We start from the raw sequence: 57,671 nt of genomic DNA, 5'->3' as shown, positions 1-57,671 counted from the left end.
CCGGACTGTATCACCTCAACACGCCCAACTTCATCATCACGGCCATGGCCGGTGTGCTGGCCGGAGTCATGCACGCTCCGCTCACCGCCATCTTCTTGCTGGCGGAGATTTCAGGCGGTTATAAACTTTTCGTTCCCCTCATGATCGTAACGGCCATTTCGTACTTCATCACCCGCAAATACATCAAATATTCGGTGTATCATAAATCGCTGGTGGAGAAAAAAATCCTGTCAGACGATTATCTTCCCGACCACTTCTAACCCGTCAAAATAAAACAGCCCCCGGCGCAGCGAAGCACCGGGGGCTGTTCGATTTCAGGCTGTCAGTGTCAGATTTTCACCACGGTGATGGTGTAAACCTTCGTGCCGATGATCACCTGTACATAATAAATCCCCGACGGACGGCCGGTAATATCGATCCGTTTGAAAGACGGCGCCGGGTTGGCGGCCACATTTTCCTGCCAGATCACCGAACCGGTGGGCGTTATCACGCGAAGCACCGCGGTGGCGGTCAGCTTCGGAAGCGTGGTATACACAACACCGGCCGTTGGATTGGGATACACGATGATGCCGTTGCGCGCGGCGTTGAGGCCGTTATGCACGTCGGTAGCCATGCCTTTTTTGCGGATCGTAACGGTTACGGGTTGCGATGTGCCGGTAAGTCCGTTGTTATCCGTAGCCACGGCCGTGAGCGTGTAAGAGCCGATGGCGGCGGGGCTCCAGGTCAGCTGATACGGCAGGCTGTCCGTTTCCCCGATCTTCACGCCACCTGCGTAGAGCGCCACTTTGCCGATGAAACCATCCGCGTCCTGCGCGGTCATGGTCACCGAAATGGCGCCGCTGTCGAGGTAAGCGTAAGGGACAGGACTGGTAATAGCCGCCTGTGGCGCGCTGTTCGGCGCTTCCGTCACCATCCATTGGCGACTGCCCGTTCCGTTCACATTGTGGAATATGATCCCGCCGTTTTGTTGCACCGCAGCGAAGGGGTTGCTCCAGCTGCCGCTGCCATTGAAGGCGCGGAACTGGCCGGCGAAGCGGCGGGTGCTATCGGCGCCGGGGATCATGATGGTCCGCAGGGTTTGCAATTGCTGCGGGGTTTCGTACTGGTGCAAAATCCAGTAGCTGGACGCGCGCACCGTTCCCTGGACGCTGTCCGGAATGGCGTGGAGCCTGCTGGCGGTAATGACGCCCGCGGCGCTGTCGAGGCCCAGGGTGATGCCGAGGCTACCGAAATCGGTCACTGCGGCGGCCGGCTGCGTCTGGCTTTCACCTTTCGCTACGGGCGCCGTGGAATTCACCGTGCTGACGCCGCCGATTAGCGTCACGTTGTAATGGTTCGGTCCGAGATCGGTGAGATTTCCGTTGTCAGCGCCATGGCCCTGGATGTAGACTTTCAGGCCGGGTTCCTGTCCGGTGAGCGTGTGGTGCATGCTTTCGCGGACTTGCTGGTCCGTCCGGGCAACAGACCAGATGCGGAATTCGTCGAGGTCGCCGTCGATCGTGTTGCCGTCTGGCGAGCCGATGCGGAAGGTGCCCCAGGTCTGCGGCATCGCCGAAGCGGAATTGGTGCCCATCAAAATACCGTCGCGGTAAATGCGGGAAGCCCCGTTATTGAAAGTATATGCGTAATGATGCCATTGTCCCGGGTTTTTGAAGGCGCCCGCCACATAGATCCGGGATGCGGAAGAAGCGCTGATGCCTACGTACATCGAGCTGTCATCGTTCGCATGCGCCAGGAAGCGGCCCCATCCGTTGCCCACGTACTGGTTGTAGTTGCGGGCAGAATTGGCTTTGATCCACCATTCCACGGTAAACTCGGTGGGTTTCCAGTTGAGGTCTTCCACTTCCAGGAAGGCGTTGCTGCCGTTGAAGCGGAAGGCTTTCCCGGCCAGGGAATCCGCCTGCAGCGCGCGTTGTACCGATACGGCGAATTGGCCGGCGGCGTTCCAGGGCGTTGCGGAATCGGGCGTAATCACCAGGCGGCCGTTCTGCGCAACGACGTTCGTGGTTTTGAGGGCCCACGTGCTGCCGAAATCGTTGAATTTGCGGCCGTAAGCCTTGTAGTAATCGGAGCTTGGCACACTATCGATCACCACAGCCGAAAGACCGGTATAATTCTTATCCGTACCGAAATTGTTCAGGACATAATAATATCCGCCTACCGTAGCCGGACGAACACTCGTATCCGGTACGGCTTTCAGGCGGGAGATCACGACGTCGCCGCCGGGCAGCGTACCATTTCCGAATTGCAGTTCCACGCCGGTTTGGGTGAATGCGTGGTTGCCGGGAGCGTTGATCGCCTTCGTTTCGCTGACGCCTTGCGCCGCGGGAACGCCGGATTTACTGCGAACCGGATTGCCCGCCATCCGCACGGGATAAGCGTTTGCGGAAAGGTCTGCCACGCCGTTCATATTGTCCTGGAACTGGAGGTAAACCTTCAGTCCTGCCTCGGCGCCGGTCAAGGTGAGGTGCATGTTTTCGCGGATGTCGGCCTGTGTCCTGGCCACGCTCCACATGCGGAACTCATCCATCTCACCGTCTATCGTATTGCCATCTCCGGAACCGATGCGGAAAGACGCCCATTTCGGCGGATAGCTCGATGCGGGTTTGCTGTCTTCCAGCACACCGTCGCGGTAGAGTTTGGCTTCGCCGTTCTTGAACGTGTAAGCGTAATGGTGCCAAACGTTCAGATCGGCCAGGCCGCCCGTGATCTTCATGCGGCTGGCCGCGTTGTTGGCTACGCCGATGTTGAAGTTCTTATCTCCGTCTGCATGCACCAGGAACGATCCCCAGCCGTTGCCGATAGATTGGTTGTAATTCTTGGTGGAACGGTATTTCGCCCACCATTCGATGGTGAATTCCGTGGGTTGCCAGTTGAGGTTTTCGATGTTGAGGTTATCGCCCGTGCCATCGAAGTTCATGGCTTTCCCGGCGGCCGTTTCCACGGCAACGCCTTCCTGTCTCACCCAAACTACAGCGCCGGCGCTGTCGCCTTTCATGAAACGGATGGTGCCGTTGAAAATCCCGGCCGACTGCGGTTTGAACCGTGCGTAAACGATCGCTTTGGACAGGAACCCGTTCTGAGGAACGAGCCCCAGCGCCGTGGTGTACGCGCTATCCGCAAACAGCGACACTTCAAACCCTTCAGGCGCCAGTACCCGCACGGTATCGCCGAGGTTTACACCGGAAACGGTCATGGCGGCGGCGGTGGTTTTGGCGCCGGGGCGCACATCGTACAAACGCAGTGTATCGAAGTCGACGGAAACAAATGAACTGTTGGTATGGATCGGGAGGAACTGCTCATACGCCGATGCCGGAGAGAAACGCAGTTCACCGCTCAAAGTGGCGCTGGTGGTAGTGCCGATAAAATTCCACTTGCCGGAGGAAAGCTGGTTGCGGCCCATCAGGAGGATGTGCCCCGGCACGGTATCCGCCACCGTCATGGCACGGTCTGCCTGGAGAACAGGCACGAAGCTGAGGTTCCCCGTCCCGTAGCGATGCCCGATCTTGAAGCCGGAAGTGTACGGTACGAAATCATCGGGTAGCCCGCGGGTATCGTAATTCGCCAGCACGATATTGCTCATGGAAGCCGCCGCGCCGTTCTGCTGCGCGTATTCGGCTTTCACGCCGGTGTTGGGGAAGTTCACTGTTCCGGCGAGCTCCGTGGCGGTGGCCGTTACGCCTTCGCCGAAAGGATAGCGGGCTGCGGATTTCGGAATGTTGACAGCGAAGGTTTTACGTTGCACGAGCTCATAACTTTCGGATTCCGGGTTGTCGAAATTGGCGTAATACACCAATCCTGCTTCGTTCCCGTTCAGCGGATGATGCATCATTTTACGCACCTGGTCGGCAGAAAGGGCCGTATTCCAAACGCTCACCTCATCCAGTGAACCTTTCAACCGCTTCCCGTTCCAAACACCCAGCTGGAAGGTATTGGTGGCAGTCACCAGCGCTGCGTTCCAGGTGGCTTGCAACGCGCCGTCGTAATAGAAGGCCAGCTGCGTGCCGTTGTAGGTGAGGGCGTAGTGGTGCCATTCGCCTTTACTGTCGGGCAGGGTGAAATCGCGGTTGTTGTTCCAGAACTGCGCGCGCCAGGTATTGTCTGCCGTGAGGGTTTTGAAAGAAAACTCGCCGTACGTGGTGCCGGTGGATCCGGTCATGAACAGGCCGCCTTCGTCGAACACGTCCGCTTTCGCCCACATGGCCACGGTCCGCGGTTTGGCGCCGTCGATGGCGTTATTGGGCCCCATGGTGATGGATTGCTCGCCGTTGAAACCGGCTGCCAGCCCGGGCGAAGGCAGGAACTGCGCATCGCCGCTGTAAACGGTCTGCCCGTTCACCGTAGCCCGCATCCTGAAATGCCAGGATTCCCCGCTCGTGAGCGCTACAGCCGCGAGTTGGTTTACCGGGATATCGTCTGCCCCCGTAAATGTACCCGGAACGGAAACCTGTTGGCCATAGGCCGTGGTGGGGCCGTATTCGAACACGAGATCCGAAACCGCCAAACGGTGCGGGTTCACGGTTCCCGCCAGTACCACACTGTCTTTCCGAACGCGCAATGCTGCGGAGGTTTGCAGGTGATCGCAACGGAACGTTCCTTGCCGTTTCATGATCGCCAGGCTGCGGAGGCCCTGTTCCCCGTTAGCCCCGATCGCGCGGACGGCGAACCATTCTTCCCGCGAGCTGTCGGCATGCAGCGTAATCACGGTGTCGGCGGTTTGGAGAACAGGTTCCATATACTGCTGCCCCAGCCGGAAAACTTCGTATCCGGATGTTCCCGGCGTACTGTTCCAGCGAAGCTGCATGGCGGTATCGCACACCCAATCGATTTTAAAATTGGCCGGAACGGGGAAGATGCTGAAGGTGGAAGAAGTATCCACCAACGCGCCGCGCGTGACGCGGACGAGGTATTTCCCCGCCGCAGCCGGCATTTTCCATTTATAGGCACGCGAGCCGCCGGCGATGCCCGTAGCAATGGGCGACCAGCTGGAACCATTGTCTGCAGAGTAATGCAGATCGAAAGGCGTTGCGGAACCGAGTGCATCCCAGCGCACATAAATCTCGTTGCCGGGGATGAGCGATTCACCGCCGATGGGGAAGGCCATGTTCACCTCGTCGCGGACGAACTCGTATGTAATATAGTATTCCTGCACGCCCTGCGGCACCTGGTACCCGGAGATATTCACCGTGTACTCCCCCGCCGAGGGATCGTCGATCGTGATCTGTTCTGTATTGTTGAGGTGATCGGCGTTGCGCGTGGGCGGAAGGTTCAGGTTGACGGGGTTTGCCGTGGTATCGAGCACCCAGGGCAGGGAAACACCGCCTCCCGGCGCGGCCAGCGTCATGTCGAGATCGTTCACGAGCGCCTTGGCCGTGCCCGCCGTAGCTTCATAATCGGACCAGTACAGCATCACGCGCAACTGCTTCGTTCCCGAAGGCACCTGTATGGCGAAATTCTTTTGCCCGCCCTGCTGCATGCTATCGGTGATGAATAAACGCTGTTTGATGACTTCATATGCCCGCCGCATGTTCGGACGGCCATAACCGGTTTTAAAATCGATGCCGGGATTGTGGATATCATCCGCTGTGTTCATCATGATCGCTTTGATCATGGCGGATTTCAGCGAAGCAGCGCCCGTTTCGCCCTTAAATGCATCATATAAAATGGCCATCATCCCCGCTACTTTCGGCGCGGCGAACGAAGTGCCTTCGGAACCTTCGATCGACAGCTCGGGTTTCACGCGGCCGTCGAACGCCGGGCCTTTACAGGTCCAGTCGTAAAACACGTCTTCGTAGTTGGTGCCGCTCACCACCAGGAGGTTCTTCGCATGTTTGGGGTTCCCGGTCAGGTTGCCCCAACCCGCGATTCCATTGTATTTCCCGCCGTTGGTGACGTTGCCGCCCGAGTTGCCCGACGAATACACGAGCATGAATTCGGGCAGCTGGCGGATGGTGCGGTCGTGGTTCACGGATTCCCCGTTGTAACCGGCATCTGTCCCCCAACCGTACGACATGTTCACGATCCGCAACTTTGTGGCGGAATCGGCGTAGGCGGAATAATAGTCGAGCCCGCCGGTGGAAATGATCCGCGCGCCCCATGCGTTCGAGCGCAGCGACGGGTCGGTGTTGCCCGCATGCCCGAGCCGGTTGGCGCAGCCCGTAGCGTGACTGCCGGGGCCTTCCGGGCCGAGGTTCCGGATATCGAGCCGGCCGGCAAAATCGATATTATCGTTTACCGCATCACCTTCCTTTACCATCGTCGTAATGCCTTTGCCATTGTAAAGCACGCCGCCATTGCCGCTGTTGATGACGTTGGAACGGCCGAAGTTGTTCTGATCGAATTCAGGAACAGGTTCCCCGGCGCTCACGCTGATGAACTGGATTTCCTTTTCCGCCACCAGCGCCTGCAGCAATAACAGCGGCACTTTCACGCGGAGGAGGCGGCTTCCTTGCGGCAGGGCTTCTACCTGCGCACCGGAGCGGATGAGGCGTTCGCGGAGTGCGGGAACGTCTGTACGCTCGTAAGGCGTAACGTCCAGTTTGATGTAGCCGTTTTCCCAGGCCGACGCCGGGACTTTGTTGCCGAATAATTCTGGCGAGAGCTTGAACTGTCCGTCTACCGTAAGTACCGCCCTGATTTTAAGGGTTTGGATGGAAGAGGGTTTCACGTCTTTCCCGAACCAGGCGTAAAACGCGAAATTCGGCAAATACCCCTGCAGCTCGATGCCATGCGCCGATAGCTGCGCTTTTTCTGCAGCCGTGGGAATGTCGTAAAACTGGAGGAGGTAATAATTGTTGCCGGCCCATGGGGCGGTGCGCGCCGAAGCGGACCGGGCAAAATCCGGCGGGGCCTTCTTCCCGTTCACATGCAGGATGCCGTAATCCTTCTGTGAAGGGGCCGACTGGGCCCATGCCTCTCCGTTCATCGCTGCGCACAGGATGGACATGAAGAGTAGCTTTTTCTTCATTTGTGTCGATTTTGGTTATACAATAAATTGATTTGCTTACCTCGGGTCAACTACGGTTTTTGGGCAAATAGTCACAGGGTTCAGGTTTTTCATGCGTAGCATTCATCGCGGTGGAAGGAAAATAGATAAATCGAAGCGGGAAAAATTGTACGGGATTTCAAAGTTGACAAAAGTATGTCAAACCTGTAGGATAAATGTGCGAACACACCTATCCCGCTGAAACAGGATCGCCGCGGGAAATGCATACGCCTTGGGAAGCGGGGTTTTCGACATTACAATCGGATGACAAACACACAAACAAGATTGTGAGAAAAAGAAACCGCGCAGGCCAAAGGCCCACGCGGTTACGAACAGGGATAAGACAGTAACGTTCTATTTTCTCGTCAGTTTACGGATAGCATGATTTGCCTGGTCGGCCACGTACACGTTACCATCGCGGTCTATACACACATCGGTGGGCGAATTGAGCTGCGCGCCCGCACCGGGCCCGTCGGCGAAACCGCGCGCCCCTCCGGCGATGGACACTACTTTTCCATCGGCAGACACCTTCCTGATCTTGTGATTGTTCAGGTCTGCCACGAAGATATTGCCCATCGCATCTACCGTAATGCCATACGGATCGGCGAACCTTGCACCGGCGGCATCGCCGTCGAGGTAGCCGGAGTTCCCGTCTCCCGCCACGGTGGTCGCTACTCCCGCCTGTGTCACTTTACGGATGCGGTGGTTCAGCCTGTCCGCCACCAGGATATTGCCGTCTTTGTCCAGCTCCAGCCCGCTGGGATTGCGGAACTGCGCGGCCAGACCGGTCCCGTTCGCGAAGCCGGCGGTGCCGTTCCCCGCGAGGGTGGTTACCTGCCCGTCGGTACCGATTTTCCGGATGCGGTGATTGAGGTTATCGGCCACATAAAGATTTCCTGCCGCGTCTACCACGATGTCCAGCGGCTGATTGAACTGCGCCGTTGCCACAGGGCCATCCGCAAATCCTGCGGTGCCGGTTCCGGCCACGGTGCTCACCAGGCCCGCCGGTGTGATCTTGCGGATGGCGTGGTTATCGCGGTCGGCCACGAAAATATTCCCCTGCGCATCTTCCACGGCACGCCAGGGCAGGCGGAACCTCGCCGCTGCACCCGTGGCATTCACAAATCCGGCGGTAGTGGCGCCTGCGACGGGCGTCACGTTTCCGGCCTTGATGCGGCGGATGCGGTTGTTACCACGGTCGATCACGATGACGGAACCGTCTGCTCCGATGGCCACGCCCTGCACCGTTTTGAAAAGCGCGGTGGCAATCGGCCCGTCCAACGAACCGGCCGTACCGTCGCCGGCGAGCGTGGTAACGGTATATTCCTCCGGCGGCGGAAGATAGGTGAAGGTCCCCCCGGTCGCGGAGCCCTTCGGGGTAGCAACGGTTACGGGGCCGGTGGTGCCATCCGCCGGCGTCACTACCTGCAGCGCCGTTTCCGACGCTTCTATCACGATAGCGGCTTTGCCGTTGAATTGTACGGTATTGTCCTGGCGGACCGTGCTGAAGTTCTTACCCTTGATCGTGATGATCATATTCGGGAGGCCAGACGAAGGATACACTGCCGCGATCGAAGGCGTTGCGGGCTTTTCCGCATCGTCGTCCTTATTACATGCCGCCAGCAAAGCGAATGCAGGCAGCAGGATGTATGTCAATAATTTTTTCATGCTGAAATGGATTCGGGTTATCGGGAAATGATCATCCAGGCGTTGCCGACTGCGCGGTTGGTGCCGTCGCTGGGACGGTTACGCACCTGCCAAACGTCTGCCAGCGGATGTTTGATCATGAACGTGCTGCTGCCGCCGCCGTCTACGTTCACGGCGATCGTGGAGCCGCAGGCTTTGAGCATCTGGCCCAGTTGCGTGATCGTACAACCGTTGGAATAGTAGAAACTGCGGCCGTCCACCACGATGAAATACATTTTCCCCTGTTCGTTCATACCCACGCCGGTGCGGGGTTCCACGGAAAGGTCGGTTTGCGTGAGGACCTGGTTGTTGCGGACCAGCATGGGGCCGCCGCCCAAGGCGTCTTCCAGGTCATTTTGCTTCGCCACGAAATCGTCGCGGTCGCCGATGTAGGGTTTCCCGTTTTTCAGCACGCCGATGAACGTTGCGCTGCGCGCGTTGGCCCAGGTGGTTTTGAGCACTTTCCCGTCTTTCACGTAAATGCCGCGCGGTTCGCCGGTAGACGTGTTGAAAAAATCCGCATTCACCGCCGCCATCACGCGATAGTCGGGCTTTTCCATGTACTTCGCAATATCGGGAACGGTTTGCATGGCGTATGCCGTGGCGTTGTACGGCGTTCCCGCCTGCAGAAGGATGTTCGGATGGTTGACTTCGACCTCCAGGATGAACGCGCGCATGGAATAGCCTTCGCGTGACAGGTAATGGATATCGGTTTCCCTGATGCCGGGGCTCACTTCGAACAGCGTGTCGCTGAACACCTGCGCCATGACGCCGGCGCTGTCGAGGAGGCGTTGGGTGAGGGGGCTTTTCAGGGTAACCGGCGCCTGTGCCGCGGCTTCGTCTTTCTTGCAGCCGATGAGCAGGGCGTATGCCAGCGTCATCGCCCACAACATTTTATATTTATTCCGCATAAAAATCATGTTTCAGGATTAGTAATCATCGTTTTGTTCGAGGTTGCCGTTGAGGGCGAGCTCGTTCATGGGCAGGGGATATTTTACTTCCCGGTCCATGATCCCGAGGGTGGACACCGCTTTCCCGGTGCGCACGAGATCGTACCACCTGAACCCTTCACCCAGCAATTCCTTTCTCCGCTCCAGCAACACGGCATCGAGGTAGGCGGCTTCGCCGGAAGGGTTAACAGGATTCAGTCCACGCGCGGCCCGCAGCTCGTTGAGCCGCCCCAGCCCTGCGAGCCCCTGCGCTTCCGCGCTGATCAGGTACATTTCTCCCAGGCGGGTCACCACGATGGGATCGGTGCCCGACTGGCCGCTGGGGTACTTATTGATGACGCGCAATCCCTGGAAAGTTTCTACAGACATGGCGGTGCGCTTGTCATCCGCCGAAAACATATCCATCGTTTCCTGCGTGGGCCGGTATACGTAGCTGCCTTTTACGCTGTGGGCGTAGGTGTAGAAAAGCGTGCTCACGCGGATCGAGGATTCGATGGTCAGGTTTTTGAAGGAAAATATTTCCTCGGTATTGGCCGTGGCGCGGAAGATTTTTTCGAACGCGTCCAGCGCAAACAATCCGCTGCCGATCACTTCTTCCGCCAGCGCCGCCGCTTCCGTTTTCTTGCCTTGCGCCAGCTTCACCCGCGCCATCAGCGCCTTTGCGCCCATGTTCGTCACTTTGTAATAGCCGCCGGACGTATACGCCGGAGCCTGTGCGATGGCGATTTCCAGTTCCTTTTCGATGAACGCCCAGGTTTGCGCTTCGGTGTTGCGCCTTACTTTTTCGGAAGTATTTTTTTCCAGCACCGGCACGCCGCCCCAGCGGGTGACGAGGTTGTAATAGATGAGCCCGCGGAAGAAGTGTACGATCCCTTCAATTTCCGTTTTGCGGGCGGAAGGGCTCATCCGGCCGAGGGTTTCCAGCAGGTTGTTCACCTGGTACAGTGAGGAATAATACCCGTTCCAGGCGGCGGACATGAGCCCGTTCTCGGGCCGCAGCACGTTACTGATGAAGGTATTCAGCCCCCCGTCGCTGGTAGCGCCGGAGTTGATGAGGTTGCCGCCCACGATGTCGAACGAAATGTACGACTCCGATCCGGGCGCGTTCTGCACCCTGTTGTACACGCCTGTCAAAAAGGCTTCCACGTCGGCTTCCGACAATGATTGGGTGGCTACCGCCGAATGCGATTTCACGTCCAGCATCTTGCTGCAGGATGCAACCGCGAGGCTGCCCATGATCAGTGCCGGTATCAATATTCTTTTCATGACGATGTTTGCTTCGGTTGTTTAAAAATGCAGGTTGATGCCGAAATTGAAGGAACGCGGCTGCGGCAGCACGAGGTTGTCTTCCCCGAGGAAACGCGGGTCCAGGTCGGACGACACTTCCGGATCGAGGCCGGAGTATTTCGTCCACAGCCCCAGGTTATCCGCCTGTGCATACACGCGCAAACGCTTGATATGCGCACGTTGCAGCCAGGACTGCGGCAGTTCGTATCCCAATGATACGGTCCGCAAGCGCAGGAAACTCCCGTCTTCCAGCCACCGCGACGAGTTCGCCAGGTTATGCGCCTGGTTGTAGATCGCGCGGGGAACGGTATTGCTCGTGCCCGGCCCCGTCCAGCGGGATTCGGCGATGCGCCTGAAGTTGTTCGTCCCGTTCTGCCCCAGCCTTTCCACCATGATGCGCGAGGTGGCATACACATCGCCGCCGTAGGTATAGTTGAGGAAAACCGTCAGGTCGAAATTTTTGTACCGGAAAGTATTGTTCCATCCGCCGAAGAAATCGGGATTGGAGCTGCCTACCACCTGGCGGTCGTTGATATCGATGACGCCGTCGCCGTTGAGGTCTTCGTAATGTACGTCGCCTGCGCGAACACCGGTTTTATACTGCGGTGCTGGCACTTCCTTATCGTCCTGGAAAATGCCGAGCATTTTATACACCCAGATGCTGCCGATATCTTTCCCAACCTGCAGGCCGCGGTTGCTGCCGACGGAAAGCAGATCGGTATTGCCGATGAGGGAAGTGATGCGGTTGCGGATAAAGGAGATGTTGAAATCCGACTGCCATTGCAGCTCACCAAACCGGTAATTGGCGCTCACGGCGGCTTCCAGGCCCTTATTGCGCATGGACCCGATGTTGCTCGTGATGCTGGTGAAGCCGGATGTGGCGTGAATGGGCATGTTGTAAAGGAGGTTCGTCGTGTTTTTCACGAAGTAATCCACCGTGAAGTTGAGCGCTCCTTTCCAAAGGGCGATTTCCACGCCGGCGTCGAACTGGTTGGCCTTTTCCCAGGTGAGGGCATCGTTGCCGAAACCCGTGATGGCGATCCCGCTTTTACCGTCGTAGTTAAATCCGCCACCCGTCAAAGCCTGGTACGCGTAGTTGCTCACGCCTTCCTGGTTGCCGGTAGCGCCATAGCTCATGCGCAATTTCAGATCGGTAGCGGGCATCTGCCACCAGGGCTCTTTAGATACCTGCCATCCTGCCGAAACAGAAGGAAAATATCCATAACGGTTTTCCGGTGAAAAGCGCGACGACCCGTCCGTTCTGATGGAAGCGCCCAGCAAATACCGCTCCCGGAACGCCACATTCGCACGCCCGAAATAAGATTCCATCGCGTTCCCATAAAGGTTGGTAGTAGCGTTGTTGATGACGGAAGCCGCATCCAGCACGTCGAACGAAGGTGCGGGAAAACCGTTGCCATCGATGCCGCTGGTAGAGGTCATCACCCGCTGGAACGAATGCCCGCCCAGGACGTCCAGCTTCAGCTGACCAAAAAGCTTGGAATAGGTCAGGGTATTTTCGAGGAGGATGTTCGTCATCCAGCGACGGTTATCCGCGATCCGCCCGTTGCCCGTTCCGTATGGATGTTTGGCGTTGTAGTACACATAATCGTTGGTAAGTCCAAGATCCGTACCGAAGGATGTTTTGTACGTCAGTCCTGGCAGGAGCCGCAGTTCCGCGAAGGCATTGCCGATCATGCGGTAACTTTGTAACCGCGCCACTTCTTCTTTCAATATCTGGATGGGATTGTGGTACACCAGGTCGGAAGTGCCGCCCACATAATACGAGCCATCGGGTTTGTAGGGCCGGTCGAACGGCCGTTGCGGCAAGCTGCGCCCCATCACGGTGGAGCCGAGGTTGGAGCCGGGCACGCGGTTGTTGTCCGAAAAGCTGAAGCTCAGGTTCACACCGGTGCGCAGCCAGCTGAGGGGCTCGCTGGCCAGGTTGATGCGGCCCGTGTATTTTTTCAGGTCGTTGTGGATGATGGTGCCCTGCTGGTTGAGGAACCCGCCGGAAATGTAATACGTGGTTTTATCGTTCCCGCCGGAAACGGACAGGTCCACGTTCTGCGACCAGGCTTTCCGCAGCACCAGGTCCATCCAGTCGGTATCGGGCAACCCGGGATAGGGATGGTTGATCCCCTGGATGAATTTACTGTTGCCGGGCTCGTAGCCGTATTGTTTGTTGTAATTATCGATCGCTTCGTTGGCGACTTCGAGGTAAAGTTCAGCATCCGCCATTTTGATCTTGTGCAGGTTCATCACCTCCGACATGCCCGTCCAGGCGTTGAGGCTCAGCTGGCCGGTGCCTTTCTTCCCGCTTTTAGTGGTGATGAGCACCACGCCGTTGGTGGCGCGGGACCCGTAAATGGCGGCCGACGCGGCGTCTTTCAGTACTTCGACGGAGGCGATGTCTTGCGGGTTCAACTGCGAGAGCGGGTTCATCCGTCCGCCGAAATTGAACATCCCGGCGTCGTGCGGAATGATGGGCACACCGTCGATCACGTACAGCGGCTCATTGCTGGCGCTCAGCGATCCCGTTCCGCGGACGCTCACGCGCAGCGCTGCCCCGGGCATCCCGGAAGCGGAAGAGATATTCACGCCCGGCATGCGCCCCTGCAACATTTGGTCGGGGCCTAACACCGGCCGTGCGTTCAGCTCGTCGGGCCGGAAAGTGCTGATGGAACCGGTGAGCTCCGTTTTCTTTTGGGTGCCGTATCCTACCACCACTACCTGCTGGATGTTGCGGGTTTCGCGCTGGAGGAAGATCTGGAGGGGTTTATCGTCTGCGACCGTTATGGTTTTGGAAGTGTAGCCGATGAAGGTGAACACCAGCGTGGCCGGAAGGTCTGCATTCTGCACGGCGAAGCGCCCGTTGGCATCGGTTACCGTTCCGCCGGAAGCGCCTTTCAGGGCTACGGACACACCGGGCAAAGGTTCCCTGCTGTCGGCATCGGTCACCACACCCGTCAGTTTCACGGCGGCTTTGGCCGGCTCGTCGCGGCTCATGAGGATGACGGTTTTATCGACGATACGGTACGTAAGCGGCGACCCTTCGAGGCACTTGTCCATCACTTCCCGGATCGATGCGTTCTGCATTTGCAGGGTAATGCGGCTGTTGAGGCGCGCGAGGTTCTCGTCTTTGAAAATAAAAAGGTAATCGCTTTGCTGGCGGATGATCTTGATGATGGTTTCCAGGCCGGCGTCGCGCACCTGTACGTTCAGCGGGATGTCTTGCACGCGGACGGCCGCCACAGACCGCATTCCGGCAAAGAGCGCCAGCAGTAGCAAAAGGTGCAGGGCCGGAGGGGCCTTCCGCCTCCGGATGCCCGCGCCACCGGCCGGCGCCGCGGGATTCATGCGTTTCTTCATAACATTCGTGTGTTTTAATAATGCTAAAGTATGCTTCCGGGCATGGCATGGGCAGCACGGAGGGCGTCCCCTCCGATCGGCCGCAGGCCTGCTTTTCAACTATTTTTATCGGGATACTTTGACCGTGCGCCCTTCCACCGTAAAGTGGACGCCGGCCGTCAATTCCAGAATTTTCAGCGCCGCTGCCAGGTGTTCCTGTTTCCGCATGGCGCCCGTTACATGAATTTCCTTATCGAGCCCCGGTTCGTAAGCTACATCCACATCGTACCACCGGCCCAGGTCACGCATGACGGCAGACAGTTCGTCGTTCCGGAAAGTGATGATACCGTTCTTCCAGGCCACCGCGCTTTCCATATCGCCGTCATATTGCTTCAGCGATCCGGATTTCGGGGAGAAGGCGGATTCCTGGCCCGGCCTGAGCGTCACCTGCCGGCCGCCGCCCGTCACCCGCACCGCGCCTTCGAGCAGGGCGGTCGTGAATTGCCTTTCTTCCGTATATGCGTTAACGTTAAATTTCGTTCCCAATACCTGTACCTTCATCCCGTCTACCATCACAAAAAACGGCCGCTGCACATCCGCCGCCACTTCGAAGTAGGCTTCCCCGGTGAGGGACACCAGTCTTTCCTTTCCGCCGAACGCCACCGGGTATTCCAGCCGGCTGGCGGCGTTGAGCCAGACCTTTGTGCCGTCAGACAGCCGAACACGGTACTGCCCGCCGCGCGGCGTGATGAGGATATTGCTTCCTCCAATATCTCCTTCCTCCGACGCATAGAGCAATTCCGCATCTTTCTTTTCTACGTTGCCCTCGCCGATATGTCCGTCGGCGGTTTGATCGAGCACCACGGTTTTACCGTTGCGCAACACCAGCCGTGCTTTGTTGCCGCCCGGCGCGATGTCGCCGTTGCCAACCTCGGGAATATGCACGTCCGCTCTGGCGACCGGCTGCATGGGCTGCGACTGGCGCATCAATAATGCCCCTCCAGCCAGGGTTACCGCTATGCCGCCAACGGCCGCGGCAGCGCGCCACCAGCCGATCCGGCGAACGGGCGTTGCCGGCTGCATCCGGGCGTGGATGCCGGCCAGCAGGGATTCCTGCAGCGCGGGATCGTACACGGAGATGTTCCTATCGCGGAACGCTTCCAGCAACAGCGTTTTCAGTTCCGTTGCGGGCGTATGTTCCAGGTAATGCAGCAACCAGCGGCGTTCATCGTCTGTCCAGTCCGGTTTGGCGAGCAGCTCCCGGAGATATTGTGATGGATCTTCCAATGGCGGTCAGGTTTACAGTAAATACGCAGAAATTGAAAAAAGGGGGGTTGGGGGAAGAAATATTTTTTTAGCCCAGCAGGTGCGCAACGAGCGGCGCCCCCAGTGCCAGGGCCTGCCATTCCGGCTGCAGCCGCACATATTCGCGGATGAACTGGCTGGCTTTCTGGATGTGTTCCTTCACGGTATAGTGGGAAATCTGCAGTTCGGAAGCCGCCTCGGCATAGGTGCGGCCCTGCACTTTACACAGCAGGAACACTTTCTTCCGCTGCGGCGGCAACTGTTCGATGGCTTTTTCCAGCATTTCCAACTGCAGGGAGGTATGGTCCCATCCGGGCTCTCCGGGCAGGTCGGGCAGGGATTCCAGGCCTTCCACGCGCAATTTTTCGCGCAGGTCTTTGCGGAGCCAGGAAACGGAACGGTTGTAACTCACTACGAACAACCAGTTGCCTGCGGGCTGGCCGGGTTTCAGCTGATGGCGCTTTTCCCAAAGGCGGATGAATACTTCCTGCACGATGTCTTGCGCCGCGGAGGACTCGCGCACCAGCCGGCAGATATTGGCGTATACAGACGGGAAATACGCACGGTACAGCGCATCGAATGCTTCGGTGCTGTTGTTGCGCAACGCATCTACCCATAATATTTCCTCAGACTCAGTCCAGCTCATGCGAACCCTGTTTAAACGATAATAATGCCGGAACGTGGCCCGGTTCGGCGCGCAAATTTTAGGCTTTTGGTTGATCGGTCATAAGGCCTGCCGGCAAATTAATAATAAAATAATACAAATCGCACGGGAATTGGTGCGGGCAATTTATACTGATGCAAGTTGAAAACAGATTGGGCGGTCCTGCTTCCCAATCGGATGTTTCGGAGAAGAATTCATCGCCCTTACGGCTTATACATCGACTCCACATCCTGTCGCAATTGCCATTGATCATCAATTGCGATTCATCCATTCCAATAATTATATTATAATAAATTTTCAATTACACTTTCCGCTATTTTTCTTATAATTGTTGAAAATTTATTTTTCCGGTTACAAACCAATGTGATTATCCCGAAAATGTTACCTGTGGCGGAGCAGGGGCTCCGGTAACCAAGATTTTCAGCTTAATCAATCCCCCCAATTCCAGCATTGAAATGATTTTTGCGGGAGATCAAAGTGCGGCGGGGAAGGCAACAAATAATAATATCCCAGGAGTAACCCTTACTATTACGAATGAAAAGGTAGTAAGTACGATTCTCTATTCCGGAATACTTCTGCCCGGCTTTTCGCATAGTTACAATGCTTATATATTCGGTACGATTCCGGTTACCTACAAGCATGCCGCCAGTACATCTTCCGATGCCGCCAATGTCACGTTCGTTTATAAAACACCTGCATAACTTTTCCCTCCATTAAAAAAAACAAATGAAACAATTAATCGTATTAGTGTTGTGTATATTCGCCATTACGGCCTGTAACCGCGAAGATGATACCGTGGGTAATAAATTAGGCCTGGAAGCATTGGCAGTCAAAAAAACTGATCAAAAAGGACACAGAAAGTTCCCTGATGAGAAATTGAAAGAATTGGCCCGAAATAAGGAACATATCAATCTTACCGCCGCAGATGCAAATAAAATGTTCGAAAAAATAAAGCAGCATAAGCCTTATAATGTAGATACGATGAATCTTTTCAAAACGGCTGTATACAGGTTTTATTCAAATGTTACTGTGAAAGGTAAAAAATTGATTCCCGGCGTAAAATCAGGTGCAGAAATAGGCATAAATGAAGACCTTTTTCAAGCGTTAGGCGCTGGAATTGATGCTTTAAATAAAGACCTTTCCAAAAAGGAAAAGGCAACCGAAAATATGACAGACAGCTCCATCGCTGCGGGAATAAAGGCCCAGTTGCGAAATTTCCCCAATTAAATGCAATAGTTCTCAAAACGCAAGATCCAGCCCTCAGCGAAGGGCTGGTTTTTTCTTATATCACAACATCTTAATACAAATCGCACTACTCGCGTACGAGCTGCAGTTGGAGGGAAGGGATGACCAGCGTCACGGTGGTGCCGGCGCCTGTGCGGCCGTCCCACTCGATGGTTCCGCCCAGTCCGGAGACGTTCTGGCGGAGGATGTCGAGCCCTGAGCCGGGGCGCATCCTGTCTGCCGAAAACCCGATGCCGTCGTCTTCGATCGTCAGCGAAATATCGGGCGCGGCGAATTGCAGTTGTACGATGATGCTCGTTGCCTGCGCGTGTTTCACGGCGTTCTGTATCAGTTCCTGTGCGATTCGGTACACGGTCAGTTCCACGCCGGGGTCGAACCGGAAGGGTTCCCCGAAACTGTAATACTCGATCTGCGCGGGGCAGCAGGGCGCGAGGTTGCGGCAATGCGTGTCCAACGCTTCGTTGAGCCCGTAATGTTGCAACGTTTCCGGCATGAGGCTGTGGGCTGTTTTGCGGACTTCGCGGGCGGCTTCGTCGAGCAGGGCGAGGGTTTGCAGGAAATCCGCCTGTTGCTGGGCGGGCAGTTGGTTTTGCAGGGCGCCCAGATGCAGGCGCACCGCGGCCAGGGTGCCACAAACGCCGTCGTGGAGGCTCCTGGCGATGCGGCTCCGCTCTTTTTCCTCCACGTTCATGATGAGCAATGCCTTTTGCAGGTCGTTGCTGGACCAGGGGCCCATTTCCATCCCCGCTTCTGCACCGGCTTCCAAAGCCTTCAGCAAAACCGGGTTGTAGAAAAAGTTCGGTATGTCCGCGTCTTCGCGGCGATACAGCAGTTGGGTATGTTCGCGGCCGCCAAAAACCGGGCAGTTGAAAATGGTAGCGTAATATTTTTCTTCTTCGGGCGACAGCTTCCAGGAAAAATGCACTTCAAACGGCAGCAAATCTATCTGTGAAGCGTACTGCGTGCCGTGTTTGCAATAGGCCATGGCCAATTCCACGAACTGCCGGGAAACGAAGGCGGCTTCGGGCATCTGGTGCCGGGGCGTCATGATCACGCGGGCCGCATCGTCACTTTCCACGAGGCTGAAATCGAAAACGGTGTGGAGGATGGGAAGGTAACGCTGGATGCGGAACATCCCCTCCCGCACATTTTTACTGTAACGGTAGAGTTGCCCCACGATCCCCAGTGCGTCGAGGTTCGAGACATGGCCGATGTGCAACCCGATATGCGGATCGCCGGTGACGCGCACCGCCGATTCGAAAAAACCGGACAGCATCCGCAAGGTAACCGGGTGCTGAAAAATTTCCAGCGCTTCCGGATCAAACCCGGCGTCCTGGACGATCTGGTCTACCGGCCATCCGAGCTTTTCGCAGTAAATCAGGAGGATGTTCAACGCCTCAACGGTGGTTACCTGCGTGTCCATGCATTATTTAGATTTGGAATTTTAGCTGCTTCCCGGGAATACGTCTGCCGAAAGGCAATAAAAATAGGCAATCTTTTCTTAAAAGCCCGCGCCCGGAAGCGTATGGCTTCCGGGCGACGAACAAAAGATCAGAATGGCGGTAACCGGATCAGTTCTTGTGGAGTTTTTGCAGGATCGTGAGCGAATTCTCCGCGTAACGCACTACTTTATAACCGGTTTTGTTTTCCAGGGTGATGATGTAGGTATTGATGCCTTCGGCCTGGAACTCGCGGATGTAGCGGATTTCGTGGCCGGGGCATTTCTTCATCAGCTTTTTGATCGCAGGCAGCGGCAGCGATGCGTCGGTCACGAAGCGGGAAGTGGCGAGCAGGTTGCCGGAAGCGTCATAGTAAGACTTCTCTCCCATAATGGTGTAAGCAGCTTTATACATGAGGCCGGTTCCAGGAGTTGCGGCATTGGCTGTGGAAGCACCGAAAGAAACGATTACTGCGGCAAGAATGGCGATGAAAGTTTTCATGTGAATGTTTTTTATGTGATTAACGTTGTTGTTTGTTTGACGATTCAAAAGTATGAACGGTTCCAAACATCCTAAAACGAATAGTTATCAGCGGATGAACGGCAAATCAAAACACCCGAAGTGTCCGTTTTTGTACAGACCGGACAATGGGGCCAATTTACGCCAAACCCTTACTGGCAGCCTATTACAACGAAAAAGCCCGTCTATTCGACGGGCTTCCGGGCCCAAAGGCCTTCAAAACCGGCTTAGGGCTAACTGGTTTGGGCTATGCGCCGTTTTTTAAAACCGGACGATCCGCGCCCGGAATCGGACATCGCCCCCGGTCAAATAGCCGGATCAGCGGAAAACCAGGTGACGTGATGTGCCTCCCAGGCCGCAGGGACTTCCAGCCAGAAAACGAAATTTCTCAATACCAGCATGCATTTCAGCGTTCCAAACCAATCACGGCCATCCGGCAGCCCGTAAACACATCCCATAACTAAAACAGCCCGCGGCCAGACGGCCGCAGGCTGTTGCTATGTATGATTCATCCTTACATATCGAATTTGATGCCCTGTGCCAAAGGCAGCTTCTTTCCGTAGTTAATGGTATTGGTCTGGCGGCGCATGTACGCTTTCCAGGCGTCGCTGCCGCTTTCCCGGCCGCCGCCCGTTTCCTTTTCGCCGCCGAAAGCCCCGCCGATCTCCGCGCCGCTCGTGCCGATGTTGACGTTGGCGATACCGCAGTCGCTCCCGGCGCAGGAAAGGAATTGTTCCGCTTCGCGGAGGTTCAGCGTCATGATGGCAGACGACAAGCCCTGGGGTACATTGTTCTGTATCTCGATCGCTTCATCGATCGTGGAGAACGGCATGATGTATAAAATCGGTGCGAAGGTTTCGGTCTGCACGATCGGGAAATCGGGCCGCACTTCGGCGATGCAGGGCTTCACGTAGCAACCGCTTTCGAAGCCGGCGCCTTCCAGCACACCGCCTTCCACGATGAACCGGCCGCCCTGTTCCCTGCAGGCGGCAATGGCCTGGAGGTAGCTTTCCACGGCGGCTTTGTCGATCAGCGGGCCCACGTGATACTGTTCGTCGAGCGGGTTGCCGATCCGGAGCTGGCCGTAGGCTTTGACGAGTTTTTCGCGGAAGCGTTCGTACACGTCTTTGTGGACGATGAGCCGACGGGTGGTGGTGCAACGCTGGCCCGCCGTGCCCGCCGCGCCGAATACGGTGCCGATGAGCGCCATGTCGAGGTCTGCATCTTTGGAAATGATGACCGCGTTGTTGCCGCCCAGTTCCAGCAGGCTCCGGCCGAAGCGCCCGGCCACGGTAGCCGCAACTGACTGCCCCATCCTGGAGGAGCCGGTGGCGGATACGAGCGGCACGCGCCCGTCTGCCGACATCCACATACCTGCTTCGCGGCCGCCGGAAAGGAGGCAGCTCACGCCTTCGGGGACGTCGTTCCTTTCGAACACTTCCGCTACGATGCGTTGGCAGGCAACAGCCGACAGCGGTGTTTTTTCACTGGGCTTCCAGATGCAGACGTCACCGCAAACCCAGGCGAGCGCTGCGTTCCAGCTCCATACCGCCACGGGGAAGTTGAACGCGGAAATGATCCCCACGATCCCCAGCGGATGCCATTGCTCGTACATGCGGTGCTGCGGGCGCTCGCTGTGCATGGTGAGGCCGTATAACTGGCGGCTCAATCCCACCGCGAATTCGCAGATGTCGATCATCTCCTGCACTTCTCCCAAACCTTCCTGGAGACTTTTCCCCATTTCATAGCTGACCAGCCTTCCGAGCGACTGCTTCTTCTCGCGCAGTGCGTCCCCGATCTGCCGTACTACTTCACCGCGGCGGGGGGCCGGCACTTCGCGCCACTTGCGGAAGGCGGCTTCCGCCGTTTTCACCAGATATTCATATTCCGCCGCCGATGCGCCGGTTACCGTGGCGATGAGCTTTCCGTCTACCGGCGAATGCGAAGCGATATCGGCCCCTTCGCCCGCTTGCCATTGGGTGCCGGTGCTCACGCCCGACTGCCGCGTCAATATCCCTGTTTCCTGTAAAAAGTCCATTAGTGTTTATTGGTTTGTGAAGAATAGGTGCTTTCGAAGATCCGGTTGGCGTTGGCGGCTTCGAACCCCTCGCGCCGGTGCACCCTTTGAATGTCTTGCGTAGCCAGGTGCGCGAAAGCCGGCAACACCCGTCGTTCCGCGAATTCCACATACGACCCCGCGATCCGCGCCGTTTCCCCGTTCGCGAATTCCGCGCCGATCATCCCGGCTACGGTGGAGCTTTGGAGGAGCAATCCATCGGGACTTTCCTTGTACTTCCCCCCGGAATCGTTCAGTACGAGCCCGTGTTTCTCCAGGAATGCGTTGAACCGGCCGATGTCGTTATACCCTTCCGGCAGGTTATGCACGCTGATGGTGAAATGATTGAGGTAATAGCGATTGTAGATCGCCCAGGACGCGTACTCGCTTTCAGCCGCCAGCGCGCGGAAATCTTCCAGCGAAGGAAGGCGCCAGAGGCCGCTGTGCAGGAATTCATCCACGGCGGACGCACTGTCCAGGTCGAGGGAAAGCACCGGGTCGGCGGTTACTTCGTTGGTATAGCTATGAATGATCTGCTGCACGCGTTCAGACAAATCGCCCACCCGCAATTCGCTGATGAAAATACGCGGCAGCGCGGGATCGGGCGGCGCATACCAGTAAGCGTTGAGCTTTTTTTCGGCAAAATGGTAATAATCGCGGCGGGTGTAGCCGTGGTGAAGGAAAATCCTTTCGAGCGACTGAATCCCCAAATTCGGAACGCCCATCGTGCGGAAAGCGATATGATCGTTCTCGATTTCGTTGCCGTGGCGGATAATGCCTTCGGCGATCATGGCCGATACGACTTTATCCACATCCGGAACACGTTCCCGATAGCGGCGCATGAGGCCGTCGAGGATGAGCTGGAGGGTTTGCATGTTGATCATATTAAAGTGATAATGCGGTTAAGGCTTCGTCGAGATGGCGGACCATATCCGCGGCGTTCTGTTTGCTGAAAACCAGCGGTGGCTTGATCTTGAGCACGTTATACAGCGGCCCGTCGGTACTGAGGAGAAAACCTCTTTCCTTCATGCTTTCCACGAGGGCATTGATTTCCGCGACGGCGGGCTCTTTGGTTTGCCGGTCTTTCACCATTTCCGCGCCCACGAACAATCCATGCCCGCGAACATCGCTGATGACGGGATGCTTGCCCATCAGCCCGCGCAAACCCTCCATCAGGAAGTTCCCCGTTTCCAGCGCGTGCTGCTGCATGTTTTCGGACTGGATGACGTTCAATACCGCGCGCCCCGTAGCCATGGACACGGGGTTGCCCCCGAACGTGTTGAAATATTCCATGCCGTTGTTGAACGCATCCGCGATCTCTTCGGTAACTACCACGGCCGCCAGCGGATGGCCGTTGCCGATCGGTTTGCCCAGCACCACGATATCCGGCTCCACGTTCTGCAGCTCGAAGCCCCAGAACTTTTCGCCCACCCTTCCGAAACCGACCTGCACTTCGTCGGCGATGCAAAGGCCGCCCGCTTCGCGGACGAGGCGGTAGACTTCCTGGAGGTAACCGTCGGGCAGGGGGATTTGTCCGCCCACGCCCAGCAGTGTTTCGCAGATGAAGGCGGATATTTTGCCGGGGTTTTCCGTCAGTATTTTTTTCACGCTTTCGGCGTATTTCACGCCGGCCTGCGGATCGTTGTACCCGAACGGACCGCGGTACAGATCCGGCGAATCGGCTTTATGGATGTAGGGCATCTGCCCGAAGCCGCCTTTCCCGTCGAATTTATACGGGCTCATTTCGATGGCTACGGTAGAAGTGCCGTGATAGGCGTGATCGAGCACCATAACGTCTTTCCGGTTCGTGAAATGCCGGCTCATGCGGATCGCCAGGTCGTTGGCTTCGCTGCCGGAATTCGTGAAGTAGCAGACTTTCAGTTTCGACGGCAGCGTGCGGGTCAGCTCTTTCCCGAATTCCACCAACTGATCGTTCAGGTAGCGGGTGTTGGTGTTCAGCGTGGCGATCTGGCGCTGCATCGCTTTCACCACCACGGGATGGCAATGGCCCACGTGGCTCACGTTGTTCACGCAATCGATGTAGGTATCGCCTTTATCGTCGTAAAGATATTGCAGTGCGCCTTTGACGATCTTCAGCGGTTTTTTGTAGCTGATGCTGAGGTTGCGGCCGATGAACTGGTGGCGCTCTTTCAACAGCGGGCTGTAATCCACATCCGGTTTTACCAGCGCCGGCATGCCGCAGGATTTGCGGAACACGTCGGCCGCTTTCACGGGATTGATGCGGATAAGTTTTTCCAGTAGCTCCCAGGCATGGCGCTCCGTCACGAAATGGTGGCCGTTGTCTGACCCGTTCGCAGACTGCCAGGCCGATTGCGTAACGCTGATGCAGAGCCGTGCGGCGATGAGGTAATAGATCAGATCCACTTCCTGTTCGGTGAGCGGATAAGCGGAATGGTACCCTTCCACCACCCAGGCAGCGGCCTGCAGCGGGTCTTCCGTGTTCAGCATGGCGTAGGTGCAGGCGATGGCGACGTTATTGACGAGGGCGGAATAGACCATGTCCCCCAGATCGATCAAGCCACTCACTTCGCCGTTTTTCACCAATACATTGTAATCGTTGGCGTCGTTGTGAATGCAGGCATGCCGCAATGCGCTGAGCACCGGCAGCACTTCCGTTTCGAACGCCAGGAGAAAATACCCCGCGATGCGGCGCTTCTCCGGATCGGTGATGCAATGCAGCTGCCGGTTGGCGTCTGCGGCGGTGTTTACGTCCCATACATATGGCCGGTGGAGCGCGTCGTGCTGGAAATCCTGCAGCGATTCGTCGGTTTTGCCGAGAAACTGGCCGAGGCCGATGTAGAGGGATTTCGGTTTATCTTTCACATGCACCCAGCAATCGCCGTCGAGCCAGGTGAGGATGCGGACGTTGTATTGTTTGCCGTTATTGAAAACGGGTGTGAGTTCCTGTCGGTTTTTATTCCGGAGGATTTGCTGGAACTTCATGACCACAGGGCTCACGGTGAGGTGATCGAGCAGGCGGAGTTGGGCGTCGAGGAAGGAATACGGCTTCTCTTCGCCCGTGATCTTGAGGATGAACTTCCGGCCAGACGCATCTACGATTTTGTAATTGTACTCGTCGTACCCCTGGAGTGTCTCCACTTCCACCGCAAGCAGGTAGTTCTTCTGCACCAGCTGCTGCACTTCGTTTGCTGTGAATTGCATGTTCGTTACTTGTTTTTCAATATCATTAAGAGATGCGCCGCAGACCAGCTGAAATTCCTGGCATTCAGTCCTTTTCCGGAAAGCGGGTGATAGTTTTCATATATCGGCTGGTCTGCCAGCAGCCCTTCGGCGCCGGTCAGCAACTTCGTTTCAAGTGCTGCGGCCAGTTTCCGGTAGCCATATCTGCGGAGGCCTTCCGTCCCGAAAGCAAACTGGTCCAGCCAAACGGGCCCGCGCCAGTATCCGTCTTCGGGGTCGAATGCGGGATGGTCGATAGAAAGGGTGGGTAGCGGCACGCGGGCATTGAATTTCTTCGCGTCCTCCATTTTCGATTTGACGGCGGCGGCCTGCGCGGTTGTGGCGATCCCCGCCCACAGCGGGATCCATCCTTCCGGCCCGTCTACCGGCACATGTTTCGGCGCCCCCAGCATCCGGTCGCGGAAATACCCGGCCGGCGCGTCATAAAAGCGGTCGCCGATCCCGCGCTTCAATTCCAGGGCTGCTTCCGTGAAATGATTCCGCTCTCCGGCTATGGCACCCAGTTTGGCGAGGTACACTTTCTCTGCATAGAGGTAAGCGTTCAAATCGACGCTTTCCTGGTTGAGCGACCATGCCGCAGCATTATTCTTCAGCATCACCGCGCTATCGAACCGGACAGCGTTGTCCATCCCGCTTTCCCAGGCTGCGGCGATGCGCGTACCATCGGTGGAGCCATATTCGCACAAGCCGTTCCCATCGTGATCGCGGTGTTTATACCACCATTCGTGGTAGCGGACGAGCTTCGGCCACATTTCACGGACGAAAGCCGTGTCTTTCGACGCACGAAATACTTCCCAAACGCCCCATGCGGCCAGCGGCGGCTTTGTATCGCGCCAGTTGTTTTCGGATTTATCGGCGTAAATGCAATCGGCGATCATCCCGTGCGCATCCTGGTAATCGAACATGCTGCGGATGTTGTTTTTCGCCAGCTCAGGGAAGAACGTGGCGATGCCGGCCGCCTGTTTCCAGCTGTCCCAGCTCCACACACCGTAAAAGCCCTGGTAATTGACAGAAGGAAAAACGCCATCGTGCAAAATATCCCTGGATGCGCTGCGCCAGTTGGTCATGAGCGTAACGATGCCTTTTACGGCGAGGCGTTTTTCATCGCCAGACAGGCGCTTCGTTCCTGCAAAGTATTTCGACAGATAACCGTTCCAACGGGCGGTGTTCTTTTTCAGTTCCGTATTGAAATCGTATTGATTGTTGGGATGATTTCCATCCGGCGCGAACGAGTGGCGCTGGGTTTGATCGAAAACCGCACCCGGCCGAAGGCTCGTTTTCCATACCGCGGCGTACCGCAGGCTGTCGGCGTACGTGGAATCGGCGGAAGGCCAGGCGATGGAGAACCGCTGTCCTTCCAAACCCGTATTTTTCACTTCCATCCCTTTCACCCTGCCGAAATATTCCACCTGCAATTGCAACGGATTCCCGCTGTGGTTGCGGATGTGCGTATGCAGCAGGGCTTCCCGTCCGGACACGAAAATGAGTTGCTGGCGAATGGAAATGTCTTTCCATACAAACGACTGCTCCAGCATGCCCGGGAAATAATGAATATCGGCTTTCGCCCCCGCGAAATCGCGTTTTTGTCCATTTACTGCTACTGCCAGGCGGGAAACGGCACCGGAAAGCCAGCGGCCGTTCATATCCATCACCAGTGGCCCCACGAAAGCGCCATAATCTTTCGGCTGCAGCGGCAACGCGTACGCATGCCAGGCGCCCATGTCGCTGAACACGTTCTGCTCAATGCGCTTGCCTTCCGGCGGATCGGTGCGGAGATTGAGCACGTCTGGAAAAAGGGCGCGCTGTCCGAACGCGCCCGGTATTACACCTATCGTCAATATGAAGAAAAATATTTTTTTCATTGGGCAGCCGGTCGAAGGATGAACGAATATTGATAATCGCGGTACGGCAGCATGTATTCCGCATGCGGCGTGGCGCCCCAGGAGTTGTCGCCGCCAACGCCCGACTGTTTGTAATCGATGTTCCACCACACGAGATCGTCGTTGGTCATGGAACCGCCGTGCACATTTTCCGGGGCATGCCGGTCAAATTCCAGGCGGTTCATGTCGAAATGCAATACGCCCGTACAGATGAGCGGCAGGCCGTATGCAGCGAGGCCATGGCCCTGCGCATCCGTGAGGGCGATATGACGAACGTCTGTCCGGTAGCCGCTTTCCTGCGCGCGGGCATACGGATGGAAAAGGCTATCGGCCTTCATCCGGTACCACCCGACGGCAGCGGCGGTTTTGCGGTCTTCGTAGTTATCGAAGGGCCCGCGTCCGAACCAGGACACGTTTTCGAATTTCCCTTTCAGCAACACGCGCATGCCGAACCGGGGCAGCTCGGGCTGGAAGGATTTCCCGGCTTTCATCTCCACTTCCACCTGCACGGAACCATCCTCCATTACGCGGTATTGCGACTGATACACCGCATCCACCGCCGGGAGCCGGTGTTGCGCCCGGACCACCGTTGCGCCTTCGGCATCTTTTTCCACACGGATGAATGCAAGCTGTGCGGAATGCAATACGTCTTTCCACACTTCGCACCGCATCTGCTGGCTATTGCCGATGTCATTGTCCGTCGCGGCGCGCCAGAAATGGGGCTCCAGGGGCGACAGTAACATTTCTTCGCCACGCAGTACATATTGCTTCAGCCAACCGGATTTTTTATCGAATGTCACCTCGAAATCCTTACCACTGAAGCGGATCGATTGTTCATTCCCTGTATATGTAGCAGACCGGCCGTTCAGTACCGGCGCCTTAAAATCTTTCGGGGCCAGGGGCAGCTGCTCCCAGGCCGCGAGATGCCCGGCAGGCACGAGGGGCGCGGCTTCGCGGGTGCGGGCCTCCACCGTCAGGAAGTATTCGGAAGTGCCGTCCATCGGCGGCAACGGGAAAGAAAGGGTTTTCGTGGAACGGGGCGCCACATCCACCGGCCCCCACTTCCCTTCCGCGATCTTCTCACCGTTACGCGTTACCGACCAGGAGAAATCGAATGCATCGAGGTCTGTGAAATCGAGGCGATTGGTCAGCTGGATGGAATTTGCGGCCATCGGGACCGGTGCGAACGTCACCGGCTGGATCACTTTTTTGAATTCGAACGCCTGCGGATGCGGGGTGCGGTCGGCGGCGAAAAGTCCGTCGGCACAGAAGCTCGTATCGCTGGTGGCGCCTACGTTCCCCATATCGCGGCCATAGGCCCAGATATCGCGTCCCTGTTTGTCTTTCGTTTTAAAAGTCTGATCGGAAAAATCCCAGATGAACCCGCCCTGCAATTGGGCATGCTTGTACATGAGGTCCCAATAATCCTGGAGATTGCCGCCGCCGTTGCCCATCATGTGTGCATATTCGCACTGGATGTACGGCCTGTCGCGCCAGCGGCGCACATATTCCAGCATCGTGGCGGTGGATTTGTACATCGGGCAAATGATGTCGGTGTACGCATTGCGCTCCGCGGATTCGTACTGCACGGGGCGCGTATCGTCTTTCGATTTCAGATATTGGTAAGTGGCGATGAAATTCTCCCCGAAACCGCTTTCGTTCCCGAGGCTCCAGGTGATGATGGAAGTATGGTTCTTGTTCGCCTCGAACATCCTGCGGGTGCGGTGCAGGTAGGCTTCTTTCCATTCCGGTTTGTCGGACAGCGTTTTCGACGGATGGAAATACATCCCGTCGCATTCGATGTTCGCTTCATCCACCACGTACAGACCGTATTCATCGCACAACCGGTACCAGTCGGGGCTATTGGGATAATGGCTCGAGCGCACCGCATTGATGTTGTATTGTTTCATCAGGCGGATATCGTCTACCATACTTTGTACCGTAATAACTTTCCCGGTGTGCATATCGTGCTCATGGCGGTTCACGCCTTTGATTTTCACGGCCACACCGTTGACGAGCAGGAGCCCGCCGCGGACCTCCACCGTCCGGAATCCCGTTTTCTGCGCGATGCTTTCCACGATCCGGCCATTTTTATCGAACTGGGAAATGAGCAGTGTATAAAGATGGGGATGCTCCGCATTCCAGCTTTTTACATGGCGCAGGCCGGTTTCGAAATGGTAACGGGTTTGTTGTTGCAGCGGTTGTTGTTGGCGGAAGACGGGTTTTCCGTTTGTATCGAACAATTTAATTTCCAGCCGGCCTCCCGGTGCGGGGGCGTTCATCGTCACATCCAGTTGAAAAATTCCGTTTTGATAAGTACTGTCCAGCAGCGATTTCACGAAAAAATCCTGCACACCTGCGGGCGGCCTTGCGATCAGTTCCACGCTCCTTTCGATGCCCGACAGCTTCCACATGTCCTGCCCTTCGAGATATGTGGCGTCGCTGAACCGGAACACCTGGATGGCGATCGTGTTTTCCCCTTTGCGGAGGAATTTCGTGACGTCGAATTCTGCGGCGGTTTTACTGTCTTTGCCCAGGCCCACGTACTTTCCGTTCATCCAGCAATAAAAAAACGAATTGACGGCGCCCATCCGCAGCACGATGCGTTTGCCATTCCAGTTGTCCGGTACCCGGAAACTCCGGCGATAGGAACCCACGGGATTATCGTTTTCCGGCGGGAAAGGCGGGTTCACGGGAATGGGGTATTCCACGTCCGTGAAAATGAACCGGTCGAAGCCTTGCGTTTGCCAATGCGCCGGCACTTTGATTTCCTTCCAGTTTTTCACGTCGAAGGCGTCGGAGAAAAAGCTGTCTGGCCGCTGCGCGGGATTGGGGGAAAGATGGAAGCGCCACATTCCGTCGAGCGGCAATACGTTCGGCGAAGCTTTCCGCGCGATGGCGTCTGCTTCGGAAGCGGCCGGGATGAACGAGGCGCGCGGCGCCAGGGTGTTTTCGGTTTGAACGGCCGGGTTTTGCCAGGGTTGTTGCGCCCTGGCGGCCGATAAAAGGAAGCAAATCATGCCGATGCTCCATCCGATGCGATATTTCATGCTTTCCGTGCTAATGGTGAAAAAGGCGCCGGCGCGGGTTGAAGCGCGCCGGCGCGGGAGAATCAATACAGGTGATTTTGCTTTAACAGCGGGTTTACGCTGATTTCCTTCAGCGGTATAGGGTAACGGATGTGTTTATCTTCCACATATTCCCTGGCGCCAGGTTTACCATGGGCCGTCATGATGTTTTTGATATTCATTTTCGCGGTGTTGCCACGGCCCCAGCGGATGAGGTCGAACCAGCGGATCCCCCATTCCATCGACAGCTCCACCGGGCGTTCCACGTTGCGGATATGCTCGCGCAGCTGTTCTTTATTCATACCGGCAATGGGCGCAGCTTTGCTGCGAACGCGCACTTCGTTGACGAACCCGGTCGCTTCGCCGGTTTTACCGTTTTCGTTCGCGGCTTCGGCGAGCATGAGCAGTACGTCGGCATACCGGATAATGGAAATATTGTACCCCACGTACGCACCGCTCCTATCGTTCGGATACGCGTATTTATTGAAATACACCTGCCGAACCATGGTGCCTTTTACATCCGCATAGGGGATTTTTGAAGCGGGAACGCCGAGATCCCACATGTAAGACTGCGGATCGTCGAAGAAAATGGTGCCGTATACGCGGTCGCTGTAACCACCACCGGGCGTTTTATCGTTTTTCAGCGTGGTTACCAGCCAGTCGGAAGGGTACATGAGCTCCCAACCGTCGAGCGCGCCGGGGCGGACTTCGAAGTTAAAGGGATGGCGTTCGTCAGACACGGAACGGTCTCCGCTCCATTGGATCTCGAAGATCGATTCCGGGCCGTTTTCCATGGTGCCGTTGAAGTTGTCGACATAATTGGCATTGAGGGAATATTTGCCGTAGATCTCACGGAATTTGGCTTCGGCCTGCGTCCATTTTTCCTGGAACAGGAACATTTTTCCGAGCATGGCTTTGGCGGCGCCTTTGGTAGCGCGGCCCCGGTATTGTGTGGAGTAGGATTCCGGCAGTACGGCTTCCGCTTCGGTGAGGTCTTTTTCGATCTGGGCCCAAACGGCGTCTTTGGCAGCCTGCGGCACCTGGAGTTTGTTGAGGTCTTTTTCGAACGTGAGCACCAGCGGCACGTTTTCGAAACCGTTTACGAGGAGGAAGTAGTTGTATGCGCGGAGGAATTTCGCTTCGGCTACGATCTGGTTCCGCTCGGCTTCCGGCATCACGTTGATGCCCGGCACTTTGGCGATCACCTGGTTGGCGCGGCCGATACCGGTGTAGCAGGTAGCCCACAGGCTCCAGGAGCCGTTGTCTTCCGCACTGTTCACGAACGCTGCGAGGTTCTTCCCATAAGGTTCGTTTTTATTGTTATCGATATCGTCCCCTTTGTAATTGAGGGTTGTGTATACCGACTCGAACCAGGTCCATTTGGAGCCGTCGTACGACTGCAAAGCCGCGTATGTGGCGGTGATGCCCTGCATGGCGTGCTGGCGGGTAGACCAGAAAGTGTTTTCCGTAAGGTTTTGCTTGTCGTCCAGTTCCAGGAACTTGTCGGAACACGCCGTGAAGAGCGTGCTGGCAGAAAGGAAACAGAGAGCGGCTATTTTCAATTTCATGATGTTCGTTTTTTGTTGCGTTTAGAAGCCTACGTTAATACCTGCCACGTAAGAGCGGCTCATGGGATAATATCCACGGTCTACCCCGCGGCTGAAGATGGCGGAGTTGGTCAGGTCCGGGTCGAAGCCGGAGTACTTCGTGAAGGTGAGCAGATTGTAAGCGCCGGCGTAAATGCGGAGCCGGTTGATGAACGCTTTTTTGGTCAGTTCGGACGGGAGGGTATAACCGAGCTGGAGGTTCCGCACACGGAGGTACGACGCATCTTCCAGGAAGTAGTCAGACACGCGGAGGTTCTCGTTTTTGTCGGCATCGCTGAGGCGGTACACGTCGGAATCCGGGTTCGAGGGAGACCATGCGTTTACCAGGTCTGCCGAGCGGTAGAAGCGGTACAGGAACATCTTGGCGCCGTTATACATCTTCTGGCCCTGCTTCCCGTTCAGGAATACCATCAGGTCGAAGTTTTTGTAACGGGCGTTGAACGTAAGGCCGTAATCCAGTTTGGGAAGGCCATTGCCCATGATGAGCTTGTCATCGTCGTTCAACTCTCCGTCACCATTGGTATCCACGAAGCGCAGATCGCCGGGAGCGGCGTTGGGCTGCAACTTATCGCCGTTTTTATTCACATGCGCGTCCACATCCGCCTGCGAGCGGAAAATACCGTCCGACTTGAACAGGTAGAAGGCGGCCAGTGCTTCGCCTTTGCGGGTGATGGTGCTGGCGCGGTTCGTATAATCCACATACCCGTCGGAGATCATGCCTTCGTCGTAGCCGAGCCGGATAATTTTGTTGGTGCTATGCGAAAGGTTCAGGGTCACATCCCAGGAAAATCCTTTTTCCGCGGGGTTGCGGTACGTGGCAGACAGTTCCCAGCCTTTGTTTTCCATGTCGGCGATATTGGTCAGCGGCATGGAAGTGATACCGGAAGATGCAGGGATGGGCGTTTCAGCGAGCATATCGGAAGTGCGGCTGCGGAAGTAATCCAGGTTACCGCTGATGGCGCCTTTCAGGAAGCTGAAGCTTACGCCGGCGTTGAGGGTGGCCGTTTGTTCCCACTTGATGTCGTTGTTGGCGAGCGCCGTCGTGATCGCTCCCACGAACACCTGCTGCGAAGCGGCGCCGCCGAAGGGATAGTTCAGGTATTCGCTGGAACCCTGGATGAAGATCTTCGCGAGGTACTGGAAGTTGGCGATGTTCTGGTTGCCCACGGTCCCGTAGCTGATGCGGGGCTTCAGCTCGGAAATCCAGGGAACATTGAAGAAGCTTTCCTTATGCAGGTTCCAGCCGCCAGACACGGAGTAGAACGTGCCGTAGCGGTGCGAGGGCCCGAAGCGGGAAGAACCGTCGCGGCGAAGGCTCCCCTGCAGGTAATAACGATCGTCGTAGTTATAGGAAACACGGCCGAAGTAAGACTGGAGCGAGCTGGAATAGTTCCAGCCATTGGCGCGGATCAGATCGTTCTTACCGTCGATGATGAGGCCGGAAAGCGATTCGATGAGCGCGCTGGACAGATGGTTGCCGGAAGCCGAGGTCCCCTGTGCGGTGGATTTCTCGCGGGAGAAACCGTACATCGCTTTCAGGTTGTGGCGGCCGAAGGTCTGGTCATAATTCAGCAAATGCGTGAACACCTGGTACTCCGTGCGGCCGCGGCTTTCGGAACGGCTGGGGTTTTCCACCAGCGCGAGGGCGCCGAAATCATATGCCGGCGTTTGCGTATAGCCGAAAGTACTAATGATGTTCCGCCCTGCGCTGAAGTTGTAGGAAAATCCTTTCCAGAGCTTCAGATCCGCGGCGATGTTGAACTGGAGATGATCGTCGACCGAACGGCTGTCGGTCAGCATCGCCTGGCCCACCATATTGCCGGACCCCAGCTCAGGCTCGGGCCGGGCGAAGCCGTTGAGGGCAGACGGGTCGTAGATCCGCTTGTGCGGCGGCGTTTTGTAAAGGTCCATGATGGCGGAGAAACCGGCATCGCCATCGCCCGTCACGTCCCCGAAATTTTTGTTATTGAAACGGGTATAGGAAAGAATAGGCGTCACTTTCAGGCGGTCGTTCAGCAACCGGATCTCGGTATTGAGGCGGAGGTTGTCGCGCTTGGAACCGGAGTTGATGATGTTGCCGGAATGTTCCCAATGGCCCAGAGAAAGGCGGTACGACAATTTCTCGGACGCTCCCGAAACATCGAGGTCATGCTTCTGCTCCACGCCTTTTTTCATGTAAGCGCCCACCCAGTCGGAGTTCGCGTATTTGCTGTCGTCCATCACATATACCGGCGGAGCTACGGCAGACCCGTCGTTGGCGAAGGCTTCCTTCACCACGCTGTTCATATCGGTTTTCCCCAACAACGGGATGTTGTTGATGAGGGTATGCTGGGAAACGTAGGAATTGAAATTGATCCTCGGCTCCCCGCTTTTTCCTTTTTTGGTGGTGATGATGATCACGCCTCCCGCTGCACGGGCACCGTAAATGGTGGCGGCAGATGCATCTTTAAGCACGGAAACGGATTCGATGTCGTTCGGGTTGAGGTCGTACGAATAGGTCTGCGGGATCCCGTCTACCACATACAGCGGATTGGCGTTGTTGATACTGTTCATCCCTCGTACGAGCACGGTGGGGCTGGCGGCGGGATTGCCCGTTCCCGAGCTCACGATCACACCGGCGGCCTGGCCCTGGAGCATGGTGCCGATGTTGCCCGAAGGCTGCCTTTCGAGGTTTTTGGTGTTGACGGTGGAGATGGCCGCGGTAACGTCGCCTTTCTTCTGGGTGCCGTATCCTACCACTACCACCTCATCCAGCCCTTTCGAACTTTCCTCGAGCACGATGGAGAGCACGCTTTTACCGGCAACGGGCACTTCGCGGGTGGCGAACCCCATGGCCGAGAACACCAGCGTGGCATCGGGTGCTACCGTAATGGTGAATTCGCCGGTGGCATTGCTGGCCGTTCCCTGCGAAGTTCCTTTCACGGAAACACTCACCCCGGGAATGGCCTCCCCCTTCACGTCTGTAATTTTACCTTTGAGGGACTTCCCGGTCTGGGCCATCGCCGCAAATCCGGTCAATAAAAGGACCAGCAACAGTCCGTTCCCTCGGAATAGTTTCCACATACGCATTTTGGTTTTTTAGTTTTTAAGAATAACATGGACTCGTCCCCGGGAACCGCTCGCATAGGTTTTTTAGTAGCGGACGAACGTGAAATCGCGGTTCACGGGATGCATTCGTAAAATAGACAGGAAAAACCAGCGCAGCAGGAAACGGAGCCTCTATACGTGCCTTACAGGCACCTCTACAAGACCCCTACATGGAGGCTAACAAATTGTAAATAAATACGTTAGAAATTTTTTAGAAAGTCAGACAGGCTGTCTTTATGTTCGAGATTAAACACTTTCCGCAGGCGATAACGGGCCATTTCCACGGATTTAACGGAGATATTATTGAGGGAAGCGATGTCTTTTATCGACAGGTTCAGCCGGATTTGCGCGCATAACCGGCGTTCGTTTTCGGTAAGATTGGGGAATTGCTGGAGGAGGTTGAAGAAGAAATCTTTATGGATTTCGTTGACGGACAGGTTGAAATCCTGCGCGTCTTTATTAATGTCCAGGTCGTGCTGGAACTTGTTGACCATTTTATTGAACCGGGCGATATTTTCCTTTTTGGCGTCGGAATGAATATCGAGCCCCGTGAGCTCGTCTATGAAATGCCGGATCATCTCGTTGCGTTGGGAAATGTACAACGCATAGTTTTTCAGGTCGTTATCGCGGAATTCGAGTTTATTGTTGAGCGCTTCCTTTTCCATGAGGGCGCCTTCCAGCTCCTGTTTGATGAGCGCGCGCTTCACTTCTTCCAGTTCTTTTTCCTTCTTCTGTTTCTGTTTCAGTTTGGAATAAACGAGGAAACCTATAATAATAAGGAGTACCACGCCGGCGGCAAGGGCGTTGCGCTGGAAAGACCGGAGCTCTTTCTGGGCCACGAGGGTAATGATGCGGGTCTGGTTCTCGTCGGCCTCGCGCTTGAGCTTGAGGGCGGAAATGGCTTCGCTTTTACTTTTGGACAGGATTTCATTGCGGACGCGGGTGTATTCCTGCAGCTCCGTGAACGCGGTCTTGTATTCGCCGAGCTGCTGGTAAAGGAGCACGGAATTGGTGAGGTTGTCGAGGAGTTTTTCCTTGCGGGTGTTGGAATTGCTCTGGTTGATGAGGGAACGTGCCTGCGCCAGGAGCTCCCGGGCCTGGGGGTACTCCTTCAGCATGATGCGGGAATAAGACATCTGGTTCAGCACTTCCGCGTGCGACAACTCATCGCCTCCCTTTAACCCGGCCAGCGCCTGGTTGAAATCCGCGATGGCATCGTTGTACCGGCCGAATTCGTTTTCGCAGATGCCGCGGTTACTGAGGGCCGTGGCTACCATGCCGCCGAGCCCGCGGTCGCGGGCGAGCTGCAGGGTGCTGTCGAAATATTTGCGGGCGGTGGCGAACTCGTCTTTCAGGAGATACACAAGCCCGAGGGCGTTGAGGCTCAGGGCAATCTTCCGCGGATCGCCGAGGCGGCGGTAGATATCGTAGGCCTGCTGGTGATATTGCTGGGAGAAATGAGCGTTCTCGGTATCGTAAAAAATCCAGCCGAGGAAGGTGTAGCACCGGGCGCGGGCACTGTCGGTTTCCACGAGGTCGAGCGCCGTGTAGGCGTAATTGAGGGCCTGGTCGTACTGGTCGTTATATAAATATCCTTCCGAAAGGTTGAGAAGCGAAGCGGCCTGGAGGTCCCGGTTTTCTTCCCGGAGGGCGAGCAGGTACGCTTCGTTCGCCCACACGAGGGCGATGTTGGTGGAGTCCTTATTATAATGTGCGGCGAGCTGGTTGAGCGTGCGGATGCGCTCGGCGGCCGACATCGATTTGTCTGCCAGCCGCGCGGCGAGGCTGTCGGCATTCGTCTGCGCGGCAACGGAAGCCGCATGGAAACATGCCATCAAAATCCATAACCATTTCCTCATGCGGGAAAAATAACAAATTTCCCGGGATCGGTGTGCGTGGTACATAACAAGAAAAGTAGCATAAAAAAAAACCGACCCTTCAAAAGGGCCGGTTTCCTTGTTCACTGTATTTCGATTTTGCCTTTAAAACAGGTTGGTTCTATGGTGTTGCGTAATTTTCCATGACGAGGGCGGCGGAACCGAGCAGTTCGGCATCATAGCCGAGGGTCGAAACGTCTACCACCGTTTGGGTGGCCAGCCGCGGGATGCAATGTTCGTTGAGCGCCTGCTGAACAGGGGCAAGCCACAACTTACCGGCGAGCGAGCCGCGGCCGCTGAGCACTACCGACCGCGGATTGAGCAGGTGGATCAGGATGGCCACGCCACGCCCGATATGATACCCGATATCCTTGATCAGTTCGATACAGAATTTATCCCCGCTGGCTGCGGCATCCATGATCATCTCACAGTCCTTTTCGATTTCACCCGTAGGGAAATGGCCTTGCAGCGAGGAGGTTTCTCCATTGCGGAGGCCTTTCACGGCCTTGTCGATGAGCACGAGCAGGGAAGTTTCCGTTTCGAGGCAGCCGCTCTTTCCGCAGCTGCACAGTTTATTGTTATTGAACAGCGGGATATGGGAGAATTCTCCGGCAAACCCGTTGTTGCCCCGGAAGAGGGAGCCGTTGAGGATCATCCCCAAACCCACGCCCCATCCGATATTGACGACCATGCTGTTGGCAGCTTTCCGGGCGTTGCCGAACCGGTATTCCGCCAGTGCAATGAGGCTGGAATCGTTGTCGATGTGTACCGGCAGGCCGGTAGCCGTTGCCAGGTATTCCACGATCGTTTGCTGCTCCGTACCATCCTGCATGGGGAAACTGTAATTCTCCCCCCGCATCCCGTCGATAAACCCGGGCATCCCGATACCGATCCCGAGGAGCCGTTCGCGGTCGATTTTCGACTGGGCGATAGCGTCAACCAGGAGGCTGGCCAGCGTTTTTAGCGCGGCGGGATTGTTTTTGAGCGGCAATTCGTGCCGGCTGATGCCGTCTACATGGCTGTTGGTAAGGTCCATCAGGGAGATGCGCGTCACCAGCTGGTCCATGGAGACCGACAAAATATAAAGTGCCTTTTTATTGATGGTGTATGTGATGGGACGCCGTCCTCCGCTGGAAGGGGCGTAGCCTGAAGGTTCCAGGACTTTCTCTTTTACGAGATGATTGACCGTCCGGATCGTCAGGGGTAAACTCTTTCCGATGCGCTCGCTCAATTCAGTGGCGGATAACGTATTCGCATAGTAAATCTCCCTCAGTATCAAGCGTTTATATTGTTCGTCTTTTTTCATGCAGGGAAAGAATCCTCCTCAAGATAATAATAAATTTAGAATGAAAGCAAAACTTCCTAACTTTTTTAGAAAGTAATTATCAAGACATTTTTAGCAATTGATTCTAAATTGATTATAAATGGAGAATGTTACATTTGAAGGAACATTCCCGTACCGATGCCAGATAAACAACCCATCTTCCTGAAAAGTGTCATCATTTTAATAGCCTGCAGCCTCTTCTTTTTATACGCCGCTTTAAGAACCAGCGTACAACGTGCCGCATGTGAAAAAAACAGCGGCATCATTACGTATATCGGAAATCAGTTCGGCCGGTTCCCGGAATCCCCGAAAGACCGTTTCATCCAGCTCAACGGCAAAGCGCCGGTATACAAAATCTTCATCGGAAAAAGCAAAACGGACATTAAACCCAGGTTCGAACAGCTGGATAAACTGAAGACCGGCGATACCATCATTATTTTTTTTGACGAGTCCCTCTTCAGCACCAAAGACCCCTACGTCAACTACAGCACCACTTTCATCGATAAAAACGGCGAGGTTTACTATGAAAAAGGGAACATGCAAAGACCGTTGGCTATTGGAATGATGATTGTCTGCCTGCTGGCAACTGCGGGCACTTACCTGCTGAAACGGCTCGGGAAGATCCGGTAACCGTTCAACCCGATATCCGTGTTTTTAACAAAAGCCCATCAGGCACCCGGCATATTTTCATTATTTTCGGTACTATCTATGAATACCGGCCAGCAACTCCTTCTGATGATCAGCGCCCTCGGCGCCTGTAACGGCCTCATCCTCGGTCTGTACCTGCTTTTCAACCGGAAAGGCCGGCCGCTGTGGACGTTTTTCCTGGGCCTCATGTTGCTGATGATCAGCCTTCGGGTCGCCAAATCGGTATTCTTCTACTTTAATCCCGACCTTCCGAAGCCCTGCCTGCAAACAGGCCTGAGCGCCTGCTTCCTCATCGGGCCTTCCTTATTTTATATGCTGCTGTCGGCCAGGAACAACGGCAACCCCGTCCCGAAAAGCTGGAAAGTAGCCTGGGGCGTGCTTTTGGGAATAATTGTCATCGGCGGCATCTTCATTTCATACGAAGCCTACCCGAAAATCTGGAACAAGGTGATCGCATATATTATTTATGCGCAATGGTTTTTATACCTCATAGCATCCGTTTACATCATGCGGGGAGAGATCGGGAAAGTTTTCGGTGGAAAAGTGACCGTGCTGGAACGGCAGATGCTTTCCGTTTTGGCGGGGAACCTCATCCTCTACTTCTTCTACGCCCTCGCACTTTTCCGTTTCATGCCCGCGGTGTACATCGCGGCGGCGGTTTCCTTCACTTTCATCCTCTACGTCACCATTTTCGTTTTCTTTTACGGCGCCGGGTCGAAATCCGCCAATCCGCAGTCGCCGAAGCGCAAGATCCCCGATGCCGACGCGCAATCGCTCCTCGAAAAACTATCTGCCACCATGGCCGTCCCGGACGTTTATAAAGACCCCAACCTCAAACTGGGCGACCTCGCCCAGCGCCTCCACGTCACCCCCCACCTCCTCTCCCAGCTCCTGAACGATAACCTGGGCAAAAGTTTCTCCGCTTTCGTGAACGAGCACCGGATCGGCGAAGCCTGCCGGCTCATCACGGCCAACGACCACCTCACTTTCGAAGCTATCGGGTACGAAGTGGGCTTCAATTCCAAATCCACCTTCTACGCCGCCTTCCGCAAAGTGACCGGCACCACGCCCGCCCTGTTCCGCGAGAACCTGGCCCAAAGCCCCTCCAGGCAAGGGTCCTGATTTATAAACCCGTACGCCGGAATTCCCGCCTCCGGACGCCGGCAGCCGATTCGCGCCCTAGGTTTGTGAAAAAAGGACCACATGCCGAACCAGGTGCAACGAACTTTGCTGACATGCTTATTCCTGCTATCGCTTACCTCTCTTTCCGCCCAAATACGAATTGCCGGGCGGGCGACCGATAAAACCACCGGCGCCGGGGTCCCCTTCGCCGCGGTAAAAATCCTTTCGCCCGATTCGGTGTTGGTGACAGGACAAATGGCTGATTCCGCGGGAAATTTTTCGTTCACCGGGCTTCGGCCTGTGGCCTATCTGCTGGAATTGTCGGCGCTGGGATACGAAACCCTTCACACGCCCGTTCCGCCCGGCAACTCCTGGACCGCCGGCAACCTCTCCCTCCACCCTGCAGCCAGCTTGCTCGCGGAAGTGACCGTTGGCGGCGAGCGCCCGGCCATCCAGCGGCAGGCAGACCGTATCACCGTTCAGATCACCGGCAACCCCATGTTCCGCGCCGCGGCCAATGCGTTCGACGTGCTCCGGAAAGTGCCCGGCCTCGAGGTAGACGGCGAAGGCGGCATCCTCATTTCGGGACGCAACGTTCCCGTATTGTTCATAGACGGGCGCCCGGCACAGATGAGCGCGGAAGAAATCCGGCAATACCTCCGCAGCCTCCGGCCCGACCAGATCGCGTCTATCGACGTCATCACACAACCTTCCGCCAGGTACGACGCGGAATTCAAAGCCATCATCGATCTGAAGCTCAGGCGGGATCAGTCGCTCGGATGGACGGGGCAGCTTTCCTCTTCCCTCCAGCAGAATGAATTCACCCAATCAGACAATTCCCTCGTGATGTATTACCGCACGCAGAAAATAACGTGGTCTACCCGCATGGGGTACGTTGGCGGATATACGATTTACCGGTATGGCGCCTTGCAGCATTTGTCGGATAAAAACGTCCAGCGCACGCGCACCAACGTACCCACGCGGCACGACAACTACACGTTCCACCTCGGCGCGGCATACCGGTTGAACGACAACCACCGTATGGAGGCGGTTTTCAGGGGATTCCGGTCCAACCGGAGAACGTTCACCGACAATACCATCCATACCGTTACCCCAACCGAAATCCCCGAGCCGGTGGCGTTTACGCGGTTCCGCAACAACGGGCACCCGGTACAAAACAATCTCACGACCGATCTCCGATATACCGGCAATTTCCGAAAATGGCAACTCGAACTCGCCGCCGCCGCGTTCAACATCGGGAACCGCCAAACGGAAGACATCCTGTACAGCGACGATTATGACGCCCGCCTACCAGGCCACTGGAAAACCGCGCTGAAAAACGATATCCGCATCCGCACGGCACAGGCGGACGCCACCATTCCGGCCGGCAACGGGAAGTGGAATACCGGCATCCGCACGGCGTTCAATTCCACCCGGAACGATCTCCGGTACGATACGCTCGGTGCCGCACAAACGTTCCTGCCCGACAGCAGCCGCTCCAACAATTTCAAGTACGACGAGCGTATCGTGGCGGCGTACATTTCAAGAAACGGAACGTGGAAAAAAACGGAATATTCGATCGGTTTGCGCGTGGAGCGCACCCATACCACCGCCCGTTCGGAGCAGGGACGGCAAACCACAGAACGCCGCTACCTGAGCTGGCTGCCGAGTTTCAGCCTCATGCATCCGATATCCACCGACCAGCAGCTCCAATTGAGTTTTACGCGGCGCATGACACGGCCCAGCTTTTCGCAACTGAACCCGTTCCGGTTTTATTATAGTCCGCTGAATTACTGGGTCGGCAATCCCCAGCTGAAACCTTCCATCACCAACACGCTTAGCATCGGCTATACCATCCGCAAGCTGTCGCTGACGTTGCAGGCCGGGCGGGAAGAAGCCCCCATGGCCAGGTACCCGGAATACAATCGAGAAACCCATGTACTGGAGTACCTCGGCAGAAACCTCCCCTACAACGACTTCGCCGGTTCCGAAGTGGCATTCCCGGTGCGCGTGCGGCCATGGTGGCGGATGCAGAACAACTTCGGGCTGTATTACACGCGCGAAATCAATCCCTACCACGGCGTCACTTACAAAATCCCCATTCTCCAGTGGACCGTTTCGGGAAGCCAGGTATTTACGCTACCGGCGGGCATCACGGCGGATATTTCCTACAATTACCGGTCGAAAGGCGGCAACGGGTTGTACCGGTCGAAGCATATTTACAAAATCGACGCGGGATTGCAGAAAAGCTGGCTGAAAGGGAAATTGCAGTCGGGATTGAACGTGTATGATATGTTCGACACGTATCGCGTGGTGTTTACTTTCCGCGAAAAACAGATCATCGACAACCAGCTGCATCATTGGTTCGGGACGCGCAGGGTAGTGGCGTCGCTTTCGTGGCGGTTCGGCCAGTCGACCTACAAAGCCGACCAGCGGAAAAGGCAGGAAGAGGAAAGCAGGGTATCGATGTAGATTCAGGACAGGATTCGACGGAAAACAGCGGGCCCCGATGTCACAAAAGCCCCGCAAGATTGTCCCGTATGCACAGTTTCCCGGAAAGCGCGGTGGGTTACTTTTGAAATATAAAATCCACTGGCATGACTACTCAATCCTTGATATCCGATTTCAACCAGTCTACGACCGAGCTGCTTGATGCGCTGGGCCATTTCTCGCAGGAACAGCTGAACCGAGTTCCTTTCGCCGGCAGCTGGACGCCCGGGCAGGTGGGGCAACATTTACTGAAATCCGAATCCGGCGTTCCCGAGCTCCTGCGCGGCAATACCCGCGTAGCAGACCGCGACCCTGAAGCCCTGGCGCCGGTGCTCCGCTCCATTTTCCTCGATTTCACCACTAAATTCGAGGCAATGGAATCCATCACGCCCGACGAATTACCCAAAGACCGCGAACAACTGATGCAAGCCCTCCAATCCAACCGCGACGAGATTTTGCAACTCATTGCCGCCTCGGATCCGGACCTCCTCATCCTGGATTTCCCTTTCCCGCAACTGGGCGAGCTCACCATCCGCGAATGGCTGACGTTCCTCTCCGCCCATTCCCGCCGCCACACGCACCAACTGAAAAAAATGGTGCCGTTCCTCGATTGAGTTAACAACCGCGTATTCCCCGCATGCTCCCATCAGGAATGTATTCTGGGCGACGAACGTGGAGTGCGCCGGGATACAGCAATATATGGCTTGCCGTTGTAATTGGCGAAAATCAGCAGTCGTTATACCGGTAATTCGTATGATCGAGCGCATCGAGGTAGAATTCCTCTTTTTCTTTGGGGATGTCCTTTTTCCGGAGGGTGACTTTGCGGAGGGTTTTGCCGTCGGGCGAAATCCAGGTGCCGGAGAAACCCTCGTCTGTTTTCTGGAGGATCATCACGCCGGACACGCCGGTTTCCACCATGATAAACTGGCCTTTGCCGTTGTAATCGATGGACAGCATGAGCCATTTGGAGCGGTCGAGCTGCTTGTTGTAGGTGTAAATACCCTGGTAATGGTCTTCCGGTTTGCAGGGGTGCGGCGTGGCCTGGAGAAACAGGGTCACGGGGATCTTGCCGTCGATTTCGCCGGCATAGAGGGAATTGACAGGTTTTTCCTGCGCGGAAGAACGGAGGGAAACGATCAGCAGGGCCACGATGGCAAGGAAACGGATATGCATGCAGGTGTTTTTGGGTCCGGTGGATGCAAATGTCTGAAAATTTGCCGTATCTTTTTTCGGACATTCCACCATGAAAACGATTACTTTTCTCACGGCCCTGCTCGTTTCCGCTACCACGTTCGCGCAAAATTACGACGAGGCGCTCGTTCCCGCTTACACCCTTCCCGATCCGCTCGTGCTGCTGAACGGCCAGCCGGTCCGGAATGCGAAAACCTGGGAAACGGCGCGCCGGCCGGAAATCCTCCGGCTGTTTGAAAACAACGTGTACGGCGTGATGCCAAAAGACGTGGATTCCATCCGTTTCGAAACCCTCCGGGAAAACACCTCTGCGATGGACCACCGCGCCATCATGAAAGAAACCCGCATCACCGTGTACCGCAACGGCCAATCGGTAACCATCGGGCTGACGCTCTTCGTCCCGAAGAACACCACCGGACCGGTCCCCGTTTTCCTCCTCATCAACAACCGCCCCAAAAGCAATACCGATCCCGAAAGAAACGTCAAAAGCCCGTTCTGGCCCGCTGAAATGGCGATCAACAGCGGATATGCCATCGCCGCGTTCCAGGTGAGCGACCTGGCGCCAGACGACCAACAAAAGTTCACCGAAGGCGCGCTGCGCCTCTATCCCGATCACCTGCGCATGAAAAACGGCATGAAAGCCATCGGCGCCTGGGCATGGGGCGCCTCCCGGGTGATGGACTACTTCGAAAGGGAACCGCTGGTAGATGCAAGGAAAGTGGCGCTGGTGGGTCATTCCAGGGGAGGAAAAACATCGTTGTGGGCCGCCGCGCAAGACGAGCGCTTCGCCATCGCCATTTCCAACTGCTCGGGAAACACCGGCGCCGCGCTCGCCCGCCGGCAATTCGGCGAGCGCATCCGCATCATCAATACCCGGTTCCCGCACTGGTTCAACGATCACTACAAACAATTCAACGACCGCGAAAACGATCTGCCCGTAGACCAGCATATGCTCATCGCGCTCATCGCACCGCGGCCGGTATATGCCACCAACGCCACGAAAGACCTCTGGGCCGACCCCACCGGTACTTTCCTCGCCCTGAAAAACGCGGAAAAAGTCTACGCGCTTTTCATGCTGACATCTGCACTTCCCGCCGCTCCTCCTCCCGTTGACCAGGCCATCGAACGCTCCCCCATCGGTTATCACAACCGCGAAGGCAAACACGATATGACGGAATCCGACTGGCGGCATTTCTTCGAATTCGCAAACTATCATTTCAAGCAGAAATAAAATTCCATGCGTAAAATCGTGCTCTCCGGCCTTCTATTGGCCGCTATTGCCACAGCTGTAATGGCTTTCCGGGAAAAAGAGTCCCTCATCCCTCCACCCAAAACGAAACTATCCCGCGCCACGCTGCAAGACAAGATTAAAGGCGGATGGGCCGGCCAAACCATCGGCTGCACCTACGGCGGGCATTTCGAATTCCGGTACAACGGCGTCATGGTCCCCGATAACATTCCCGTGCAATGGGACAACGGAAGCATTCAACATTGGTACGACAGTTTCCCCGGCCTGTACGACGATGTGTATATGGACCTCACCTTCGTGGAAGTCTTCGAAAAACACGGTCTGAGCGCACCGGTGGATTCCTTCGCCAACGCAGTGGCCCATGCGTCGTATCCGCTGTGGCACGCCAACCAGGCCGCACGCTATAACGTACTGAATGGCATCAAGGCGCCGGCAAGCGGGCACTGGATGAACAATCCGCATGCAGACGATATCGATTTCCAGATCGAAGCCGACTTTGCAGGGCTTATGTCGCCGGGAATGCCCAATACATCCAGCATCATTTGCGACAGCATCGGGCACATCATGAATTACGGCGACGGATGGTACGGCGGCGTGTACGTAGCGGCCATGTATTCGCTGGCGTTCGTATCGGACGACATCCAGTGGATCGTGACCGAGGCGCTGAAAACCATTCCAGCACAAAGCAAATACCGCAAATGCATGGAAGCCGTCATCGCCACGCACAAAAAGCATCCCGACGACTGGAAGCAGGCCTGGGCCGAAGTTGCGCGTAACTGGAACGAAGACCTGTATTGTCCGGACGGGTATCAAGCCGATCTCAACATCGACGCCACGGTGAATTCCGCGTACATCCTCATCGGATTATTGTATGGCGGCGGAGATTTCACCAGAACGATGGACATTTCCATGCGATGCGGGCAGGATGCGGACTGCAACCCCGCCTCCGCAGCGGGGATCCTGGGCACGATGATCGGGTACAGCAACATCCCGGAGAAATTTTTGCAGGCGCTGAAAGTCGTGGAAGACCGGGATTTCGTGTACACCACCGCATCGCTCAACGATCTCTATAAAATGAGTTACGAACATGCGCTGCAGGTGATCCGGGCAAATAAAGGGAAAGTTGGTGATGATGCGGTTACGATCGCTTACCAGCCGCCCAGAGCGGTAAGGCTGGAACAGGGCTTCAACAGCCACCATCCCTCCCAAAAAATCCCTGTCCATAAACTGGTACAACATACGGAGCCGATCCGGTTCGATGGGAAAGGGATCGTTATCAAGGGATATGTGCAGGGCGATCAAAGCTATGCCGCGGAAGTGGATTTGCTCATCGACGGTAAATTAGCGAAATCCGTACGCCTGCCCGCCAGTCTCACCACCCGCTGCAACGAAGTGGCCTACGCTTTCGCATTGCCGGCAGGGAACCACACGGCTTCCCTTCGCTGGAAGAACCCGGCAGACGGCGCCAAGGTCAATGTGACGGAAGCGCTGGTATTCTCCCATCCTCCGGTTAAGAACTAAATTCGGGCGGCGCCAATACAGGCGCCGCTTTTATTTCACGGTGGTATTTTCATTCCAGTAAAAACTATCCGGCGTAGGCCGCTGCCCGAAAATGGCCGTCCCCACCCGCACAATGGTGGCGCCCTCGGCGATGGCCATTTCCAGGTCGCCGCTCATGCCCATCGACAGTTCGTTCATATCCACCCCATCGATCCCCTGCGCGCGGATGCTATTGCGCAAATTCCGCAGCAACCGGAAGCAGTCCTGCACTTTTCCGGGTTCCGGGCTAAGCAGCCCGATCGTCATCAAACCCTTTATCCGCAAAGTTTTCAGTTGTGCTACGCTCCGAACGAGATCGAGCGCCAGGGCGGGCTCCACGCCGAATTTGCTGGCTTCGCCGGAAGTGTTGACCTGGATGAGCACCCCCATCGTTCTGTTTTCGGATTGCAAGCGCTGATGGAGCTTTTCGGCAAGGTCTAACCGGTCGAGCGACTGCAGGCACGACACGTTATACTTCAGCAAATCCCTGATCTTGTTGGTCTGGAGATGGCCGATGAAATGATTTTCGTGGGGAATGTCTTCCAGCGCCGTGAATTTCTCTTTCAGCTCCTGAATTTTATTCTCGGCGATCAATGTACGGCCGGCTTCCAGCGCCATCCGGATGCGATCGGGCGGAACGGTTTTGGTAGCGAGGAGAAGGCGCACGTCTTTCGGGTCCCTGCCGGCGGCTACACAGGCACCGGCGATGCGATTTTCTATGATGGCGATCTGGTGGAGGATATCTTCTTTCATGCTGGTGCAAAATGTAAACGGCCGAAGCCCGACCTGCGATCGGGACTTCAGCGATGAGGAAATATCAGTGCTGCCTTGAATTGTATAGCTATCGGGCAGCATGCGTCACATCACAAATGTACACCGCTGCCGGATGCATCGACCGGTCCAGAATCGAGAATCGAGGTAGTCCAGATGATGAAGTCCGAAAATTTGACTATCCATCCAAAAACACCGGGGCCGTGGCAAAGTGCCGCGGCCCCGGTGTTCCATTATTATATATCGATCGGTGTGAAAAATGCTATTTCGTCATTTTGAAAAGGCCCATCACCGCTTTGCCCTGCACCTTGGCGCCTTTCGTGCCTTTGGCGGTAGCGAGGTCCACCTTGTAAATGTAGATGCCATCCGCATTCTGAACATGCAGGTAAGCCAGGCCTTTGTCGATCACACAGCCGTACTGCAACCCGCCGCCGGTGTGAAGGGGAACGTCTGTCACGTTGGTGATGGTTTTGGCAGCGAGGTCGATGATGGCGAGCCGGCAGTCGCGGTTCGTCCATTTATCGCCGGCAACGTGGTCTTTGAAGCTAAAAATCTGCGCGAGGGCTTTGCCGCCGCCAATGTATTTCATGCCGCAGAGTTTGTAGCCGCCCGTAGCTGTTTCGATATTGAAGAAGTAATCCTTGTCGAAATCGGTGGTGCCGTTTTTGATGCGCAGAATGCCCGAGGGCTTGGCGGAAGGTGCGCTCCCCGCGGCGATGGCGCCCGCGGCGGAATAGGTGTACACGTCACCGCTTTCCGTAATACTCAGCACATCGTTGCTGGCATAACGGCCCAAAGTGCCGGTGCGCTCGTCCCTGATCACTTTTTCCAGTTTCAGGTCGGGGTAGGAGAAAATGGCGAGGTAGGCGGAATCCGTGTATTGCGTATCGAAACCGGAGTTCTTGATCTGGAAGAAAGGCGCGAACACTTTTCCGCCGACCATCCGAACGTCATTAAAGTACGCCCATTCCTTCCAGTTGTTGGCGGTCTGGAAAACGTTGATCTTCGCCTGCCGGGCCACGCTCATGCTGGTGGCATTGATTTCGTAGAAAGTGGCTTCGGCCGATCCGTCGCGCGGGCAGTACATGCCGAACATCCTGTCCTGGTCTACCACCCCGCGGGCATGGAGGCGGAGGATGGAGAATTCGCCGTTCTTTTTGGAAAGGATGCCTTTATCGTTCAGCGCGTACCCCGGCACTACGTTGGTGCCCTGGTAAGTGATGCTCAGCAGTGTTTTGCCCACCAATTCGTACATGCGGTAGCTTTTCTGCTCGATGCCCTGCCCTACCGGTGTGATCACACCCGTCATGAGGTCTTTGCTTTGCAATACGTAATCGGTGGCTTCGGAAGAACTGCCTTCCGCCGTCACGGCGATCACGAAGGTGCTGTTGTCCGGGTTCACCAGGTCGTCCGGGTTCACGTTCTTGTCGCTTTTGGAGCACGACGAGGCGGCGATGGCGATGGCGATGGCGGCCGCCAGGGCCGGCATCAAAAGTTGTACTTTTCTCATGTTTTTATGGTCTATATGTTAGATTAATATTTACTCAGGAAGTAGCGGAGTTTCACGTAGAAAGCGCGCCCGGGCTTTTGCATGAGGAAGTTGTCGTACAGGCGCTCGTCTGTCAGGTTGCGGCATTCGAACGATAGGTTATACTTCCCGTTTTTGAGGGTGTAGGTGGCGGAAACGTCGTGCGAAAGCTGCTGCGGCACTTCGTTCTTTTCCCAACTGTAGCCCAGACTGGGCCATTTGAGATAATAAGCGTGTACATAATTCAGGTGATAATTCAACCCGAGCCGGGCGTGTGAAAAACCGGCTTTCTTGAATTTCACGCCGAGGTCCAGGTTGCCGAAGAGGTACGGGATGTTGGGGATCTGATCTTTGTAAATAGCGCTTTCCACATTGCTGCCGGGCGTTTCGTAGCGGGTGGTGTTGATGAGGTGTTGATAGGTGGCATTAACGGCGGCGGTAAACACTTCACGGTACGCATACCTGATATCCGCATCCACACCCGTGTTCCTCACCCCGCGCACGTTTACGGACTGCGTGCGGGTATCCACGAGGTCTACGCGAATGAAGTCTTCCGCATCGCGCAGCACGAAATTGCCTTCCACCATCAGCCGGTGGCGCTCACCGAACTTCCGGGCGAACACGGCGCCAACATTCACGTTATCGCTGCTTTCCGGTCGAAGGTTCTTGTTCGCGACATGGTTGACGCCGTCGCCGAACATCTCGTCGCCTTCCGGCAGCCGGTATGTTTTTTCGTAGGAAAGCTTCAGCTGGAGCGAAGGGAGCAGGTAATACGCCGAAGCCACGCCGTAGCCGGTTTTGGACAGATCGTTGTAGATGGGTTCCCAATGCGGATTGGTATAGATATCCACCCGCTGCGCGGATCTGCCTTTCACGAAGTATTCCTTGACGAACACCGAAGTAGACCACCTGTCTTTATAATCATACTTATACCCCAGGCCCAGCACCGATTTACGAAGCTGCTGCGGTGTCTCGTACGCTTCCTCGTTGGGCTTGAGCGGATCGCGGCCTTCGCGGTCGAAGTTGGTGAATGTATAATTGACGCCGGCCGAATGCCCGGCGCCGATGTTGTAACCCAGGCTGGCATTGGCGATGGCGAGGTTGTTGGAGAATTTGTACAGGCTCCTGCTGTTTTCGCCGCCGGGTACGTATTGCCCCTGTTCGTTGAAGGTATTGTCTTTGTAATCGCCGGCCCAGTTGTAGACGCGGTTCAGCGTATCTACGTTGCGTGTGCTGCCGAAGTTGTAGCTGCCGTAGAGGTTGAAGTCGAGCCCCTTCACGAAAAGGTCCGTCTTCTTATACTTCAGCGTGGGCATGATGGTGTTGCTCCGCTGGTCCCAGCCGCCGAACACTTTCGACATCTGCGCAGCGGTCTGAATCTGGCGGTCGTTTTGCGACAGGATGATACCGAGCAGCAGTTTGTCGGCGTACCGCTTACCGGTGACGCCTATTTCCACCTGCGCGGCTTCCGATCTGTACCGGTCGTGGAACCTGCGGAGGCGCTGCTCCGGGCCGATGATCAGCGTGTTGAGGTCGGTAACGCCGGTATGCACCCGGTAATTGTTATCGGAATAGTTCTGGAAGAAGTTCCCCAGCACCGTGAACCCCGTTTTCTCACCGGTATACCCCGCGCTCACGGCGCTGCGGTGGGTGTTGAACGATCCGTAGGACCAGGACACGTCGAGATAGCGTTGCGTTTTGGAATTGGTGACCACGTTCACCGCGCCACCCAGCGCATCCGCGCCCAGCCAGATAGGCACTACGCCTTTATATACTTCGATCCGGTCGGCGAGGTTGATGGGAATGTTGTTCAGCGTGAGCGAAGAACCGAAATTGTCCATGGGGATGCCGTCGAGGAAGAGCTTTACCTGCCGGCCGGAAAACCCGTTGAGGGAAAAGTTGAAACCGGAGCCCAGCCCGCCGTCTTCCCGCACCCGCACGCCGGCCGTTTTACCGAGTACCTGGTTGAGGTCTTGCGAGCTGTTGTGCAGCGGTTTTGCGTCGATGGAAGTAACGGCATACGCCTGGCGGTTCACCTGCTGGTTGGCGGTAAGCCCCGTCACGTTCACTTCCTTCACTTGCGCCGCCTTCCGGCTCAGCACCACATCGACCACGGCTTTCTCGCCCGGCTGGAGGCGCACCGTTTTTTCGGTCCGCGAAAACCCCACTGCGGAGAATTCCAGGGTATAGGTCCCGGGTTTGAGGCCGGGAAGAGACCAGGCGCCCTGCTCACCGGCGGAAGCCCCCAACCGGGAGCCGCTTACTCTTACGGACGCTCCCGGAACAGGTGCGCCCTCACTGTCTTTCACCGTTCCCGAAACGGACGCGGATTGCTGCGCCCACAGGCTGAAAACGAACAGGCATAGCAGCCCCGTTAACAATATTTGCTTATATTGCATCGCTTGAAATTTGATCGATTGAAAGCTCCGCCGAAAGGTGGATAGCCGTACAGTTGGCGCTGTGCGGCTTTTTTATGCTTTAGTTTGAAGGGGCAAAGTTGCGCAAGGAAAACTTTAACACATGATCGAAATAGGAAAACTATTTGCGCGATGCGGAAATACCGTTCTCACGGCTACGCACTCACGAAAAAGGGCCGTCCAGATAGACAGCCCCCGAACCAGGTAGTATGGTTGTTACGGGTTGATCCGTTTCGCATCTTCCCATTTCAATTTCCCCGGCCATCCCCATCCTGCTTTCGAAAAATCGCAGAAATCCCCGTACCGGTGCATTTCGCCTTGCAGCAAAGTGCGCAGCTCCTTGACCTTTTTCCCATACGCTTTCATATTCGCCAGGTTATTCTTTTCCAGCGGGTCTTTCTTCAGGTCGAACAATTGAACGGGATGTTGCCCGTTCACATTATACACAATGAGCTTCATCCCGTCTTTCACGATCGCACGCTGGAGGTTGGAGTAGGTGATGAACAGCCGGTCGCGGCCGGAGAAGCGGGATGACGTAAACGCCCCGTCCAGCGAAATCCCTTCTACCGTAGCGGGTTGTTGCAAGCCGGTGAGTTTGCACAATGTCGGGAACAAATCGGTCAGGTAGCAATACGCATCCACGCGTTTATCCGCCGGAATGCCCGGCCCGGAGAAGATCAGCGGCACGCGCATGGAATGGTCGTACAGGTTCTGTTTGCCCAGCAGCCCGTGCTGCCCCACGGCCAGCCCGTTGTCTCCCGCCAGCACGATGATGGTATTTTCGTATTGTCCGCTGGCCTTGAGCGCATCCAGCACCCGCCCGATCTCATGGTCTACCTCGCTGATCATGGCGTAATATTTCGCAATTTCCAGCTTCACTTCCGCAGGGTTGCGGGGCGTAGCCAGGAGCATTTCATCGCGGACGGTCAGCTCGCCGTTATCGAAAGGATGTTTGGCCATGAAGTTGCCCGGCAGACTGATTTTCGCCGTATCGTACAGGCGCAGGTATTCGGCTGGCGGAGTCCGCGGATCGTGGGGCGCCGTAAACGCGACGTACATGAGGAACGGCTCCTGCCGTGGCTTCCGGATGAATTCGATCGCTGCGTTGGCGTAGCACACGGAAGAAAAATCGTTGCCGGTAAATGGAGATTTGTATGTTCCGGAAGGATCGTAGTGATGGAGTTTCGGCTTCCAGTGGCCGCCTTCCTTTTCCGTATGCATACCGCCGAAGAAGATATTATCGCCCGAAGCGAAAGAACGGTTGAAGGATGCGTGATCGCTATGCCACTTGCCCGAAGAGAAGGTCTGGTAGCCGGATTCGCGGAACACCTCGGCGAAGGTTTTCTCCGAAGCCGGGATCACGCCGCCGTCTTCATGCACGCCGAACACCGGCCGTGATGTGAGCAGCATGGCCCTGCTGGGTGCGCAAACCGCGCCGCCCAATGATCCCATGATGTGCGCCTGGGTAAACACGGTACCGCTTTTCACGAGCCGGTCCATATTCGGGGTGTGGATTTCCGCGTTCCCCAGCGCCCGGACCGTATTGAACCGCTGATCGTCTGTCAGTAAAACCAACACATTGGACCGCCTGGGCGACTGCGCGCGCAAAACCGTCCCCGTCAACAAAAAAACCGCCAGCAGAAGGCGGGAAAACCCTGAAACCATGGCTACAATTTACCGTCAAACTATTCAAGAAGCACGAAACATCATAATAATATCTTCCCCAAATGCGGTAATTTCTTGCCTGCCCCAAACGAAACAGGCCCCGCACAACTGCGCGGAGCCTGTTTACCGGGTTTTTCAAGCTTATTATTTCCAACCGCCACCCAGCGCGCGGTAAACGCCCACCAGCGCCTGCATCTGCTGCAGTTGCGTTTCGATCAGCTCAAATTTCGACTCCAGCGCATCGCGCTGGGTCATGAGCACTTCCATGTAATCCGCCCGGGCGGAAGTGAAGAGGCTGTTCGATATCTCGATGGATTGTGTAAGCGCATCCACCTGTTTGGCCTGCAACCCGAATCGCTTATCGAGATTGCCGATTTTCGACAACTGGTTGACCACTTCCACATATGCGTTCAAAATCGTTTTCTCGTATTCGTACACCGACTGTACCTGCTTCGCATTGGCATTGAGGTATGCCGCCTTGATGCCGTTCCTGTTCACCAGCGGCGCCACCAGGTCTCCCGCGATCGAATACAGGAGCGATTCCGGTGTTTTGACGAGGTACGATGGATTGAAAGCCCTGTACCCCACGCCCGCCGTGATGCCCAGGGAAGGATAAAACTGCGCGCGGGCGGATTTTACGTCGAGCTTCGCGGCGGCCAGGTTCAGTTCCGCCCGGCGGATATCGGGGCGGTTGGCCAGCAGATCGGCAGGAAGGCCTGCGGCCACTTTGGCGGAGGCTGTTCCGAAAGCCGCGTCGTTCCTGCGGACCGATTGCGGATATCGGCCGCAAAGGAAGTTGATCTTGTTTTCGGTTTCGGTGATGCGCTGGAGGATGTCGAACCGGAGGCTTTGCGTCCGCAGCACTTCCGCTTCAAACTTCCGGACCGCCAGTTCCGTTACGCGGGTGGCTTCCTTCTGGAGTTTCACGATGTTGAGCGCATTGCGCTGGATGGCGATGTTCTGGTCGAGGATCTCCAGTTGCTTGTCGAGCGCCAGCAGTTCGTAATACGAAGCGGCGATTTCGGCGATGAGGTTCGTCACCACGAAGTTCCGCCCTTCCACAGACGCCAGGTACCGCGCTGCCGCGGCGTTTTTGGCGTTGCGGAGCTTGTGCCAGATATCCACTTCCCAACTGGCGAACGCGCCCACGAGGAAGTCGCCCAGGGGTTCGGGCATTTCCTTTCCTTCCTTGATCTCGGTATTGGCATCGTTGGCGCCCTGGCTGGTGTAGCGGCCCACTTTTTCCACGCCGGCGCCGGCGCGCAGCGCCACGGAAGGCAGGTATTCGCCTTTCCGGGCACGCACTTCGTTCCGCGAAATCTCGATTTCCTGCAGCACGATGTTCAGTTCCTGGTTGCGCTGCAGCGCGGTATCGATGAGGGCCGACAATTCCGCATCGGCAAAAAATTCTTTCCATTGCACCGCCGCGCTGCTGGCGCCGGGCGCGCTGTTGAAGGCCGCCGGCAGGTTCTTGTCTGCCTCCTTCCCCGTGATGGCGGGGATCCTGCATGCCGTGTAGCCCAGGCTCGCGCAGCCGATGGCGATGTATGTAATAGTTCTGCGATTAAACATTGTGTTCGAGTTCTTCTGTTAATGGATTTTCTTCTTCGTCGCGGATGAGCTTGCGCTTTTCGGCGATCCGGCCGAAGATGTAATACAGTCCGGGGATGACGAGCACCCCGCCGATGGTACCGATCAGCATCCCGCCGGCCGAAGCCGCGCCGATGGTCCGGTTACCGATGGCGCCGGGGCCCGTGGCAAACACCAGCGGTATCAAACCGGCGATGAACGCCAGCGACGTCATGAGGATGGGTCGGAAACGCACCCGCGCCCCTTCGATCGCCGCGTCCAGCACCGACATGCCGGAACGGTGTTTCTGCACGGCAAACTCCACGATCAGCACCGCGTTCTTGCCCAACAGGCCCACCAGCATCACCAATCCTACCTGCGCATAAATGTCGTTGGCCAGGCCCATCATCTTCACGAGGAAAAACGCGCCGAACACGCCCGCAGGTAACGACAGCACCACCGCCAGCGGCAGGATGAAGCTCTCGTATTGCGCAGCCAGGATCAGGTAAACGAACGCCAGTACGATGAGGAAGATGTACAGCGCCTCGTTCCCGCGCTCAGACTCGTCTTTCGACAACCCTTCCCAGTCGATATCGTACCCGCGCGGCAATACCTGCGCCGCCACTTCCTGGATCGCCTTGATGGCCTCACCGGAACTGTAGCCCGCCGCGGGTTCGCCGCGGATGGCAGACGACGTGTACATGTTATACCGCGTGATCTCGTTCAGGCCGTGCGTTTTCCGGACCGACATGAAAGCCGAATACGGCACCATTTCGTCGTGGTCGTTCTTCACGTACAGTTTCATCAGATCGTCGGGCAAAGCGCGGTATTCCGGCGAAGCCTGGACGTACACTTTCAAAGCGGTACCGAACCGTACGAAACCCAGTTCGTACGTACTACCGATCAAGATCGACAGGTTATCCATGGCCTTGCCGATGGAAACACCCTTCTGCATGGCAGCTTTGTTATCGATCTGGAGCTCGTATTGCGGATAGTTGGCGCTGAAGAAAGTGAACAGCCCTGTCAGCTCCTTGCGCTTGCCGAGGGCTTCCATGAACTGGTCGTTCACTTTTTCGAGCTCCTTGTAGTCGTCGTTATTGGTCTTGTCGAGCAGGCGCATGGCGAAACCGCCCGCGGCACCGTATCCCGGAACGGCCGGCGGGCCGAAGAATTCGATCGTGGCGCCGGGGATCTCCTTCGCTTTTTCTTCCAGCTCCTCGATGATCTCGGTGACGTTGTGTTTACGTTCCGACCAGCCTTTCAGGTTGATCAGGCAGGTACCGGCGTTGGAGCCGCGCCCTTCCGTCAACACTTCATAACCGGCCAGTGCGGAAACGGAGCGGATGCCGTCCACTTTCTCGGCGATCTCCTGGAGCTTCCGCGCAATCTCGTTGGTACGTTCGAGCGTGGAGCCGGGAGGCGTCTGGATGATGGCGTAGATCATGCCCTGGTCTTCGTTGGGAATGAAACCGGAAGGAAGTTTCCGGGAAATCCCGAAAATCCCCGCGCAGCACGCCACGAGTACCGCCCAGGTGATGACCCGGCGGCTCACGATGGCACGGAGGAGCTTTTCGTAACGGCCGGTCAGCTTACCGAACAAGCGGTTGAAACCGTCGATGAACAGGTCGATGGGATTCTTCTTTTTCGGCTTGCCATGATTGTTTTTGAGGATCATCGCACAAAGCACCGGCGTCAGCGTCAGCGCCACCACACCAGACAGGACGATCGAAGTGGCCATGGTGATGGCGAACTGCCGGTAGAAAATCCCAACCGGGCCCGACATGAACGCCACGGGAATAAATACCGCCGCCATCACAAACGTAATGGCCACGATGGCCCCGCTGATCTCATGCACCACTTTGTAGGTGGCCGCGTATGGCGACAGGTTCTCTTCCTCCATTTTGGCGTGTACCGCCTCGATCACTACGATGGCGTTATCCACCACGATCCCGATCGCCAGTACCAGCGCAAAAAGCGTGATGAGGTTGATGGTAAGGCCGAACACCTGCATAAAGAAGAACGCGCCCACCAGCGAAACTGGCACCGCCAGCGTGGGAATGAGCGTGGAACGCCAGTCGCCCAAAAAGATGAACACCACGATGGCTACGAGGATGAACGCCTCGCCGAGGGTGTGCAACACTTTTTCGATGGATGCGTCGAGGAAGGAGGAAACGTCGTAGCTGATCTCATAATCCATACCCGGCGGAAAATCGCCCTTGATGGATGCCAGTTTCGCTTTGATATCCCTGATCACTTCGCTGGCGTTGCTGCCGTAGGTTTGCTTCAGCACGATCGCCGCGGAGGGATGGCCGTTCAGGTTGGAATAGATGTCATAGAACTCGCTCCCGAATTCCACATCGGCTACATCTTTCAGATAAAGCAGCTTTCCTTCGGAACTGGCACGGATGATCACGTCCTGGTACTGTTCCGGCTTATTGTAGCGGCCCTGGTAGGTGAGCACGTATTCCAGTGCTTCGGAACGCTTGCCATCGCTCCGGCCGAGGCGGCCGGGCGAGCCGATGATGCTTTGGGTAGACAGGGCTTCCATCACTTCTTCGGTAGACACGTTGTAGGCGCGCATCCTGTCGGGTTTGAGCCAGATGCGCATGGCGTACTGGCGGCTGCCGAGGATCTGGGCGCTGCCGATCCCTTTCACCCTGCGCAGCTCCTGCAGGATGTTGATATTGGCGTAGTTGTAAAGGAAGTTCTCGTCGGCCTTGGGATCTTTGCTGTACACGTTCACGTACATGAGCATGTTGGGCTGGAGGATATTGACGATGATGCCTTCGCGCTGCACGAGCTCCGGCAACCGGCTGGTTACCTGCTCGATACGGTTTTTCACGTTTACCACGGCCTGGTTGGGATCTGTCCCCAGCTCGAACACCACCTGGATGTTGGCTTCACCGGCGCTTACGGCATCGGAGGTCATGTATTTCATCCCGGGAACGCCGTTCACGGCTTTTTCCATGGGGATGAGGACCGACTGCACGAGCACGTCGGCACTGGCGCCCGGGTAGGCCACGCTCACGATCACGCGCGGCGGCGCGATGGAGGGGAACTGCGACGTGGGCAGGGTATTGATGGCCAGTACTCCGAGAAAGATGATGAATACGGAGATAACGATCGCGAAGACCGGCCTTTTCATGAATATGTTGAACATTCGTTAGTCTGTTTTAAAAGGTCTATGTATCATTCAGACGGCAGCACCAGCTGGGAGATCACTTTGGCGGGCGCTTCGAAGTCGTACGCGATCCTGTCGTTGTTCTTCACCTTCCGCAACCCTTCGAGCAGGATTTTTTCGTTGCCTTTCAAACCGTCGCTCACAACGAACAGGTCGGGCATTTCTGCACCGATGGTCACGGGTTTCAGCTGAACGGTATTGTTGTTGTCTACCACATAGACGTATTTGCGGTCCATGATCTCGAGCGTGGCTTTCTGCGGGATGATCACCGCGTTTTTCAGTTGCTCGCGCACGAGGATGGTGCCGGTTTCCCCATGGCGGAGGAGCCCCTCCGGATTCGGGAAAGTTGCCCTGAAGGCGATATTGCCGGTTTCGTTGTTGAATTCGGCCTCGATGGTTTCCACCACGCCAGGGTGCTGGAAAATATTCTTGTTGGCCATCCGGAGCTGCACCTGCGATTTCTCTTTGGACTTGGCGCTGGATGCGTAATTCAGGTATTCCGCTTCAGACACATTATAATATACCCACATCTTGCTGTTGTCTGACAGGCTGGTGAGCAGGTCGCCCTCTTCCACGAGGCTGCCGAGCTTCATATCGAGGTGGTTGATGATCCCGTCGAACGGCGCGCGGATCTCCGTAAATGCGAGGTGGACCTTGGCGAGGGCGAGCTCGGCATTGGCTTTTTTCAATTTTGCGTTGGCCATGGCCAGTTCATTTTTCGACACCACGTTCTTATCGGCAAGCGATTTGGT

34 protein-coding genes (2 of these 34 cut by a window edge) are annotated in these 57,671 nt (G+C 56.2%); 8 read left to right on the top strand and 26 right to left on the bottom strand.

Annotated elements, in window-relative coordinates; all coding sequences use genetic code 11:
• A protein-coding gene (locus EJ361_RS08550; RefSeq protein ID WP_126245075.1) for a chloride channel protein crosses the window boundary here: on the top strand, positions 1–260 show its end. 1,123 nt of this gene lie to the left of the window's left edge; only the last 260 of its 1,383 coding nucleotides appear in the window; its start codon lies beyond the left edge, outside the window; its stop codon occupies positions 258–260.
• Between the two features lie 68 nt (positions 261–328).
• Here the strand turns inward: EJ361_RS08550 and EJ361_RS08545 are convergent, their stop codons facing one another.
• From EJ361_RS08545 to EJ361_RS08515, 7 genes are all read right to left on the bottom strand, one after another.
• The gene (locus tag EJ361_RS08545) at positions 329–6,967 is read right to left on the bottom strand and encodes a LamG-like jellyroll fold domain-containing protein (RefSeq protein ID WP_126245074.1); all 6,639 of its coding nucleotides are present in this window, start codon (positions 6,965–6,967) and stop codon (positions 329–331) included.
• Positions 6,968–7,339: 372 nt separating this feature from the next.
• Positions 7,340–8,653 carry an IPT/TIG domain-containing protein gene (locus EJ361_RS08540; protein ID WP_126245073.1) on the bottom strand — a complete coding sequence of 438 codons (1,314 nt, stop codon included), beginning with the start codon at positions 8,651–8,653 and terminating at the stop codon, positions 7,340–7,342.
• Positions 8,654–8,670: 17 nt separating this feature from the next.
• Positions 8,671–9,582, bottom strand: a complete 912-nt coding sequence (locus EJ361_RS08535; protein ID WP_164714136.1) for a phosphodiester glycosidase family protein — start codon at positions 9,580–9,582, stop codon at positions 8,671–8,673.
• An 18-nt stretch (positions 9,583–9,600) separates the two neighbouring features.
• Positions 9,601–10,887 (bottom strand): RagB/SusD family nutrient uptake outer membrane protein, encoded by a 1,287-nt coding sequence (locus EJ361_RS08530; RefSeq protein WP_126245071.1) that lies wholly within the window; start codon positions 10,885–10,887, stop codon positions 9,601–9,603.
• Positions 10,888–10,908: 21 nt separating this feature from the next.
• Complete coding sequence (locus tag EJ361_RS08525) at positions 10,909–14,277, bottom strand: TonB-dependent receptor (protein ID WP_126245070.1); 3,369 nt, start codon at positions 14,275–14,277, stop codon at positions 10,909–10,911.
• Positions 14,278–14,382: 105 nt separating this feature from the next.
• The gene (locus EJ361_RS08520; protein ID WP_126245069.1) at positions 14,383–15,543 is read right to left on the bottom strand and encodes a FecR family protein; all 1,161 of its coding nucleotides are present in this window, start codon (positions 15,541–15,543) and stop codon (positions 14,383–14,385) included.
• 67 nt (positions 15,544–15,610) lie between these two features.
• Positions 15,611–16,207 carry a sigma-70 family RNA polymerase sigma factor gene (locus EJ361_RS08515; protein ID WP_126245068.1) on the bottom strand — a complete coding sequence of 199 codons (597 nt, stop codon included), beginning with the start codon at positions 16,205–16,207 and terminating at the stop codon, positions 15,611–15,613.
• Positions 16,208–16,951: 744 nt separating this feature from the next.
• On the opposite strand from EJ361_RS08515, the gene EJ361_RS08510 reads away from it, so the two are divergent.
• Positions 16,952–17,452, top strand: coding sequence for a hypothetical protein (locus EJ361_RS08510; RefSeq protein WP_126245067.1), 501 nt, complete (start codon positions 16,952–16,954; stop codon positions 17,450–17,452).
• Positions 17,453–17,537: 85 nt separating this feature from the next.
• On the opposite strand, the gene EJ361_RS08505 is transcribed toward EJ361_RS08510, so the two are convergent.
• The 11 genes from EJ361_RS08505 to EJ361_RS08455 all read right to left on the bottom strand — a co-directional run bounded on the left by EJ361_RS08505 (position 17,538) and on the right by EJ361_RS08455 (position 37,531).
• Complete coding sequence (locus EJ361_RS08505; RefSeq protein WP_126245066.1) at positions 17,538–18,893, bottom strand: AraC family transcriptional regulator ligand-binding domain-containing protein; 1,356 nt, start codon at positions 18,891–18,893, stop codon at positions 17,538–17,540.
• Between the two features lie 148 nt (positions 18,894–19,041).
• Positions 19,042–19,410 (bottom strand): hypothetical protein, encoded by a 369-nt coding sequence (locus EJ361_RS08500; RefSeq protein ID WP_126245065.1) that lies wholly within the window; start codon positions 19,408–19,410, stop codon positions 19,042–19,044.
• 532 nt (positions 19,411–19,942) lie between these two features.
• Entirely contained in the window at positions 19,943–21,466 is a 1,524-nt protein-coding gene (amaB, locus tag EJ361_RS08495; RefSeq protein WP_126245064.1) for an L-piperidine-6-carboxylate dehydrogenase, read from the bottom strand.
• On the bottom strand, positions 21,466–22,368 hold the full coding sequence (locus tag EJ361_RS08490; RefSeq protein WP_126245063.1) for a DUF1338 domain-containing protein: 903 nt from the start codon (positions 22,366–22,368) through the stop codon (positions 21,466–21,468). Before EJ361_RS08490 ends, amaB begins: the two co-directional genes overlap by 1 nt.
• A 1-nt stretch (position 22,369) precedes the next feature.
• On the bottom strand, positions 22,370–24,667 hold the full coding sequence (locus EJ361_RS08485) for an aminotransferase class III-fold pyridoxal phosphate-dependent enzyme (RefSeq protein WP_126245062.1): 2,298 nt from the start codon (positions 24,665–24,667) through the stop codon (positions 22,370–22,372).
• A 5-nt stretch (positions 24,668–24,672) separates the two neighbouring features.
• Positions 24,673–26,568 (bottom strand): MGH1-like glycoside hydrolase domain-containing protein, encoded by a 1,896-nt coding sequence (locus tag EJ361_RS08480; RefSeq protein WP_126245061.1) that lies wholly within the window; start codon positions 26,566–26,568, stop codon positions 24,673–24,675.
• Positions 26,565–29,636, bottom strand: a complete 3,072-nt coding sequence (locus tag EJ361_RS08475; RefSeq protein ID WP_126245060.1) for a glycoside hydrolase family 2 TIM barrel-domain containing protein — start codon at positions 29,634–29,636, stop codon at positions 26,565–26,567. Before EJ361_RS08475 ends, EJ361_RS08480 begins: the two co-directional genes overlap by 4 nt.
• A 62-nt stretch (positions 29,637–29,698) precedes the next feature.
• Positions 29,699–31,222 carry a RagB/SusD family nutrient uptake outer membrane protein gene (locus tag EJ361_RS08470; protein ID WP_126245059.1) on the bottom strand — a complete coding sequence of 508 codons (1,524 nt, stop codon included), beginning with the start codon at positions 31,220–31,222 and terminating at the stop codon, positions 29,699–29,701.
• Between the two features lie 21 nt (positions 31,223–31,243).
• A complete protein-coding gene (locus EJ361_RS08465; protein ID WP_164714135.1) occupies positions 31,244–34,324 on the bottom strand; it encodes a SusC/RagA family TonB-linked outer membrane protein in 3,081 nt (1,026 codons plus the stop codon).
• A 224-nt stretch (positions 34,325–34,548) separates the two neighbouring features.
• Complete coding sequence (locus tag EJ361_RS08460) at positions 34,549–36,207, bottom strand: tetratricopeptide repeat protein (protein ID WP_164714134.1); 1,659 nt, start codon at positions 36,205–36,207, stop codon at positions 34,549–34,551.
• A gap of 139 nt (positions 36,208–36,346) precedes the next feature.
• A complete protein-coding gene (locus tag EJ361_RS08455) occupies positions 36,347–37,531 on the bottom strand; it encodes an ROK family protein (protein WP_126245056.1) in 1,185 nt (394 codons plus the stop codon).
• A 156-nt stretch (positions 37,532–37,687) separates the two neighbouring features.
• Here EJ361_RS08455 and EJ361_RS08450 point away from each other — a divergent pair, with 156 nt between their 5' ends.
• The 4 genes from EJ361_RS08450 to EJ361_RS08435 all read left to right on the top strand — a co-directional run bounded on the left by EJ361_RS08450 (position 37,688) and on the right by EJ361_RS08435 (position 42,423).
• Entirely contained in the window at positions 37,688–38,179 is a 492-nt protein-coding gene (locus EJ361_RS08450) for a hypothetical protein (protein WP_126245055.1), read from the top strand.
• Between the two features lie 78 nt (positions 38,180–38,257).
• On the top strand, positions 38,258–39,319 hold the full coding sequence (locus EJ361_RS08445; protein WP_126245054.1) for an AraC family transcriptional regulator: 1,062 nt from the start codon (positions 38,258–38,260) through the stop codon (positions 39,317–39,319).
• A gap of 81 nt (positions 39,320–39,400) precedes the next feature.
• The gene (locus EJ361_RS08440) at positions 39,401–41,791 is read left to right on the top strand and encodes a TonB-dependent receptor domain-containing protein (protein ID WP_126245053.1); all 2,391 of its coding nucleotides are present in this window, start codon (positions 39,401–39,403) and stop codon (positions 41,789–41,791) included.
• A 125-nt stretch (positions 41,792–41,916) separates the two neighbouring features.
• Entirely contained in the window at positions 41,917–42,423 is a 507-nt protein-coding gene (locus EJ361_RS08435; protein WP_126245052.1) for a DinB family protein, read from the top strand.
• A gap of 112 nt (positions 42,424–42,535) precedes the next feature.
• On the opposite strand, the gene EJ361_RS08430 is transcribed toward EJ361_RS08435, so the two are convergent.
• Positions 42,536–42,982, bottom strand: a complete 447-nt coding sequence (locus EJ361_RS08430; protein ID WP_126245051.1) for a hypothetical protein — start codon at positions 42,980–42,982, stop codon at positions 42,536–42,538.
• A 70-nt stretch (positions 42,983–43,052) separates the two neighbouring features.
• Between EJ361_RS08430 and EJ361_RS08425 the strand changes: the two genes are divergently transcribed.
• On the top strand, positions 43,053–44,231 hold the full coding sequence (locus EJ361_RS08425; RefSeq protein ID WP_126245050.1) for a glucuronyl esterase domain-containing protein: 1,179 nt from the start codon (positions 43,053–43,055) through the stop codon (positions 44,229–44,231).
• A 6-nt stretch (positions 44,232–44,237) separates the two neighbouring features.
• A complete protein-coding gene (locus EJ361_RS08420) occupies positions 44,238–45,770 on the top strand; it encodes an ADP-ribosylglycohydrolase family protein (protein ID WP_126245049.1) in 1,533 nt (510 codons plus the stop codon).
• A gap of 30 nt (positions 45,771–45,800) precedes the next feature.
• On the opposite strand, the gene EJ361_RS08415 is transcribed toward EJ361_RS08420, so the two are convergent.
• The 7 genes from EJ361_RS08415 to EJ361_RS08385 all read right to left on the bottom strand — a co-directional run.
• Positions 45,801–46,541 (bottom strand): YggS family pyridoxal phosphate-dependent enzyme, encoded by a 741-nt coding sequence (locus EJ361_RS08415; protein ID WP_126245048.1) that lies wholly within the window; start codon positions 46,539–46,541, stop codon positions 45,801–45,803.
• A gap of 280 nt (positions 46,542–46,821) precedes the next feature.
• Positions 46,822–48,069 carry a DUF4374 domain-containing protein gene (locus EJ361_RS08410; protein ID WP_126245047.1) on the bottom strand — a complete coding sequence of 416 codons (1,248 nt, stop codon included), beginning with the start codon at positions 48,067–48,069 and terminating at the stop codon, positions 46,822–46,824.
• A gap of 23 nt (positions 48,070–48,092) precedes the next feature.
• The gene (locus tag EJ361_RS08405) at positions 48,093–50,486 is read right to left on the bottom strand and encodes a TonB-dependent receptor (protein WP_126245046.1); all 2,394 of its coding nucleotides are present in this window, start codon (positions 50,484–50,486) and stop codon (positions 48,093–48,095) included.
• Between the two features lie 234 nt (positions 50,487–50,720).
• On the bottom strand, positions 50,721–52,169 hold the full coding sequence (locus EJ361_RS08400; protein ID WP_126245045.1) for a sulfatase-like hydrolase/transferase: 1,449 nt from the start codon (positions 52,167–52,169) through the stop codon (positions 50,721–50,723).
• A 144-nt stretch (positions 52,170–52,313) separates the two neighbouring features.
• Positions 52,314–53,741 (bottom strand): TolC family protein, encoded by a 1,428-nt coding sequence (locus EJ361_RS08395; RefSeq protein WP_126245044.1) that lies wholly within the window; start codon positions 53,739–53,741, stop codon positions 52,314–52,316.
• Entirely contained in the window at positions 53,734–56,898 is a 3,165-nt protein-coding gene (locus EJ361_RS08390; protein WP_126245043.1) for an efflux RND transporter permease subunit, read from the bottom strand. The genes EJ361_RS08395 and EJ361_RS08390 overlap by 8 nt, the downstream gene beginning before the upstream one ends.
• A gap of 29 nt (positions 56,899–56,927) precedes the next feature.
• A protein-coding gene (locus EJ361_RS08385; protein ID WP_126245042.1) for an efflux RND transporter periplasmic adaptor subunit crosses the window boundary here: on the bottom strand, positions 56,928–57,671 show its 3' portion. Its footprint extends 339 nt past the window's final position; 744 of the gene's 1,083 nt are visible here — the last part of the coding sequence; its start codon lies off the right edge, out of view; its stop codon occupies positions 56,928–56,930.

The organism is Chitinophaga rhizosphaerae (assembly GCF_003958645.1).
Taxonomy (GTDB): domain Bacteria; phylum Bacteroidota; class Bacteroidia; order Chitinophagales; family Chitinophagaceae; genus Chitinophaga; species Chitinophaga rhizosphaerae.
The sequence above is the reverse complement of the archived record's forward strand: the minus strand, read 5'-3'. Positions and strand labels throughout refer to the sequence as shown.

Coding starts and splice junctions, on each gene's coding strand:
- EJ361_RS08545 (WP_126245074.1), bottom strand. CDS start 6,967: ATGAAGAAAAAGCTACTCTTCATGTCCATCCTGTGCGCAGCGATGAAC.
- EJ361_RS08540 (WP_126245073.1), bottom strand. CDS start 8,653: ATGAAAAAATTATTGACATACATCCTGCTGCCTGCATTCGCTTTGCTG.
- EJ361_RS08535 (WP_164714136.1), bottom strand. CDS start 9,582: ATGCGGAATAAATATAAAATGTTGTGGGCGATGACGCTGGCATACGCC.
- EJ361_RS08530 (WP_126245071.1), bottom strand. CDS start 10,887: ATGAAAAGAATATTGATACCGGCACTGATCATGGGCAGCCTCGCGGTT.
- EJ361_RS08525 (WP_126245070.1), bottom strand. CDS start 14,277: ATGAAGAAACGCATGAATCCCGCGGCGCCGGCCGGTGGCGCGGGCATC.
- EJ361_RS08515 (WP_126245068.1), bottom strand. CDS start 16,207: ATGAGCTGGACTGAGTCTGAGGAAATATTATGGGTAGATGCGTTGCGC.
- EJ361_RS08510 (WP_126245067.1), top strand. CDS start 16,952: ATGAAACAATTAATCGTATTAGTGTTGTGTATATTCGCCATTACGGCC.
- EJ361_RS08505 (WP_126245066.1), bottom strand. CDS start 18,893: ATGGACACGCAGGTAACCACCGTTGAGGCGTTGAACATCCTCCTGATT.
- EJ361_RS08500 (WP_126245065.1), bottom strand. CDS start 19,410: ATGAAAACTTTCATCGCCATTCTTGCCGCAGTAATCGTTTCTTTCGGT.
- amaB (WP_126245064.1), bottom strand. CDS start 21,466: ATGGACTTTTTACAGGAAACAGGGATATTGACGCGGCAGTCGGGCGTG.
- EJ361_RS08490 (WP_126245063.1), bottom strand. CDS start 22,368: ATGATCAACATGCAAACCCTCCAGCTCATCCTCGACGGCCTCATGCGC.
- EJ361_RS08485 (WP_126245062.1), bottom strand. CDS start 24,667: ATGCAATTCACAGCAAACGAAGTGCAGCAGCTGGTGCAGAAGAACTAC.
- EJ361_RS08480 (WP_126245061.1), bottom strand. CDS start 26,568: ATGAAAAAAATATTTTTCTTCATATTGACGATAGGTGTAATACCGGGC.
- EJ361_RS08475 (WP_126245060.1), bottom strand. CDS start 29,636: ATGAAATATCGCATCGGATGGAGCATCGGCATGATTTGCTTCCTTTTA.
- EJ361_RS08470 (WP_126245059.1), bottom strand. CDS start 31,222: ATGAAATTGAAAATAGCCGCTCTCTGTTTCCTTTCTGCCAGCACGCTC.
- EJ361_RS08465 (WP_164714135.1), bottom strand. CDS start 34,324: ATGTGGAAACTATTCCGAGGGAACGGACTGTTGCTGGTCCTTTTATTG.
- EJ361_RS08460 (WP_164714134.1), bottom strand. CDS start 36,207: ATGAGGAAATGGTTATGGATTTTGATGGCATGTTTCCATGCGGCTTCC.
- EJ361_RS08455 (WP_126245056.1), bottom strand. CDS start 37,531: ATGAAAAAAGACGAACAATATAAACGCTTGATACTGAGGGAGATTTAC.
- EJ361_RS08450 (WP_126245055.1), top strand. CDS start 37,688: ATGCCAGATAAACAACCCATCTTCCTGAAAAGTGTCATCATTTTAATA.
- EJ361_RS08445 (WP_126245054.1), top strand. CDS start 38,258: ATGAATACCGGCCAGCAACTCCTTCTGATGATCAGCGCCCTCGGCGCC.
- EJ361_RS08440 (WP_126245053.1), top strand. CDS start 39,401: ATGCCGAACCAGGTGCAACGAACTTTGCTGACATGCTTATTCCTGCTA.
- EJ361_RS08435 (WP_126245052.1), top strand. CDS start 41,917: ATGACTACTCAATCCTTGATATCCGATTTCAACCAGTCTACGACCGAG.
- EJ361_RS08430 (WP_126245051.1), bottom strand. CDS start 42,982: ATGCATATCCGTTTCCTTGCCATCGTGGCCCTGCTGATCGTTTCCCTC.
- EJ361_RS08425 (WP_126245050.1), top strand. CDS start 43,053: ATGAAAACGATTACTTTTCTCACGGCCCTGCTCGTTTCCGCTACCACG.
- EJ361_RS08420 (WP_126245049.1), top strand. CDS start 44,238: ATGCGTAAAATCGTGCTCTCCGGCCTTCTATTGGCCGCTATTGCCACA.
- EJ361_RS08415 (WP_126245048.1), bottom strand. CDS start 46,541: ATGAAAGAAGATATCCTCCACCAGATCGCCATCATAGAAAATCGCATC.
- EJ361_RS08410 (WP_126245047.1), bottom strand. CDS start 48,069: ATGAGAAAAGTACAACTTTTGATGCCGGCCCTGGCGGCCGCCATCGCC.
- EJ361_RS08405 (WP_126245046.1), bottom strand. CDS start 50,486: ATGCAATATAAGCAAATATTGTTAACGGGGCTGCTATGCCTGTTCGTT.
- EJ361_RS08400 (WP_126245045.1), bottom strand. CDS start 52,169: ATGGTTTCAGGGTTTTCCCGCCTTCTGCTGGCGGTTTTTTTGTTGACG.
- EJ361_RS08395 (WP_126245044.1), bottom strand. CDS start 53,741: ATGTTTAATCGCAGAACTATTACATACATCGCCATCGGCTGCGCGAGC.
- EJ361_RS08390 (WP_126245043.1), bottom strand. CDS start 56,898: ATGTTCAACATATTCATGAAAAGGCCGGTCTTCGCGATCGTTATCTCC.